Source organism: Neisseria subflava (genome assembly GCF_003044935.1).
In the GTDB taxonomy this organism is placed as follows: domain Bacteria; phylum Pseudomonadota; class Gammaproteobacteria; order Burkholderiales; family Neisseriaceae; genus Neisseria; species Neisseria subflava_E.
Map to the genome: position 1 here is coordinate 686992 of NZ_POXP01000001.1, position 57671 is coordinate 744662.

At 49.0% G+C, this 57671-nt stretch carries 50 protein-coding genes and 1 pseudogene (2 of these 51 only partly in view); 36 read left to right on the forward strand and 15 right to left on the reverse strand.

Annotated elements, in window-relative coordinates; all coding sequences use genetic code 11:
- The 3 genes in view from DBY95_RS03350 to ubiE are tightly spaced (at most 29 nt apart) and all read left to right on the forward strand, a layout consistent with a single transcriptional unit that may run on beyond the window.
- A protein-coding gene (locus DBY95_RS03350) for a gamma-butyrobetaine hydroxylase-like domain-containing protein (RefSeq protein ID WP_107723379.1) crosses the window boundary here: on the forward strand, positions 1 to 80 show its 3' end. The gene continues 352 nt to the left of window position 1, outside the view; the window shows 80 of its 432 coding nt (coding positions 353–432); the start codon falls outside the window, past its left edge; it ends in the stop codon at positions 78 to 80.
- A 22-nt stretch (positions 81 to 102) separates the two neighbouring features.
- Entirely contained in the window at positions 103 to 462 is a 360-nt protein-coding gene (locus DBY95_RS03355; RefSeq protein ID WP_107723380.1) for an MBL fold metallo-hydrolase, read from the forward strand.
- Positions 463 to 491: 29 nt separating this feature from the next.
- Positions 492 to 1229, forward strand: a complete 738-nt coding sequence (gene ubiE, locus DBY95_RS03360) for a bifunctional demethylmenaquinone methyltransferase/2-methoxy-6-polyprenyl-1,4-benzoquinol methylase UbiE (protein WP_004519946.1) — start codon at positions 492 to 494, stop codon at positions 1227 to 1229.
- A 167-nt stretch (positions 1230 to 1396) separates the two neighbouring features.
- On the opposite strand, the gene DBY95_RS03365 is transcribed toward ubiE, so the two are convergent.
- A complete protein-coding gene (locus DBY95_RS03365; RefSeq protein ID WP_107723381.1) occupies positions 1397 to 2527 on the reverse strand; it encodes a polyamine ABC transporter substrate-binding protein in 1131 nt (376 codons plus the stop codon).
- Positions 2528 to 2777: 250 nt separating this feature from the next.
- Here DBY95_RS03365 and alaS point away from each other — a divergent pair, with 250 nt between their 5' ends.
- The 3 genes from alaS (at position 2778) to DBY95_RS03380 (ending at position 7738) form a co-directional block, all read left to right on the forward strand.
- Positions 2778 to 5672, forward strand: a complete 2895-nt coding sequence (gene alaS, locus DBY95_RS03370) for an alanine--tRNA ligase (protein WP_107723382.1) — start codon at positions 2778 to 2780, stop codon at positions 5670 to 5672.
- Positions 5673 to 5811: 139 nt separating this feature from the next.
- On the forward strand, positions 5812 to 6993 hold the full coding sequence (locus DBY95_RS03375) for an AAA family ATPase (RefSeq protein WP_107723383.1): 1182 nt from the start codon (positions 5812 to 5814) through the stop codon (positions 6991 to 6993).
- A 1-nt stretch (position 6994) separates the two neighbouring features.
- A complete protein-coding gene (locus DBY95_RS03380; protein WP_107723384.1) occupies positions 6995 to 7738 on the forward strand; it encodes an HNH endonuclease in 744 nt (247 codons plus the stop codon).
- Between the two features lie 287 nt (positions 7739 to 8025).
- On the opposite strand, the gene DBY95_RS03385 is transcribed toward DBY95_RS03380, so the two are convergent.
- From DBY95_RS03385 to DBY95_RS03395, 3 genes are all read right to left on the reverse strand, one after another.
- Positions 8026 to 8883, reverse strand: coding sequence for a YgfZ/GcvT domain-containing protein (locus DBY95_RS03385; RefSeq protein WP_107723385.1), 858 nt, complete (start codon positions 8881 to 8883; stop codon positions 8026 to 8028).
- Positions 8884 to 9005: 122 nt separating this feature from the next.
- The gene (locus DBY95_RS03390) at positions 9006 to 9569 is read right to left on the reverse strand and encodes a peptidylprolyl isomerase (RefSeq protein WP_107723386.1); all 564 of its coding nucleotides are present in this window, start codon (positions 9567 to 9569) and stop codon (positions 9006 to 9008) included.
- 200 nt (positions 9570 to 9769) lie between these two features.
- Complete coding sequence (locus tag DBY95_RS03395; RefSeq protein ID WP_107723387.1) at positions 9770 to 12052, reverse strand: TonB-dependent receptor; 2283 nt, start codon at positions 12050 to 12052, stop codon at positions 9770 to 9772.
- 231 nt (positions 12053 to 12283) lie between these two features.
- On the opposite strand from DBY95_RS03395, the gene DBY95_RS03400 reads away from it, so the two are divergent.
- From DBY95_RS03400 to DBY95_RS03455, 12 genes are all read left to right on the forward strand, one after another.
- Positions 12284 to 14050: an ABC transporter ATP-binding protein/permease gene (locus DBY95_RS03400; RefSeq protein WP_107723388.1), complete on the forward strand. Its 1767-nt coding sequence runs from the start codon at positions 12284 to 12286 to the stop codon at positions 14048 to 14050.
- Positions 14051 to 14196: 146 nt separating this feature from the next.
- Positions 14197 to 14922 carry a glycosyltransferase family 2 protein gene (locus tag DBY95_RS03405; protein ID WP_107723389.1) on the forward strand — a complete coding sequence of 242 codons (726 nt, stop codon included), beginning with the start codon at positions 14197 to 14199 and terminating at the stop codon, positions 14920 to 14922.
- A gap of 4 nt (positions 14923 to 14926) precedes the next feature.
- Positions 14927 to 15856: a glycosyl transferase family 2 gene (locus DBY95_RS03410; protein WP_107723390.1), complete on the forward strand. Its 930-nt coding sequence runs from the start codon at positions 14927 to 14929 to the stop codon at positions 15854 to 15856.
- 27 nt (positions 15857 to 15883) lie between these two features.
- The gene (locus DBY95_RS03415) at positions 15884 to 16321 is read left to right on the forward strand and encodes an acyl-CoA thioesterase (protein WP_004519960.1); all 438 of its coding nucleotides are present in this window, start codon (positions 15884 to 15886) and stop codon (positions 16319 to 16321) included.
- Between the two features lie 103 nt (positions 16322 to 16424).
- The gene (locus DBY95_RS03420) at positions 16425 to 17804 is read left to right on the forward strand and encodes an MATE family efflux transporter (protein WP_107723391.1); all 1380 of its coding nucleotides are present in this window, start codon (positions 16425 to 16427) and stop codon (positions 17802 to 17804) included.
- A gap of 63 nt (positions 17805 to 17867) precedes the next feature.
- Positions 17868 to 18641, forward strand: a complete 774-nt coding sequence (locus tag DBY95_RS03425; protein ID WP_107723392.1) for an LEM-3-like GIY-YIG domain-containing protein — start codon at positions 17868 to 17870, stop codon at positions 18639 to 18641.
- A gap of 46 nt (positions 18642 to 18687) precedes the next feature.
- Positions 18688 to 19728 carry a UDP-N-acetylmuramate dehydrogenase gene (gene murB / locus DBY95_RS03430; RefSeq protein WP_107723393.1) on the forward strand — a complete coding sequence of 347 codons (1041 nt, stop codon included), beginning with the start codon at positions 18688 to 18690 and terminating at the stop codon, positions 19726 to 19728.
- Positions 19729 to 19746: 18 nt separating this feature from the next.
- On the forward strand, positions 19747 to 20388 hold the full coding sequence (locus DBY95_RS03435; protein WP_004519965.1) for a TetR/AcrR family transcriptional regulator: 642 nt from the start codon (positions 19747 to 19749) through the stop codon (positions 20386 to 20388).
- Between the two features lie 89 nt (positions 20389 to 20477).
- The gene (locus tag DBY95_RS03440) at positions 20478 to 21251 is read left to right on the forward strand and encodes an NAD(P)-dependent oxidoreductase (RefSeq protein WP_107723394.1); all 774 of its coding nucleotides are present in this window, start codon (positions 20478 to 20480) and stop codon (positions 21249 to 21251) included.
- Positions 21252 to 21301: 50 nt separating this feature from the next.
- A complete protein-coding gene (locus DBY95_RS03445) occupies positions 21302 to 21874 on the forward strand; it encodes a ubiquinone biosynthesis accessory factor UbiJ (RefSeq protein ID WP_003685523.1) in 573 nt (190 codons plus the stop codon).
- A gap of 26 nt (positions 21875 to 21900) precedes the next feature.
- A complete protein-coding gene (locus DBY95_RS03450) occupies positions 21901 to 22791 on the forward strand; it encodes an NAD(+) kinase (protein ID WP_039863638.1) in 891 nt (296 codons plus the stop codon).
- 26 nt (positions 22792 to 22817) lie between these two features.
- On the forward strand, positions 22818 to 23123 hold the full coding sequence (locus DBY95_RS03455) for a hypothetical protein (protein ID WP_003746349.1): 306 nt from the start codon (positions 22818 to 22820) through the stop codon (positions 23121 to 23123).
- Between the two features lie 98 nt (positions 23124 to 23221).
- Here DBY95_RS03455 and DBY95_RS03460 read toward each other — a convergent pair whose 3' ends face one another.
- From DBY95_RS03460 to DBY95_RS03475, 4 genes are all read right to left on the reverse strand, one after another.
- The gene (locus DBY95_RS03460; RefSeq protein ID WP_107723395.1) at positions 23222 to 24355 is read right to left on the reverse strand and encodes an AAA family ATPase; all 1134 of its coding nucleotides are present in this window, start codon (positions 24353 to 24355) and stop codon (positions 23222 to 23224) included.
- 32 nt (positions 24356 to 24387) lie between these two features.
- Positions 24388 to 25191: an RNA ligase family protein gene (locus tag DBY95_RS03465; protein ID WP_234394580.1), complete on the reverse strand. Its 804-nt coding sequence runs from the start codon at positions 25189 to 25191 to the stop codon at positions 24388 to 24390.
- A 59-nt stretch (positions 25192 to 25250) separates the two neighbouring features.
- Positions 25251 to 26552 (reverse strand): hemolysin family protein, encoded by a 1302-nt coding sequence (locus DBY95_RS03470; RefSeq protein ID WP_107723397.1) that lies wholly within the window; start codon positions 26550 to 26552, stop codon positions 25251 to 25253.
- Positions 26553 to 26653: 101 nt separating this feature from the next.
- A complete protein-coding gene (locus DBY95_RS03475) occupies positions 26654 to 27961 on the reverse strand; it encodes a replication-associated recombination protein A (protein ID WP_107723398.1) in 1308 nt (435 codons plus the stop codon).
- A gap of 151 nt (positions 27962 to 28112) precedes the next feature.
- On the opposite strand from DBY95_RS03475, the gene DBY95_RS03480 reads away from it, so the two are divergent.
- From DBY95_RS03480 to DBY95_RS03520, 10 genes and pseudogenes are all read left to right on the forward strand, one after another.
- Complete coding sequence (locus DBY95_RS03480; protein WP_070824390.1) at positions 28113 to 28487, forward strand: hypothetical protein; 375 nt, start codon at positions 28113 to 28115, stop codon at positions 28485 to 28487.
- Between the two features lie 86 nt (positions 28488 to 28573).
- Positions 28574 to 29983, forward strand: a complete 1410-nt coding sequence (thrC, locus tag DBY95_RS03485; protein WP_107723399.1) for a threonine synthase — start codon at positions 28574 to 28576, stop codon at positions 29981 to 29983.
- 228 nt (positions 29984 to 30211) lie between these two features.
- On the forward strand, positions 30212 to 31978 hold the full coding sequence (gene msbA / locus DBY95_RS03490; RefSeq protein ID WP_107723400.1) for a lipid A export permease/ATP-binding protein MsbA: 1767 nt from the start codon (positions 30212 to 30214) through the stop codon (positions 31976 to 31978).
- Between the two features lie 85 nt (positions 31979 to 32063).
- On the forward strand, positions 32064 to 32840 hold the full coding sequence (locus DBY95_RS03495) for a ferredoxin--NADP reductase (protein WP_107723401.1): 777 nt from the start codon (positions 32064 to 32066) through the stop codon (positions 32838 to 32840).
- A 71-nt stretch (positions 32841 to 32911) separates the two neighbouring features.
- Positions 32912 to 33547, forward strand: a pseudogene (locus tag DBY95_RS10655) (uroporphyrinogen-III synthase); the annotation flags it as partial.
- 216 nt (positions 33548 to 33763) lie between these two features.
- Positions 33764 to 35035 (forward strand): uroporphyrinogen-III C-methyltransferase, encoded by a 1272-nt coding sequence (locus DBY95_RS10660; RefSeq protein WP_234394594.1) that lies wholly within the window; start codon positions 33764 to 33766, stop codon positions 35033 to 35035.
- Positions 35032 to 36255, forward strand: coding sequence for a heme biosynthesis protein HemY (locus DBY95_RS03505; RefSeq protein WP_107723403.1), 1224 nt, complete (start codon positions 35032 to 35034; stop codon positions 36253 to 36255). The genes DBY95_RS10660 and DBY95_RS03505 overlap by 4 nt, the downstream gene beginning before the upstream one ends.
- A gap of 135 nt (positions 36256 to 36390) precedes the next feature.
- A complete protein-coding gene (gene hemE / locus DBY95_RS03510) occupies positions 36391 to 37452 on the forward strand; it encodes a uroporphyrinogen decarboxylase (RefSeq protein WP_107723404.1) in 1062 nt (353 codons plus the stop codon).
- 143 nt (positions 37453 to 37595) lie between these two features.
- Entirely contained in the window at positions 37596 to 39089 is a 1494-nt protein-coding gene (gene cls, locus DBY95_RS03515) for a cardiolipin synthase (protein WP_107723405.1), read from the forward strand.
- A gap of 318 nt (positions 39090 to 39407) precedes the next feature.
- A complete protein-coding gene (locus tag DBY95_RS03520) occupies positions 39408 to 41504 on the forward strand; it encodes a TonB-dependent receptor plug domain-containing protein (RefSeq protein WP_107723406.1) in 2097 nt (698 codons plus the stop codon).
- A gap of 80 nt (positions 41505 to 41584) precedes the next feature.
- Here DBY95_RS03520 and DBY95_RS03525 read toward each other — a convergent pair whose 3' ends face one another.
- From DBY95_RS03525 to DBY95_RS03535, 3 genes are all read right to left on the reverse strand, one after another.
- Positions 41585 to 41911 carry a hypothetical protein gene (locus tag DBY95_RS03525; protein WP_234394581.1) on the reverse strand — a complete coding sequence of 109 codons (327 nt, stop codon included), beginning with the start codon at positions 41909 to 41911 and terminating at the stop codon, positions 41585 to 41587.
- Between the two features lie 226 nt (positions 41912 to 42137).
- Positions 42138 to 45542 carry a transcription-repair coupling factor gene (mfd, locus tag DBY95_RS03530; protein ID WP_107723407.1) on the reverse strand — a complete coding sequence of 1135 codons (3405 nt, stop codon included), beginning with the start codon at positions 45540 to 45542 and terminating at the stop codon, positions 42138 to 42140.
- 130 nt (positions 45543 to 45672) lie between these two features.
- Positions 45673 to 46365 (reverse strand): VIT1/CCC1 transporter family protein, encoded by a 693-nt coding sequence (locus DBY95_RS03535; RefSeq protein WP_070625692.1) that lies wholly within the window; start codon positions 46363 to 46365, stop codon positions 45673 to 45675.
- A 295-nt stretch (positions 46366 to 46660) separates the two neighbouring features.
- On the opposite strand from DBY95_RS03535, the gene DBY95_RS10595 reads away from it, so the two are divergent.
- The 4 genes from DBY95_RS10595 to DBY95_RS03550 all read left to right on the forward strand — a co-directional run bounded on the left by DBY95_RS10595 (position 46661) and on the right by DBY95_RS03550 (position 49595).
- The gene (locus DBY95_RS10595) at positions 46661 to 46807 is read left to right on the forward strand and encodes a hypothetical protein (RefSeq protein ID WP_049336812.1); all 147 of its coding nucleotides are present in this window, start codon (positions 46661 to 46663) and stop codon (positions 46805 to 46807) included.
- 192 nt (positions 46808 to 46999) lie between these two features.
- A complete protein-coding gene (locus DBY95_RS03540) occupies positions 47000 to 47200 on the forward strand; it encodes a hypothetical protein (RefSeq protein ID WP_003746297.1) in 201 nt (66 codons plus the stop codon).
- Positions 47201 to 47289: 89 nt separating this feature from the next.
- Positions 47290 to 48687, forward strand: a complete 1398-nt coding sequence (gene aspA / locus DBY95_RS03545; RefSeq protein ID WP_107723408.1) for an aspartate ammonia-lyase — start codon at positions 47290 to 47292, stop codon at positions 48685 to 48687.
- A gap of 245 nt (positions 48688 to 48932) precedes the next feature.
- Positions 48933 to 49595 carry an NAD(P)H-dependent oxidoreductase gene (locus DBY95_RS03550; RefSeq protein WP_107723409.1) on the forward strand — a complete coding sequence of 221 codons (663 nt, stop codon included), beginning with the start codon at positions 48933 to 48935 and terminating at the stop codon, positions 49593 to 49595.
- A gap of 180 nt (positions 49596 to 49775) precedes the next feature.
- Here DBY95_RS03550 and DBY95_RS03555 read toward each other — a convergent pair whose 3' ends face one another.
- Positions 49776 to 51977, reverse strand: a complete 2202-nt coding sequence (locus DBY95_RS03555) for a FepA family TonB-dependent siderophore receptor (RefSeq protein ID WP_107723410.1) — start codon at positions 51975 to 51977, stop codon at positions 49776 to 49778.
- Positions 51978 to 52208: 231 nt separating this feature from the next.
- Positions 52209 to 52427: a YdcH family protein gene (locus tag DBY95_RS03560; protein WP_003746288.1), complete on the reverse strand. Its 219-nt coding sequence runs from the start codon at positions 52425 to 52427 to the stop codon at positions 52209 to 52211.
- Between the two features lie 222 nt (positions 52428 to 52649).
- Between DBY95_RS03560 and DBY95_RS03565 the strand changes: the two genes are divergently transcribed.
- Positions 52650 to 53024, forward strand: a complete 375-nt coding sequence (locus tag DBY95_RS03565) for a hypothetical protein (RefSeq protein ID WP_107723411.1) — start codon at positions 52650 to 52652, stop codon at positions 53022 to 53024.
- Between the two features lie 133 nt (positions 53025 to 53157).
- A complete protein-coding gene (gene glyA, locus DBY95_RS03570; RefSeq protein ID WP_107723412.1) occupies positions 53158 to 54408 on the forward strand; it encodes a serine hydroxymethyltransferase in 1251 nt (416 codons plus the stop codon).
- Between the two features lie 71 nt (positions 54409 to 54479).
- On the opposite strand, the gene DBY95_RS03575 is transcribed toward glyA, so the two are convergent.
- Both DBY95_RS03575 and yddG read right to left on the reverse strand, forming a co-directional pair.
- Positions 54480 to 55790: a sulfate adenylyltransferase subunit 1 gene (locus DBY95_RS03575; protein WP_107723413.1), complete on the reverse strand. Its 1311-nt coding sequence runs from the start codon at positions 55788 to 55790 to the stop codon at positions 54480 to 54482.
- Between the two features lie 129 nt (positions 55791 to 55919).
- The gene (yddG, locus tag DBY95_RS03580; protein ID WP_234394582.1) at positions 55920 to 56834 is read right to left on the reverse strand and encodes an aromatic amino acid DMT transporter YddG; all 915 of its coding nucleotides are present in this window, start codon (positions 56832 to 56834) and stop codon (positions 55920 to 55922) included.
- Positions 56835 to 57013: 179 nt separating this feature from the next.
- Between yddG and DBY95_RS03585 the strand changes: the two genes are divergently transcribed.
- Entirely contained in the window at positions 57014 to 57439 is a 426-nt protein-coding gene (locus DBY95_RS03585; protein ID WP_107723415.1) for a MarR family winged helix-turn-helix transcriptional regulator, read from the forward strand.
- Between the two features lie 11 nt (positions 57440 to 57450).
- Positions 57451 to 57671, forward strand: partial view of an ABC transporter six-transmembrane domain-containing protein gene (locus tag DBY95_RS03590; protein ID WP_107723416.1) — the start only. The gene runs 649 nt beyond the window's last position; the window shows 221 of its 870 coding nt (coding positions 1–221); its start codon is at positions 57451 to 57453; the stop codon falls past the right edge of the window.

Here is a 57671-nt window from a genome sequence, read left to right on the forward strand (position 1 = left end):
GAACGCCAAGTGCCGAAGATTTGAAACCCAAACGCACACATTCCTGCGGTAGCGGCGGTTGCGGCGGAAAGGCCGTCTGAAAAAAGGCGAAGCCGACATTGGATGACGGCAGAATCATTGACGGCAAAGCGTTCCTCCCCGCCTAAAAAAGGACGGGTAGCGGCTATCTTCGGCGATACCAAAGCCTGTCCTCATGCAGTGCGCGCCGCACAAAACGCAGACGTTTTGGCGCATGAAGCAACCTTTGCGGCAAACGATGAAGAGACAGCGGAACGAGTATTCCATTCGACCGTATCCGATGCTGCCAAGCTGGCTTTGCAAGCCAATGTGAAACAACTCTACCTGACCCACATCAGCGCACGTCATACCGAAGAAGAGCAACGCCTGATGCTGGAGCAGCAGGCACAAACTATATTTCCCGCGTCGAAAGTGGTTGGCGATTTCGACGTATTCAATATCTGAATCCGTATTATTTTAAGAAGGCAGACACTATGAGCGACCACAAAACCCATTTCGGCTTCTCTACCGTTGACGAAGACGAAAAAGCAGGCAAAGTTGCCGAAGTCTTCCACTCCGTGGCAAAAAACTACGACATTATGAATGACGTAATGTCCGGTGGTCTGCACCGTGTTTGGAAACATTTCACCATCAATACAGCCCGCCTGAAAAAAGGCGACAAAGTATTGGACATCGCCGGCGGTACAGGTGATTTGTCCCGAGGCTGGGCAAAACGTGTGGGCAAAGAAGGCGAAGTTTGGCTGACAGACATCAACTCCTCCATGCTGACCGTCGGCCGCGACCGCCTGCTCAACGAAGGCATGATTCTGCCCGTATCGTTAGCAGACGCTGAAAAATTGCCGTTCCCCGACAACTATTTCAATCTGGTTTCCGTCGCATTCGGCCTGCGCAACATGACGCACAAAGATGCCGCGCTGAAAGAAATGTACCGTGTATTGAAACCGGGCGGCACCCTGCTGGTATTGGAATTTTCCAAAGTGTACAAACCTTTGGAAGGCGTGTACGACCTCTACTCTTTCAAACTGTTGCCGATTATGGGCAAACTGATTGCCAAAGATGCCGACAGCTACCAATACCTCGCCGAGTCCATCCGTATGCACCCCGACCAAGAAACCTTGAAACAAATGATGCTGGATGCAGGCTTCGACAGCGTGGATTACCACAATATGAGCGCAGGCATCGTCGCCCTGCATAAAGGCGTGAAATTCTAAGGCCGTCTGAAGCAAACACAAAGGGCGTGATTGATAAACACGCCCTTTGTTTTTTAAACCTTACCCAAGCCAATCTGATACAAACCAAAGGCCGTCTGAACAGCCGTAAAACGAAATCAAGGATTTCGGTTACACCATTCAGACGGCCTTAATATGTTCAAATCAGCTTATGTCCCTGCTTTCACGCTTTGCCATTGACGGACCATAAATTTCAATGCCGCCGGTTGGATAGGCACCATGATAAAGCTGTTTTTCAAATCCTCGTCAGTCGGGAAAATCGTATTGTCGTTTCTAAACTCTTCATCCATCAGCTCTTGAGCAGGTTTGCTGGACGGCGCATAAGTAACAAAATTGCCGTTTTTCGCCGCAACTTCAGGATCTAAGAAATCATTGATATACGCATGGGCATTGGCCACATGTTTGGCATCTTTCGGAATCACAAACGAATCCACCCAAATCCCCACGCCTTCTTTCGGCATCATCACACGGATTTTTTCCTTGCCACCCGCTTCTTCGGCACGACGTTTGGCAATGTTCAAATCGCCGCCAAAACCAATCGTTACGCAAGTATCGCCGCGCGCCAAATCATCGATAAAACCAGACGAGGTAAAACGCTTGATGTATGGACGGTTTTTCTTCAAGACTTCCGTAGCCGCCTTAATATCAGCCGTTTCGCTACTGTTTGGATTTTTACCCATATAGTTCAACACCATAGGATAAATTTCCGCCGCGCTGTCCAAATAGCTGATGCCGCATTGCTTGAGTTTGGACGTGTATTCAGGGTTAAACACCAAATCCCATTGATTGTCCGGTAGTTTGTCCGTACCCAAAGCCTTTTTCACACGCTCGGTATTGATGGCGAAAGTATTAGTCCCCCAATAAAATGGAACGGCGTATTCGTGATTCGGATCAACGCCTTCCATCAGCTTCATCAGTTGTGGATTGAGGTTTTTATAGTTTGGAATCAGAGATTTGTCGATTTTCTGATACGCACCTGCCTTAATCTGCCTACCGACAAACGCATTGGAAGGGCCCACGATGTCGTAACCCGACTTGCCGGTCAATACCTTGCTCTCCAGCGTTTCATCGCTGTCATATACATCGTAAGTTACTGCAATACCGTGTTTTTTCTCAAACGCGGCAACCGTCTCGGGATCGACATATTCCGACCAGTTATAAATGCTCAATACCTTTTGATTATCGGTTTGAGCCGCCTTGTCGGCAGAAGTTTTGTCCGAGCCGCCGCAGCCGGCCAATGCCAGCGCAGTCAGTACGATGAGGGGCAGATGTTTGGTCATTATCATTCCTTGCGTATCCGGTTGAAAATAGAGAGGCATTATAAAGCAGGCAAGCCCGAGCGGATAGGCTTCATTGTTAAAAGATATCGCCCCGCTTAAGGCCGTCTGAAAGACGGGTTGCAGCCAACTTAAAACCTTTCTGCCGATAGCTTGAAATATGGTTTTGCGGTAAGATAACGCCCATTCGTTTTTAATCGCAACGCGCCGTCCGGGCCGTCTGAAATCCTTGTAAAAAATTTATCGAGATATTATGAAAACCACCGAACTACGCCAAAAATTCCTGAAATTTTTCGAATCTAAAGGCCACACCATCGTCCGCTCCTCCTCGCTCGTGCCACACGACGACCCGACCCTGCTGTTTACCAACGCAGGCATGAACCAATTTAAAGACGTATTCCTCGGCTTTGACAAACGCCCCTACAACCGCGCCACTACCGCGCAAAAATGCGTACGCGCAGGCGGCAAACACAATGACTTGGAAAACGTCGGCTACACTGCCCGCCACCATACTTTCTTTGAAATGATGGGCAACTTCTCCTTCGGCGACTACTTCAAACGCGACGCGATCCACTTCGCTTGGGAATTTCTGACTTCCCCCGAATGGTTAAATATCCCTAAAGACAAACTCTTGGCGACCGTTTACGCAGAAGACGACGAAGCCTACAACATTTGGCTGAACGAAATCGGCATGCCTGCCGAGCGTATCGTCCGCATCGGCGACAACAAAGGTGCAAAATACGCATCCGACAACTTCTGGCAAATGGGCGACACCGGCCCTTGCGGTCCTTGCTCCGAAATTTTCTACGACCACGGCGAAGAAATCTGGGGTGGCATTCCGGGCAGCCCTGAAGAAGACGGCGACCGCTGGATCGAAATTTGGAACTGCGTATTTATGCAGTTCAACCGCGACGAACAAGGCAATATGAATCCGCTGCCTAAACCATCCGTTGATACCGGCATGGGCTTGGAACGTATGGCCGCCGTCATGCAGCATGTCCACAGCAACTACGAAATCGACCTGTTCCAAGACCTGCTCAAAGCCGTTGCCCGCGAAACCGGCGCGCCGTTCAGCATGGAAGAACCAAGCCTGAAAGTCATCGCCGACCACATCCGCTCCTGCTCCTTCCTGATTGCAGACGGCGTGATGCCGTCCAACGAAGGCCGCGGCTATGTACTGCGTCGCATCGTCCGCCGCGCCGTACGCCACGGTTACAAACTCGGTCAGAAACAAGCGTTTTTCTACAAACTCGTGCCCGACTTGGTGAAAGTAATGGGTGATGCTTATCCTGAGTTGAAAGAGAAGCAGACGCAGATTATGGAAGCCCTGCGCGCGGAAGAGAGCCGTTTCGGCGAAACGCTGGAAAAAGGCATGGGCTTGTTCAATCAAGTGTTCAACGGCATGAAATTCTTGAAACTGGAAAGCCTGCTGCCGCAAGATGGTGCGGGCAAACCACTGGCATTGAAAACCGCAGAGGGTGTGGAATTCACCGCCGCCTCCCGTGCCGCTTCAGGCAAAAAGCAAATCGTTATCCGTCCCCAAGTTTCAGGTAGCCTGAACGAAGGCATGTATATCGATTTGCAGGCTGCTTTGGAAACCGCCCATATTCCCGACGCGGAAAAACCGTTTGCCGAAGCCTTAAATGCCTATTTGATGGACAACATCGCCAACAGCAAACTCGTTATCGGTGGTGAACACATCTTCAAACTCTACGACACCTACGGCTTCCCTTACGACCTGACTGCCGACATGGCGCGCGAATTGGGCATCGATTTGGATGAAGAAGGCTTCAACCGCGAAATGGATGCACAACGCGCACGCGCACGCGCCGCACAAAGCTTCAAAGCCAACGCTCAACTGCCTTACGACGGTCAAGACACCGAGTTTAAAGGTTATAGCGAACGCCAAACCGAATCCAAAGTCCTCGCCCTCTACAAAAACGGCGAGCAAGTCAACGAATTGAACGAAGGCGACGAAGGTGCCGTCGTTATCGACTTTACCCCGTTCTATGCAGAATCCGGCGGCCAAGTCGGCGACGTCGGCTATATCTTCGCAGGCGAAAACCGCTTTGAAGTACGCGATACCCAAAAAATCAAAGCGGCCGTATTCGGCCAATTCGGCGTACAAACGTCAGGCCGTCTGAAAGTCGGCGACAGCGTTACCGCCAAAGTGGATGACGAAATCCGCAATGCCAATATGCGCAACCACAGCGCGACCCACTTGATGCACAAAGCCCTGCGCGACGTATTGGGCGAACACGTTGAACAAAAAGGCTCTTTGGTTACCGCCGAATCCACCCGTTTCGACATTTCCCATCCTCAAGCGGTCACTGCCGAAGAAATCGCCGAAGTAGAACGCCGAGTCAACGAAGCCATTTTGGCCAACGTTGCCGTCAACGCAGCCATTATGAGCATGGAAGATGCCCAAAAAACCGGCGCGATGATGCTCTTCGGCGAAAAATACGGCGACGAAGTACGCGTACTGCAAATGGGCGGTTTCTCTACCGAATTGTGCGGCGGTACACACGTTTCACGCACCGGCGACATCGGCCTCTTCAAAATTATCAGCGAAGGCGGTATTGCCGCAGGCGTACGCCGTATCGAAGCCATCACCGGCCTGAACGCACTCAAATGGGCGCAAGAACAAGAGCGTTTGGTGAAAGACATTATTGCCGAAACCAAAGCCCAAACCGAAAAAGACGTACTGGCGAAAATCCAAGCAGGCGCAACACACGCCAAAGCATTGGAAAAAGAATTGGCACGCGCCAAAGCCGAACTCGCCGTCCATGCAGGCGCCAAACTCTTGGACGATGCAAAAGACTTGGGTTCAGCCAAACTCGTTGCCGCACAAATCGAAGCCGATGCCGCCGCCCTGCGCGAAATCGTGACCGACTTGACCGGCAAATCCGACAACGCCGTGATTCTTTTGGCGGCAGTAAACGACGGCAAAGTCTCCCTGTGCGCCGGCGTATCCAAAGCCTTGACTGGCAAAGTAAAAGCAGGCGATCTGGTTAAATTTGCAGCCGAACAAGTCGGCGGCAAAGGCGGCGGCAGACCGGACTTGGCACAGGCCGGTGGCACAGATGCTGCGAAACTGCCCGCCGTGCTGGATGGCGTGAAAGACTGGGTCGGCGCGAAGCTGGCTTGATGTAAGAAAGGCAGCCTGAAAGGTTTCAGGCTGCCTTTTGTGCAAAGAGGCCGTCTGAAAAGCTTGGTTTAGCGTAGGTTTGGGTGCGACCCGACCTATTTACTGTTTAAACATAAGAGTTAATTTTATGGAAATTTAAATGAAAATCAAAAACTTAAAACTGCATAATGTTGGTGGAATTCCATTTTTATCACTGGAGAATTTAAATCAAAATTGTAATTTAATATGTGGAGAAAATGGGGTGGGAAAAACAAATATATTAGATTCAATAGCTTCCTTATATTCAAGTTTTAATAATAATATACTTTTAAGTAGATCTGGCTGTGATTCAGGAAATATTGAAGCAGAAATAATGTTTTCTGAAGAGGGTGAAGAAAATAAATCAATTTCCATGTCCATTACAAAAAGAAAACCAGACAACAGCTCATGGGTTAGGTGTGAACTATCTGATTATGATAAAAAATTATTATACTTAAAAGTGAATAGAGTATTTGAATATCAGGCACAAAATAGTATAGAAGCAGATCCTAAAGATATTACTGGAGAGCGCAATCTTTCGGGGTTAAAAAATGAAAAACTAAAATCATGGTTTATCAATAGGCATCTACATTCAGCGCATGAGGGTAATTTAACTAATACACAGAAAGAAAATTTCAAACTTGCTGTAGATTGTTTTGCAAAGCTAAACTCTGATTATTCATTTAAAAAAACTACAACAGAAAACGAAATAATTGTAAGTTCACCAACTGGTGATATATATTTCGAATACCTATCTTCTGGTTTTAAATCAATAATTTTTATTCTACTTGGGATAATAAGAGAATTAGAATTTCGTTTTAATCATGATAATAATGCCATTCTTGCAAAGGATTTTGATGGGATAATCTTAATTGATGAAGTGGAACTTCACTTACATCCTGAATGGCAAGGCCGGATTATTAGCATACTAAAAGAAACTTTTCCTAAGGTTCAGTTTTTTATTACAACTCATAGCCCTCATGTCGTTCAAACAGCAGAAAAAGACGAGGTGATCGCCCTTCAAAGAACACAGGAAAATAATATAACTCGAAGAGAATTGCTTAATTCTAAATATGGCTATCAAGGATGGACTATAGAAGAAATTTTAGAAGACATAATGGGAATGCCTACTTTGCGGACTGATTTATATATGAATCTTAAACAAGAATTTGATAAGGCTTTGGATGAAAAAAATAAAAATTTAGCTGAGTCTGCATATGCTGAATTAAATGAAATGCTTCATCCAGATTTTCCCCTGCGTCCTATTTTGAAACTTCAATTAGATACATTGCTGGATAACTAAAATGATAAAACTAACAAGATTGGACAAACCTGAAACCCTAACAGAAGATATAATGAAGGAGCTAAGGACTAGATTTATAAACGAACAAAAACCTGTTTGGAAAAGAGAGGATATATATCAAACTCTACTTGAAAGCAGTAATAAAAAATGTGCTTATTGTGGATGTGTAATAAACATTGAGGATTCATACATGGAAGTTGAGCATTTCTATCCTAAAAGTTTATATCCTAGTGAGGTAATTAGTTGGGAAAATCTTCTACCAATATGTAAGAGGTGTAATAGTTCAAAAGGAAATTTTGATACTAAAAGTAATCCATTTATAAATCCATATGATAATGATCCAAAAGATCATCTGTGCTTGGAAGCTTATAGATTATACCCAAAGAATAGTTCTATTCATGGAGAAAATACGATAGCAAAACTTAAATTAAATGATCATGAAAAACTAGGGGTATCAATTTATAAATTTTGCAATGAGCTTCTTCAAAAATTGGAACAACTATTAATACAATTAAAAGAAAGCAAGGATATATCTATACGCCATGATGAACTCCTAGTTGCTATTCTTTCCAATTGCCAAGAATCTTCTCCTTTTACCGCTTTTGCTGCATCACAACTACATACATCATCCATTTATAAAGAAATAAAAGAAATATTCATAAATAAAAATAAATGGACTGACGAATTATCATCCCTTGACAGTAATTCTAGGAAATTCACTCTTGATAGTAGAAGCAAGCCGTAGCCTGCATTCCCACCAACCGCGTGCGTGGCTACGCCACACACCCTACCTGCGGGCGACGCAAACCTTAAGATTGAGGTGTAGGATGTGTGCGGTACGCACGCACGCGGTTTTTGTTGCTACCGAATGATTCCAAACCATGCCGTAATCCAGTCAGCAGCAAACGCTGCTTGGGTCATGTACCAACAAAACTCAATATCAAAGGCCGTCTGAAATTCAGACGGCCTTTCTGTTTTCATTTCAAGCTGATTAATCCTTAAATTTAAGCTTTTTATTCAATCATCTGACAATCAATCTTTCTCAACCGTAAAAAACAGTTCTTCCTGTTTCAAAGCATTACCGTCTGCATCGGTCAATGCTGCTTCTGCTGCGGAAAACTTGATAACTGCAAGGCTTAGGCTGCCTTGCTCCGTGAGTGCTGTATTGAGGATGACGCCTGCTTCTTCTTCGCCGACTTTGACGGCAATACCGGCGGCTTCTAAAGAATCGCCGCTTAATACGGCCAGACCGCGTTTGACTTGGCCTCGGTATTGGGCGCGGGCGATGATTTCTTGGCCGGGGTAGCAGCCTTTACGGAAATGAACTGCGCCGATGATGTGTTGGTTGAGCATTTGGGCAACAGCCGCTTCTTTGGTTGCGGCGCAAATCCACGGATAGCCGCTGCGGATTTCGTGCAGGTTCCATGCGTTTTCGGCTCCTGCCTGATATTCGGCTGCGTTTTCGGCTGCTGAAATTTTCAGACGGCCTGTGTGCGGCAAGGTAACTTCTACGGCGTTTGCTTGAATTTGGGCTGGGAAAGACAATTGCGGTTCGGTAGCAGGATGTGGTTCTGCATTGTCTGCCAACTCGCCGCTTACTGCCAAATCAGGCATCAGCTCGAAGACGACTTTTGCACGCAAGACAAACATTCTCAAGCGTTTGACGATGGCTTCGGTCAAATCTTGATCCATGACCAACAGTAAATCTTCTCCGCGATTGACGACCAGCATATTTGCCAACACACGGCCTTTAGGCGTATTGTATGTGGCGTAACATGCCTGACCGGAAGCTAAATTATTAATATCGTTGGATAATTGACCATGAAGAAATGAAGCTCTGTCTTCGCCGCTGACACGGACAACGCTGAAAAAAGGCAGGCGGGTTTGCATAATCGACTCCTTAAATTGTAGATGCTGAATTATCGCCCAAATTGCCGCTTATTATCAAATAAATAAATTCAGGCCGTCTGAATGTTTCAGACGGCCTGTTGTTTGGATTCAAGCAATCAAAATTATTTGATGCTGACTTTACGGATAATCACGGCTTCGGTTGGAACGTCTTGATGATAGCCGCGTGTCGCTGTTTTCACTTTGCTGATTTTACGGACCACGTCCATGCCGGAAGTGACTTTACCGAAAACGGCATAGCCGTAGCCTTGAGGGGTTTTGCTTTTGAAATTCAAAAAGTCGTTGTCGGCCGTATTGATAAAGAACTGGCTGGTTGCTGAATTCGGATCGCCGGTGCGCGCCATGGCAATGGTGCCGACGTTATTTTTCAAGCCGTTGTATGCTTCATTGGTGATGGCTTTATCGGTGGATTTTTGTACCATATTCTCGGTAAATCCGCCGCCTTGAATCATAAAATTGTCGATAACGCGGTGGAAAATCGTGTTGTCGTAAAAACCTTTTTTGGCGTAATTGACAAAGTTTGCCACGGTTTTCGGCGCTTTGACTTCATCCAGCTCCAGTTGGATGTTGCCCATATTGGTTTCAATCACGGCATGGGTAACCGCTTGCGCCTGCACGGAAAGTGAGAGTACGAGGGCGCACAGGGTCAGTTTGATGGATTTTTTCATATGTCTTCTCGAATGATGTATTGTGAAAATGGAATATTAACCTTGTTTCGCGTGAAATCCATAAAAAACATGTAAGATTTTTCAAGCAAAAAACATCAGGCAATCAAAATCAGGCCGTCTGAAAAGGGATAAAAACCAAATTCATGCTTTTTATCATTCCCTTTCAGACGGCCTGCTATTACGGTCAAACCGAAATCAGATTAGAAATCCAATTCCGCTTTCAGCCAATAAGTACGCGGCATGCCGACAACAGCGAAGCTGCGGTCGTATTGGCCGCGCTGTACCTGCCAGTAGTTTTTGTTGAACAGGTTTTCTACCGAGCTGCTGACGGTCAGGGTGTTTTTACCGAGCTTGGTTTTGTAGCGCGCGCCTACGTCAACCAAGGTATAGGATGGGAAGGCGTATTGTTTTTGCGTGTCTTGGTAAGACTTACCAAAATATGAAACATTACCGTTCAAGGTCAAGCCTTTGGCAAACGGGGTATCCCACTCAACACCTGCTTTGGCAATTACGCGCGGATTGGCAACTTGAACACCGTTAACCAGCATATCGCGTGAATTTGGATAGTCTTTCACGGTCGATTGCAGATACATCAGGCCCAAAGTCGGACGCAAAGTATTGTTGAGCAAGTTTGCGTAGGTGTTGAACTCGATACCGCGGCTGCGTTCCATGCCTTGCTTGTCACCTGCCGCGCCGCCCAAGGCTTTATACGCGGCAAAGTCTGTTTTACCGGTGGCAGAACCGCGCCAGTAGCCCGGACGTTTGATTTGGAACGCGTTTAACGTGGTCACAAAATTGCCCCAGTTTTTACGCACGCCCACTTCAAACTGACGGCTGACACGCGGTTTGGACATGGTGGTATGGCCGTCATCATCGGTTTTGATATCGGCTGGCTCTAAGTCTTCCATGTAGTTGCCGTAAACAACCAAATCAGGTTGCGGCACCCACGCGGCCATAAACATAGGGCTGAAACGTTTGGCATCGCCGCTTTGGCCTGCTTTTTTATCTGTATATTCAACCACTTGGAAACGACCACCCAAAGTTAGACGGTATTTGTTGTCGGCAAAGCCCAGTGTATCAGACAAGGCCAAGCTGTTGACTTTGATATTGGCATCAAGATTGGCAGAGCTTTCCCAATCAGTTGCATAGTCCGGTTGGAAAGAATCAAGTTGCGCAGCAATATCGCCGCTTGCAGAAATTTTCGCGCTGCTGCTGCCTGCTGACAAACCGCGCGTAGTAGCGCGTTGACGGATAACGCGGTCAAAAGCCGTACTCCAGTTGTGCGTTACAGGGCCGGTTTCAAATTCGCCTCGCGCAGACAGGTTCATGCTTAAAGTGCGGAAGTATTGGTCGGTCAGGCGGGCAGTACCGGTATTGTAGTCATAGTTGCGGGCCGTTACTTTGCCGCTGGCGTTTGTGTTTTGCGCATCGGTACAAGTGCTGGTGGCATTCAAACATACTGTCGGGGAAATCAGCGTACCGTAATAACGTGCTTTGTTGTAGCCGATACCGCCTGTAATCTGTGCATTGTCAAACGCATCCCATTCGAAAGTCAGCATATTGGTTTGACCGACGGTATTTTGCCAGTTCCAGCTTGGCAACAGATTTGTTTTGCCATCCGGTGCATCGAACAAACGACCATCAGCGTTTTGGATGTCCTGCATACGCGCGCGGCCGCCGTTGGTTTTACGTTTTGCATAGATAGAATCGAACGCCACGCGCAGTTTTTCGCCGCGATAATCAGCATTCAATGCAAATTCTTTGTTGTCCTCGCTGTAACCATGGCGCGGAGTATCGCCGTGGCGCAGTTTGCCGTTGGCGCGCACGCCGAATTCTTTGTTTTCGCCGAAGCGTTGGCCCAAGTCGAACGTACCTTGGGCGCGGTTGTTGCTGAACCAACCCAAACCGATTTTGCGGTTGCCTTCGTCGGCGGCTTTTTTGGTTTCGATATTGACGGAACCGGATACCGCGCCTTCAGGGTCCATGCCGTTTACGGCAGTGGATGCGCCTTTAATCAGTTGTGCGGAGCCGACTTGCACGCTGGCCGTACCTTGCGTGCCATACATACCGGCCAAACCGTTGACGCTGAATTGGCGCGCATCAAGTTGGTAACCGCGGAAATACAGGCCGGTCAAGGTGTTGCTTTCGCCGCCAAACTGCCAAGTCGAAGCGTCTTTTTTCGCTACGGCATCTACCAAAGTACGCGCTTCGGTGTTGTTGAGGGCTTTTTCGTCGTAATTGACCACAGTAATCGGAGCGGTAAAGGCGTTGGCTTTACCCAACACACCCAAATTCACACGGTCGCGCATATCACCGTCACTGGCAATAGAATACGAGCGTGCGGCTTTGACGCGTTTGGCGTCGGCGCGGACATTGACTTCCTGCAACTGCTGTTGCACAGGGGTTTCGGGTGTCGCTTCATCGGCAGCATAAGAAAATGCGCTCGCAATCAGCAGCGGCATCAGGGCTAATTTGCTGTTCATAAATTCCTTCTGAATTGAAATATTAATAATTCTTATATCGGGTAAAAAATTACAAAGTAATTTAGTTTTGTGATTATATTTGATAAGATTTCCGCTTTCCATAAAAACAAATAAGAACCGTTTGTAAACACAAAAAATACAACAGTTCAGAAAACTATTATTACAGTTACCATAGTCAAATAAATTTGCCGTCCTTTCAGACGGCCTTTACTTCCTTTCAGAGAACACCCCATGCAAAAATGGCAAATCGAGCTTTATTCCACGCCGTCTTGGCTATTGCAGACCTTATTGATGGTCGCTGCAGCCTCGGCGGTAATTCTGTTTTTTGCACGCAACACACGCTTCGGGCGCGAGTTTAGCTATATCCTGCGCCTTTGCTTGACACCGAAAAGTGCAGTTAAAGTATTGCTGCTGATTACGGCGATGATTACGCTGCTGTTAACCGAAGTGCGGCTGAATGTGTTGAGTACCTTTATGTCCAAAGGGCTTTACGACTCGATGCAGGATTTGAATGCCTCCGCGTTTTGGATGTTTGCAGCGATGAATGCAGGCGTGGTGTTGATACGGGCGTTTAACAACGTCGTCAACGACTTTCTCGATCAAGGCTTAGCGATTAAATGGTCGGAGCGGCTCAATGAAGTTTTGACTTCACGCTGGCTTGCCGACAAAAACTACTACCGCCTGCAAATGCGCCGCCACGCGCCGGACAACATCGACCAGCGTATCCAACAGGACGCACAGGATTTCATCGCCTCGACCATAGAATTTGTGCGCGGCATGGTCAACTCGGTCGTTACCTCGCTGGAATTTGCCGTTGTTTTGTGGGGCTTGGCAGGCATCCTGACCGTGTTTGGCTTTGACATTCCGCACGGCATCGTTTGGTTTGTCTATATGTTTGTGATTTTGGCGACCTTTATCGCCATGTGGATAGGCAACCCGTTGATTCGTTACAACTATGAAAACGAAAAGCTCAACGGCGACTATCGTTATTCCCTCATCCGCGTGCGCGACCACGCCGAAAGCGTGGCGTTTTACAGCGGCGAAAAACACGAACACGACCAGCTTTCCAACCGCTTTAAAGCCATTATCCGCAACCGTTGGCGCATTGCGCGACAAAGCGTCTGCCTGAGCGGCTTTAACGATATGTTCACCAACGGCATCAAACTCTTCCCCATCATTTTGCAAGCTCCGCGCCTGTTTGCCGGACAAATCAAAATCGGCGATATCCAGCAGACTGTCCAAGCCTTCGCACGACTGCAAAACGCGCTGTCTTTCTTCCGGATGTTCTACAACAAATTCACCGCCTACCGCGCCCGACTGGAGCGTCTGTACGGCTTTTTGCTGAGTACGGAAGAAAAACACACCGCACGACAACCCGACCTTACCGAAGTTTCAGACGGCCTGATCTTGGAAAACGTTGCCCTATACCGCCACAACGGCGAAGTTTTATTAGACGGTATCAACATCAACCTCAAAAGCGGCAATTCCCTGCTGATACGCGGTCCTAGCGGTTGCGGAAAAACTTCGTTGCTGCGCACGCTGGCAGGGCTTTGGCCTTTCGGCAGCAGCGGTAAAGTCAGCCATCCGCCGCATCAAGACATCCTCTTCCTGCCGCAACGCCCGTACACAGCGCAAGGCAGCCTGCGCGATGCGATTTGTTATCCCGACATCGACAAACAACATCCCGAACTGATCGAAGCCATGAATACCTGCCGATTAGGTTATCTGGTCGATAAATTAGATAAAACCGATGACTGGCAGCATAAACTCTCCCCGGGCGAACTGCAACGCGTCGCCTTCGTCCGCGCCCTGCTCTCGCAGCCCAAAGTCATCCTGCTCGACGAAGCCACCGCAGCCTTGGACGAACCGACCGAAGCCATGCTCTACCGCGCCTTAAAACAAAAACTGCCCGACAGCATCATCATCAGCATCGGCCACCGCAGCACGCTCAATGAATTCCATGATTTTTGCCTCGATGTCGGTCATGTACAATGCTGAATTAATGGCATACCAAAGGCCGTCTGAAACAGTGAAAAACGAAATCAAACGATTTTGTCCTCACCGTTTCAGACGGCCTTTTCAAACGCTATGGCATGTTTATTTGCTATACTCTGCATTGTGTTAACGTCGTCTAAAAAATATTTATGAAAACCCTGGCCCTCATTCCACATTACAACCATCCGACCACCATCAGCCACGTTGCCCAAACCATGCGCGGCTTCGGTTTAAACGTTTTAATTGTGGACGACGGTTCACGCGAAGAATGCAAACCTGTATTGCAGGCTTTGGTTTCAGACAGCATTGATGTCCTTTACCGTCCAATCAACGGCGGCAAAGGCGCAGCGGTCAAAACCGGCTTGGAATACGCTCAAGAACATGGCTATACCCACGTCTTGCAGGTTGATGCAGACGGTCAGCATTGCTTGAGCGACACTCCCAAACTCCTCGCCGCAGCAGAACAAAATCCCGAAGCCGTTGTTTGCGGCTGGCCGCAATACGGCAATGATGCTCCCAAAGCACGGCTTTACGGACGCAAAATTACCGACTTTTGGAATATGTTGCACACTTGGTCATGCGACATCAAAGACGGCATGTGCGGCTTCCGCCTCTATCCGCTTGCACCCGCGCTATCCGTTGTCCGCGAAGAAACTGTAGGCGACCGCATGGACTTCGACACGGAAATCCTTATCCGCCTCTACTGGCGTGACGTCAAACCGGTTTGGATTAAAACGCCCGTCCAATACGCCGCCGACGGCGTGTCCCATTTCGATGCCTTTGCCGACAATGTCCGCATCAGCAAAATGCACACACGGCTGTTTTTCGGTATGTTGAAACACCGATTGGGTAAAGTTTTCGGAAAGGCCGTCTGAAACCATGACCGATAATAAACAAACCCATTGGGCGGCGCAGCCAGAACGCGGCAGCCGCCTGTTTCTCGCTCTGACCACATTGATGGTGCGCTATCTGCCGGCTTTTTTCATGAGGCCGTGTATTTGGTTTGTGGTGCTGTATTTTTATGCAACCGCACCCAAACCGCGCCGCCATATCCTGCGGTATCAAACCCGTCTTCAGACGGCCTTTCCCCATATCGTCCTGCCGAAACACAGCATATTCAAACAATTCGTCGCATTTGGCGAAGCAGTTTGCGACCGTTTTGCCGTGTGGCAACGCAAAATCCGTTATGAAGATTTGGTGATTGAAGATCCGGACGACATCTATTCGCAAGTCAAGCGCAACGAACGCGGCCAGATTTTTGCCTGTTCGCACTTGGGCAATACCGAAGTTTGCCGTGCGCTGGTGTCGCACCATAAAGATTTCAGACTCAATGTATTGGTGCACAGCAAACACGCACAGGCATTTAACGAGGCATTGCAAAAAGCCGGCGCAGATCATATCCGTCTGATTCAAGTAACAGATTTGGACACCACCCTGATGATGGAATTGAACAGCCGTATCGAAAACGGCGAATGGATTGCCATCGCGGCCGACCGCGTGCCTGTACGCGGCGAGAAAACCGCCGACATTAATTTCTTAGGCCATACCGCCCCTATGCCGCAAGGCGCATGGCTGTTGGCTTCACTTTTAAAAACACAGGTAAATACACTGTTTTGCGTCAAACAAAACGGCCGCTATCATTTGAAACTGCGTCGCTTTACCGATACTTCCAGCTGGAAACGCGGCAACCGCGAGGCTGCCGTCAAAGACGCAATGCAGGGTTTTGCCGACATTTTGGCGCAAGAATGTGCGCAAAATCCGCTACAATGGTTCAATTTTTATGATTTTTGGGGCGAAGACGCCGTCTGAAACCAATCACACTTACACTTTTAAACCATGAAAAAACACATCTACTGCCAACACAGCTTTGAAACCGAAGTTCCTTTTTTTGACGTAGATGCCATGCACATCGTGTGGCACGGCAACTATGTCAAATACCTTGAAACCGCGCGTTGTGCTTTTCTGTCTTCCATCGGTTATGACTACAACGAAATGGGACGGCAAGGGTACAGCTGGCCGATTGTGCAGATGAACCTCAAATACATCCGCCCTGCCCGTTTCGGCCAAAAAATCCGCGTTGATATGGACATTGTCGAAATCGAAAGCTGCCTGCGTATCGATTACACCATTTACGATGCTGAAACCAATGAAAAACTGACCCGCGCTTCGACTACCCAAGCCGCGGTGTCGCTTTCAGACGGCCTGATGCAGTTTCAAACGCCGGACAGCTGGTTGGAAGCAGTAAAAAGACATCCGACATTTAAGGCCGTCTGAAAAATTTATCGATTAAACAACATATTGCCTGCTTATCAGCATTACCCTTTATAATTTTACGTTTCTGTTTCAGACGGCCTTTATCCTCAATCCACACACACTTATGCTACTGAACCTCAACCGCTTTGCCTTTCCTGTTTTCTTAAAAGAAACCCGCCTGCTTACCGCCCTCGCCCTGCCTATGCTGTTGGCCCAAGTGGCGCAAGTGGGTATTGGTTTTGTCGATACGGTGATGGCCGGTGGCGCAGGTAAGGAAGATTTGGCCGCGGTGGCTTTGGGCAGCAGCGCGTTTTCTACGATTTACATTACTTTTATGGGTGTAATGGCGGCGTTGAACCCGATGATTGCCCAGCTGTACGGTGCAGGTAAAACCGAAGAAGTCGGCAAAACAGGAATGCAGGGCATTTGGTTTGGCTTGTGTTTGGGCGTATTTGGTATGCTGTTGATGTGGGCGATGATTACGCCGTTCCGTCATTGGCTGACATTGAACGATTATGTCGAAGACACGATGGCGCAATATATGTTCTTTACCAGCTTGGCAATGCCGGCCGCCATGATACACCGCGCCCTGCACGCCTATGCCTCCAGCTTGAACCGTCCGCGCGTGATTATGTTGGTCAGCTTCGCGGCATTTGTATTGAATGTGCCGCTGAACTATGTGTTCGTTTACGGCAAATTCGGTATGCCTGCTTTGGGCGGCGCAGGTTGCGGTGTGGCAACGGCAGCGGTATTTTGGTTCAGCGCATTGGCTTTGTGGCTTTATATCGCCAAAGGAAAATTCTTCCGTCCGTTTGGTTTGACGGCAAAAATTGGCAAACCCGATTTGGCGGCCTTCAAACAAATTTGGAAAATCGGCGCACCCATCGGCTTGTCTTATTTTTTAGAAGCCAGCGCGTTTTCGTTTATCGTCTTTTTGGTGGCGCCATTCGGCGAGGATTATGTCGCCGCGCAACAAGTCGTCATCAGCCTGTCGGGCATTTTGTATATGGTTCCGCAAAGCGTCGGCTCTGCAAGCACTGTACGCGTTGGCTTTTCGCTCGGACGGCGCGATTTTTTGCGGGCGCGTTATATTTCAGGCGTGTCGCTGGTGTTGGGCTGGGTACTTGCTACCTGCACCGCACTGCTCTTGGTCATCTTTCGCTTTCAGTTGGCCGGTATGTACACCAACGATGCGGCCGTATTGGGCATTGCCGCGACCGTTTTATTTTTCGCCTCCCTATTCCAACTGGCAGACGCCACCCAATGTATCGCTTCATATGCGCTGCGCGGCTATAAAGTGACCAAAATGCCGATGTTCATCCATGCCGTGGCTTTCTGGGGTTGCGGCCTGTTGCCCGGCTACCTGCTTGCCTATCATGTCGATATGGGCATTTACGGCTTCTGGACCGCGCTGACCGCTTCACTGACGATTGCCGCCATCGCATTGGTATGGTGCCTGGAGCTTTGCAGTAAAGAGATGGTCAAATCACATAAGGCCGTCTGAAATTTCTTTCAGACGACCTCCATTGATATTTCATTTACGGCTTATTCACTCTTAAGGAAAAAAATGTTTTCAACTTCCATTATAGAAAAACTTGCTTACTATATTTATTGCTTGATTGACCCTAGAGATGGCAATATTTTCTATGTAGGTAAAGGCGTGGGCAATCGCGTTTTCCATCATGCCCTAGGTTCATTACAAGAAACAGAAACGCCAAGTGATAAAATTGCTTTGATTAGGGAAATACATAAAAGCGGAAACCAGCCCGTGTATTACATTCTGCGGCACAACATCCAAACAGACAAACAGGCTTTTGAATATGAAGCAATGGCAATAGACCTACTCTCCCTAGTCAAGCCGAGCCAGCAGCCGCTGACTAATATTCAAGGCGGCACGCATTCTTCTGAAGTAGGATTGATGAGCTTGTCCGAATTAAAACGAAAATATGATGCGCAAGAATTAAAAACTGACAAACCCATTGTTTTAATTACGATTAATAACGAATACGAGAAACTGAAAAAAGACATCAGATCAGGGAATATTCCTGAAGCCGATAGGCATAAGGAAATTTATGAGCGCACACGGAAATATTGGAAAATCGGAAGCAGGCGTGAAAAAGCAAAATATGCAGTTGCAGTCTATCGCGGCTGGACATTAGCAGTATATGAAATCGAAAGATGGATTTCCGCCGACGATATTATTCAAGGTCGTTGGATGTTTGAAGGCAAGCCGTTACCAGATGACTCCAAAATTTATGAAGAAATCGTGAATAAGCTGACCTATTCTTCCCAAGAAAACTATAAAGCGCCCCAAAACCCCATTACCTATCGTAATTGTTAAACAGTAAGTTTTCAGACGACCCGAATCCACAAAATCACAAATCATCATGCAACCCATCCAATACCAAACCGACCTCACCCCCTACAACACTTTCGGTCTTCGCGCCCAAGCCCAAGCCTTTATCGCGCTCGAACACGCCGATGAATTGCGCGACATCGTCCGACTGCCCGAGTTCAACCGAGATACTGTTTTATGGCTCGGCGGCGGCAGCAATATCCTTTTGATGGAGGACTATACCGGTCTGGTTGTGCATATGGAAAACAAGGGAATACGCGAAATTGAGCGTTCAGATGGCCTGGTTTATATCGAAGCTCAAGCCGGGGAAATTTGGCATGATTTTGTTTTGCATACGGTTGGACTGGGTTTAAGCGGGCTGGAAAACCTCAGCCTGATTCCGGGCACGGTCGGCGCGTCTCCAGTACAAAACATCGGCGCATACGGCGTTGAAGTCAAAGATGTTATCCATAGCGTTCGCTGCTTTGATTTGGATACAGAAACCTTTGTCGAGCTTTCCAATGCCGACTGTGACTTTGCCTATCGTGAAAGCCTGTTCAAACAGGAAGGCAAGGGACGTTATGTGATTGTTTCGGTTGTATTTGCGTTAAAAGAGCATTTTGTGCCGAACTTGGGCTATGGCGATTTGGCGGCAGCGGTTGCCAAGCTGAGCCAAGGCCGCGAGGCGACGGCCAAAGATGTTTCCGACGCAGTGTGTGCAATCCGCAACAGTAAACTGCCTAATCCTAACGTGCTTGGTAATGTCGGAAGTTTCTTTAAAAACCCAGTTGTCAGCGCTGAAAAAGCTGCCGATTTGTTGCAGCAATACCCCAATATGCCACGCTATCCGCAGCCTGACGGTTCGGTCAAACTCGCGGCCGGCTGGCTGATTGACCAATGCCGTCTGAAAGGCCATCAGATCGGCGGTGCGGCAGTACATGACAGACAGGCTTTGGTTTTGGTGAATAAAAACAACGCGTCCGCGCAAGATGTCCACCAGCTGGCACAATATGTTTGTAATACAGTATTTACTCAATTTCAGGTAGAATTACACGCAGAACCCAACTGGCTGCCGACTTCATACAGCCTATAAAACAAAGGAGTGTATCCCATGCCGCGCATTGCTAAAGTCAACACTTACACACGAATCATCAATGCCAGCCTCGCCTTGTTCAACGAAGAAGGCGAGCGCAATATCAGCACCAACCATATTGCCGCCCACTTGGGCATCAGCCCGGGCAACCTCTACTACCATTTCCGCAACAAAGACGAAATTATCGTCCAATTGTTCAAGCGTTACAGCGAAGCCCTGCTTGTCTACCTTAACGAAGCCGTATTGCCGTCTAATGTTGAAGACTCCATCAACTACATGGCCGGTATTTATGATGTGATGTGGGAATACCGTTTCCTTTTCAGCGATGTGAATACCCTGCTTGCCCGCAGTGCCGAATTATTGGGCGAACACAATACCTTTACCCAAGCCAAAGTTTCCCCGCTGTTGGTCAACCTGCTGACCCAGCTCAACGGCCTGAACATCATCAGCGCAGACCAAACCGCCATGAATGACCTTGCCGTCAATATGTGGATGGTGACAAAATACTGGTTCGACTTCGACAGCTCCCTGCGCGGCCGCGCCAAGTTGACCGAAGATTCCAAAGTACGAGGCATCAGCCGCACACTCAGCCTGTTGCGCCCTTACCTCCTGCCGGAACACCGTGCCGAATTCGACCAAAAAATCGGCAGCAACCATTAATTTTTCCATACAAAGGCCGTCTGAAAACGTGGCTTTAACCAAGTTAAAGCTATTTTCAGGCGGCCTGTTAATTTTCGGATGCTTTATTTATGCACCTTCCCGATATTTCCATTCTCGGCTTAGGCTATCTCGGCCTGCCGCTGGCGCAAAAATGTTATGAGCAAGGCAGTCAGGTAGCCGCCGTCAAACGCAATCTGACTTCCGATGATATCAATCTGCCGATTGAACTCGACATTATCGATTTAAACCAAAACGATATTTTTCACAGTTCAACCTTATGGCAAAACCATATCAACAAACCGACATGGTTTTGCCTGCTTCCGCCTTCGTCATTAAACCATTACGCCGATACCCTGAAAAAATGGATTCAACTTGCCGAGCAATCTAAGGTACAACACATCATCTTTACCAGCAGCACCAGCGTGTATGGCGACCAAGCACGCATATGCAATGAAACCACGCCGCCCGATCCGCAAACCGAATCCGCCCGTCAAATCCTCACAGTCGAGCAAGCCTTGCTTGAAAGTACCGTCCCCCATATCGACATACTGCGACTGGGCGGACTTTATTCTGCCGACCGTCATCCCATTACCAAGCTGGTTCAAAAAACACGCATTCAAGGCGGCAATCAACCCGTCAATATTCTTCATAAGGATCTTGCCGTCCAAGTCCTTTTTCAGACGGCCTGCCAAGCTGACGGCAAGCGTATCCGCAATATTGTCGAACCCCGCCACCCAAGCCGGGCCGAATTTTATACCGCCGAAGCGGCCAAACTCGGCCTGCCGGCTCCTGATTTCATCGTTGATGACAAAAGCAACGGCAAAATTGTAAATACCGTTTGCGCAGACGGGCTAAGCCTGTAAAATTGCGACTCAACCCATTAATCCGTTTCAGACGGCATTTAGAGTAAACCATGTCCGCCCTATTTCCCCTTATCAACCACCTGATACAGCAAAATCCAGAGCAACAGCGCGAGCTGTCTGAATTTGCAGGCAGCATCATCTGCATCAGCCTGACCGGTTTCAGACTGACCGGACGCATCAGCGAACAAGGTTTTCTTGAAACCGCAAACGAAACCGCCGACACCAACATCACATTCCACAACAGCGCCATCCAAAAAATCCTCCAAGGCGGCCAGCCCGGAGTGGGCGACATCAGCCTCGAAGGCGACTTGGTATTGGGCATGTCCGTCCTTCCTATTTTGGGTGGACTGCGCTATTATCCAAGCGACGATTTGGCGCGTGTATTCGGTCATGTGGCCGCAGAAAGTATCAGCTCGCGCGCCGGCGATATCGGCCGCACCATGAAAAAAATCGGCAAAAGCATTGCCGAACAAATCAGCGACTTCTCACGCGAACCCGAATCTCCTGTTATCGACCAAGCCACGCTTGCCGCATGGTTGGAAGAAGTGGACAAACTGCGTGACGACGTTGCTCGCCTAAACGAACGCCTCGACCGCCTCGAGCGCGATATCTGGATAGATTAAATACTTAATTTCAGACGGCCTATTACATGAAAAGCCCATTTAAAAACATCGGTATCGTTACACGTCCCAATACGCCCGAAATTCAAGATACCGTCCACACATTGGTTTCTTTTCTGCGCGAAAACGGCTTCACCATCTATCTGGATGAATTGAGCGTAGAAGAACACTGCGTCTATATCCAAGATTCCGCCTACTGCGAAACCGTAAACAAAGCCCAGCTGGGCAAATATTGCGACCTCGTCGTTGTACTCGGCGGCGACGGCACTTTCCTCTCCGCCGCCCGCGAAGTCGCCCCGCGCGCCGTTCCCATTATCGGCATCAATCAAGGCCACTTGGGTTTTCTTACCCAAATCTCACGCGACACCATGGTTGAGGGCATCCGCCCAGTACTGGAAGGCAAATATCTGCCCGAAGAGCGCATCCTCATCGAAGCCAGCATCATTCGTGACGGCGAAACCATCGAACGCGCCCTCGCCCTCAACGACACCGTACTATCTCGTGGCGGCGCAGGCCAAATGATCGAATTTGAAGTCTTTATCAATCAAGAATTTGTCTATACCCAACGTTCGGACGGTCTGATTATTTCCACGCCGACAGGTTCGACTGCCTACGCGCTTGCCGCCGGAGGCCCCATCATGCAGGCCGGTCTGCACGCCTTCACGCTTGTGCCTATCTGCCCGCAATCCATGACCAACCGTCCGATTGCCATCTCCGACACCAGCGTGATCGAAATCCTCATCACCAAAAGCGGCGACGCACGCGCACATTTTGACGGACAATCCCATATCGACGTACAAAACTTCGACCGCATCATCATCCGCCGCTATCACAACCCCTTGCGCGTCCTCCATCCCACCGATTACCAATACTTCAAAACCCTGCGCCAAAAGCTGCATTGGGGCGAACAATTGATTTAAACACCACTTCAATAAACAGGCTGACCATGAAAACCATTTCCCAAACCTTAATAATCGCGCTGTGCGCCCTTTCCTCCCTCTCCGTCTCCGCACACGGTATGCACAAAAGCAAACCCTTGTCCTTTGAAGAATTGCCGAAAATCTGCCAGCAATACTTTACCCGCGCGGATGCGTGTTATCAAAAAGCAGGCGATAAAGCATCGTTCCAACGTGACAACACAAAATACCTGCGCCAAATCCTGCCTGCTGCCGACGTAGGCCAACGTGAACGCATGTGCCAAATTGCCATGGATACATTCGCTGAAAAAACAAAAGGCTTAAATTGCGAATAAAGACCTTCCCCTTAGCTCTAGTAATTTTAATTTCATAAAAAGGCCGTCTGAAACATTAGATTGTTTCAGACGGCCTACTTACAAAAACCCTTTACTTTTTAAGAAGAGACTACAAAATCCACTGTATGCGCTTCACTGTAATCAGGGATTTCCAGCTTTTCTATCATGCGGTGCAACACATCATTCGGAACAGAATGTTCGCGGTTACGGTTTTGCGATAGTAATTGCGTGTAAGGCACTTCCAAATAAATGAGATGCACACGTGCGCCGTAATCGGCAAACATCGGCAGCCATTTGCTGCGCAGGTCGCGGTTAAGATTGGTCGCATTAAAGACAAATGACGTACGGGCTCGCAGGTATTCTTTTGCCTGCTCTTTACCCAAACGCACTGCTTCGGCGGTATGTTTGGAATCTGCAGGATTGAGTTTGCGCTCACGGCGAATCTCATCCAGCGACAGCATAGGCAGATGGGCAAGATGTTGCCTGATGTAACTGTCTTTGCCGCTACCTGCTATGGCGCACATGGCGTACACATCGAAGGTCTGATCATCAAATGGCTGATAATCCGGCATTTCGCTACGGCCGTTAAGATAGAGATAGCGTCCGTAGTAGCTGGCGAACGTACGTGCCTTACCCCAACAAGCGTTTTCTTCACAGAGTTCACGAAACAAATCAATGCGCAGCAAAATATCCTGTTGATCGCAACATATACGACCCAGTACATCAGCTTTAGCAAGCATGGCAAGATGCGCAGTATTGACCTGCAAACTGGCCACTATGACAGCTCGATCAGGATTAGGCTTATTAATCGCCCATAAGGGCAATCCGTGCAAGCGCACGAGTTTGGCGATTGCTTCTCTTACGGCAAATGGAGCGGCAAGTTCGGTATACAGCAAAGTACGGGCGGTATGCTCACCTTTTTTTGCGTGATGCGGCGAAACGATACGCTCTTTGCCGTTTTCTATTTCACTCTTGGTCGTACTGCGTTTTTCCACATCATGCAGCATGGCGGCAGCAAACAGAATATGCTGCTCCTGTCCATCAAGCGCTTGGAACTCGGGCAGTTGTAAAAGGGCTTCGCATACCATTTTGGTATGCGTAAATACATCGCCTTCGGCATGCCACTCAGGGTCTTGCGGAACGTCCTTCATATCGGCAAACCAGCTGAAACGACGTTCTAAGGCTTGCCAATCAGGAAGTTGACCGGGTATGTAATATGGGAATGTCCACATAATTGTCTTTCTTATTATTAGATAATTGGACTTCAGGCCGTCTGAAACTGCCAGCTTTGCCAATGGTATTTGTCGTAATCGATAAGACGGGCAGGCTTCCAAGTTTTCGTCCAATGAACGTCGGTTTTAACGTGTTTGGCTCGCACCAATTTGAAAAGATTATCAAATTCATTGGATTGAACAGGCAGGTTGCCGTTGTTGGTGGCAAAATCAGTTGCATTACGGATAACAAAACCTTCACTGCAAGCCGCTCCTGTTTTCGGATCGTAGCCGCCAAGCTTGCCGGCAGTTTGTACGCTGTCCGTCCACGTCTCCCCCAAATTAGCGGCAAGCCATTGCGCTAAAGCAATATCTTCATTGGCGTATTTTTGAGTGAAATCTGCAAGCGGCTGGACAATGGGGATTTCTGGTACAGTCGGAAAATCAAACAGCTGCGCATAAAATTTAACCTCTTCCCATGAAAGCCAATGTCCGCCACGGCGGACTGCAAACAGGTAAAAATAGCTTTCCAGTTGTGAATAGGCAATCGAATGAATGCCATACAGATTCTCGCCAAAAAGTTCCAGATCGCCTAAATCATCTTTGATTTGCTGCCATCGTTGCAGCAAAGGTTTATCCCACGGATGCTGGGTAGGCGCAGCATGACTACGGGCATAGAGGCCGTGTGCGGCAAAGCAGTTGTTTTGCCCATCTAATTTTTCGGTTAAAACCAATTTCGGCAGTGAGGCAAAATATGAAAGAAAGCCGCGCGGCATAAAACGGTCGTCAGAAGTAGTACCGAGGCTGATGGGCGCGTGCAGGCTGCGGGCGTATTTTTGAGGTTCGGTTGTCGTCATAATATTTTTTCCTTTTTATTCATTTTTTAATTTTCTTTTCAAGTATTCCCAGCGACTTGTTACATTTTCCCCACTATATTTCCTTGTTTAGAAACCAAAAGCTGGTCGATTTTCAAATTTTCAGTATCGATGATTTCAAACTTATAACCGGCATAAACCAGAAAATCCGTACGCTTCGGGATTTTACGCAGGGAATACATCATAAAGCCGGCGATGGTTTCGTAGTTTTCCGAATCGGGAAACTCTTCGATATCCAACGCACGCATGACATCGGCGAGCGGGGTCGCGCCGTCCACCAACCATGTGTCTTCGGTACGGCGGATGATTTGCGGCTCTTCTTCGGTATTGACCAGCTCGCCCATCACAATGCTCATCACATCTTTCAGCGTTACCACACCGACCACCAGCGCGTATTCGTTCACTACGACGGCAAAGTCTTCGCCAGAAGTCTTGAAGGTTTCCAAGACATCGTAAAGCGACAGCGTATCGGGGATAAACAAGGCTTTACGCAACACGCGCTTGTCGGTCAGCCGGACATCTTTTTCTCTTAAAAATAAGGTCAGCAACGTATGCGATTCGATATAGCCGATGACACGTTCCAAATCACCGTCGCATACGAGGAATTTGTTGTGCGGTTTGTCCGACATCATTTCCAACACAGTATCGCTGTCGTCATGTTTGTCAAAATAGGCGATATATTCGCGCGTACTCATGGTGGAAGTGACCGTGCGCTCCTGCATATCAAAAATGTTTTCAATCAGATAGTGTTCTTGTTCTTTCAATACACCAGCCTGCGCGCCTGCATCAACGACGGCATAAATATCTTCCGAGGTCAGCTGCTCCTGACGGACGGTTGAGATTTTAAAGAGTTTGAATATTGCGTTTGCCAATCCGTCAAAAACCCAGACAAGGGGCTTTAAGATAAAAATCAAAAACATCATCGGACGGACAATGCGTACCGCCACCGCTTCGGGATGGGTCATTGCCATACGCTTGGGCATCAGGTCGGCAATTAAAATAAAGCTGCCTGTAACCAGCGAGAATGTCAGCAAAGAGGCAACTGTGCTGCCCCAACTGCCTGCGTTCTCCAAAAGTTTGCCAAAATACGGACGTATTGCCGCCTCGCCAACGATACCGGCAAGAATGGCGACGGCGTTCAAACCGATTTGAACAACGGTAATAAAACTGCCCGGCTGCTGCTGCATATTGATTACGTCAAGCGCACGCGTATCGCCGCCGTCTTTCGCCATGACCTGCAATTTGATTTTGCGTGCCGAAGCAAGCGCAAGTTCGGAACAGGACACAAACGCGCTAATGACAATCAGCAGGCACAATAATAATAAGGCTTCAAAAATATTCATGAAAATATGTGTGTATGGTATAGGTTAAAAATATTCAAACAGCAAAGGCCGTCTGAAAAATTCAATTTGATCTTAGATTTGTATTATGTACATTTATTGTTTTAATCATCCAGCGCATCTTCATCCAAGGATTTCAGCCATTTCAGCTTTTCGCCAATTTTAATTTCCAGCCCGCGCGGGACAGGTTGATAGAAATCCGGTTCGTCCAAGCCATCGGGCATATAGCTTTCGCCGGTGGCGTAGGCATTTGGTTCGTCATGGGCGTAGCGGTATTCACGTCCGTAGCCCAATTCTTTCATCAGTTTGGTCGGGGCATTGCGCAGGTGGACAGGTACTTCGTCGCTGGCGTTTTCTTGGACAAAGCGGCGCATTTGGTTGTATGCCTTATAGCCTGCATTGGATTTGGCGGCGGCAGCGAGATACAACACGGCTTGAGCCAAAGCGAGCTCCCCTTCTGGCGAGCCTAAGCGCTCATAAGTAGTGGCGGCATCATTGGCAATCGTTAAGGCACGCGGATCGGCCAAACCGATATCTTCCCATGCCATGCGGACAATGCGGCGGGCAAGATAGCGCGGGTCGGTACCGCCGTCGAGCATACGGCAGAACCAATACAATGCCGCGTTAGGATGCGAACCGCGTACGGATTTGTGCAGCGCGGAAATCTGATTGTAGAAACTCTCGCCACCCTTATCAAAACGACGGATTTGCGCACCCAAACTATCGGCAAGAAATTCAGCAGTTAAGGTTTTCAGACGGCGTGTATTAGCGGCGCGTAAAAGCTGCTCGATCAAGTTCAACAATCTGCGCGCATCGCCATCGGCAGTATTCACAAGCAATTCTTGCGCGTCTGCTTCAATCGTGAAATCTTGGTATTCAGGCAAAGCCAATACTTTGGCAATCAGCTTCTTCAGGTCGTCTGAAGACAAGGATTGCAAGACATACACCTGCGCCCTACTGAGTAATGCCGGATTGACTTCAAATGACGGATTCTCCGTGGTAGCACCGATAAAGGTTAATAAACCACTTTCGACATAAGGCAAAAATGCGTCCTGCTGCGCTTTGTTGAAGCGGTGTACCTCGTCAACAAACAAAATCGTCGCATGCCCTTGCTGCAAGGCAATTTCAGCTTTCTCAATTGCCTCACGTATGTCTTTTACGCCGGAAAATACGGCGGAAACCGGCAGAAACTGGGCATTGAAACTCTGCGCTAAAATCCGCGCCAACGTCGTCTTGCCCACGCCCGGCGGCCCCCACAGCAACATAGAATGCGGCTTCCCACCCTCGACCGCCACGCGCAAAGGTTTGCCTTCGCCGATTAAGTGCTGCTGCCCGATGACATCGTCTAAAGAATGTGGGCGCAGGCGTTCGGCTAAAGGGGCTTCGGGTTGGCGGGTAAAAAGGTCGGACATAGCGGCTTTCGTGCTGGCTGATTGAAAAGAAAACTCGCTAGCATTATACGGCAGTTTCGCAAACTCACATATCGGGCCGCATTACGGTATAATACACGCTATTTTGAGAATTCTTCGGGCGTTTCAGACGGCCTTGCTTACAGGAAATATCATGACTTCAAAAACTCTTTTGGCAGCTGTTACATCAGTTTTCTTATTGGGTGCATGCGCTACCGGCGGCGAATCTTTCGGCGGTTTGGGCAGCGGTACAGGTATCGGCAGCAGCGTAGTGAAAATGGCGGTAGACAGCCAATGCCGTACCGAATTGAACAAACGTAACGAATGGCGCGTCATTGCTTTGGCCATGAGCGCGGAAAAACAAGCCGAATGGGAAAATAAAATCTGCGGCTGCGCCAGCGAAGAAGCGCCAAACCAATTGACTGCAACCGAAATGATGCAGGTGTTGAGCCCGGCAACTCGCGAGCAGGCCATTGCTTCCGTTACCGCGAAAACGGTTACCGCCTGCTTCAAACGACTCTACAAATAATCGTTCAGACGGCCTTTTTTAATATCGAGGCCGTCTGAATTCGTTTTGACTTTCTATTTGAATTTTAAATATATAGAGAAGAAACCATGAAATACATCAGCACCCGCGGTGCAACCGCACGCAAGCAATTCAGCGAAGTTTTATTGATGGGCTTGGCTCCTGACGGCGGTTTGATGCTGCCTGAGCAATACCCTCAAATCGACCGTGCTACTTTAGACCAATGGCGCACACTCAGCTATCCTGAGTTGGCGTTTGAAGTCATGAGCCTGTTTGCCACCGACATCCCTGCTGATGATTTACGCGATATCATCAACCGTACCTACACCGAAGAAGTATTCGGCACAAAAGCCATTACTCCGGTTCGTACACTTTCAGACGGCATCAAAATTCAAGCCCTCTCCAACGGCCCGACTTTGGCATTCAAAGACATGGCCATGCAATTCTTGGGCAATGCGTTTGAATATGTATTGAACAAAGAAGGCAAAGAACTCAATATCTTAGGCGCCACTAGTGGCGACACCGGCTCTGCCGCCGAATATGCCCTGCGCGGTAAAAAAGGCGTCAATGTCTTCATGCTGTCTCCGGAAGGCAAAATGAGCGCATTCCAACGCGCGCAAATGTTCAGCTTGCAAGATGCCAACATCCACAACATCGCTGTTGAAGGCATGTTTGACGACTGCCAAGACATCGTCAAAGCCGTACAAAACGATGCCGAATTCAAAGCCAAATACCACATCGGCACAGTCAACTCCATCAACTGGGGCCGCATTGTCGCCCAAGTCGTGTACTACTTTGCCGGTTATTTCAATGCCACTTCGAGCAATGACGAAAAAGTCAGCTTCTGCGTACCAAGCGGCAACTTCGGCAATGTCTGCGCCGGCCATATCGCCCGCCAAATGGGTCTGCCTATCCATCGCTTGATTGTCGCCACTAATGAAAACGACGTATTGGACGAATTTTTCAAAACCGGCGCATACCGCCCGCGCAACAGCGAACACACCCACGTTACTTCCAGCCCGTCTATGGATATTTCCAAAGCCTCCAACTTCGAGCGTTTTGTGTTTGACCTGATGGACCGTGATGCAGACGAAATCAAAACCTTATGGGCTGAAGTAGGTTCCGGTAAAGGTTTTAATTTGGAATTTGCCTTAAACAAAGTACATCAACAATATGGCTTTGTTTCCGGCAAATCGACCCATGCCAACCGCCTTGCCACCATCAAACAGGTTTACGAGCAAGACCGTGAATTGATTGATCCGCATACTGCTGATGGCATTAAAGTCGCCCGTGAAGTCCGCGAAGCCGGCGAAACCATTGTCTGCCTCGAAACCGCATTGGCTGCCAAATTTGAAGCCACCATCCATGAAGCGGTCGGCAAAGTTGCGATCCCCCGTCCGGCCGCATTGGAAGGCTTGGAAAACCTGCCGCAACGTGTCCGTGTTGTCCCTAATAATGCAACGGCAGTGAAAGACATCATTAAGGAAGCCCTGGCTTAACTGGCCGTCCTTGACGACTGCATAGGCCGTTTGAAAAAGTTTCAGACGGCCGCAACCGATATTTGAGAAGTGGGTAACATTATTGCCAAACCCACCACGCTGCAGTCGTTCCTAATATAAAATCAAGGTGTTAAAACAATACCGACTCCTTTTGACTTTCAATTGCAAACATTGTAATGACAGATATTTTCGTTTAGAATTGCATGTTTGCTCTAAATCTGGATTGATATGCAGACAACACAAGCCGCATCCAACTGGGAGCTGTACAAGCGTTTGCTTGGATATTTAAAAAGCTATTGGAAGATGTTTATCGTCTCCGTAGTGGCCATGCTGATTGTCGCCGGTACCATGCCGGCTTTCGGTTACTTGCTCAAACCTCTGATTAATGAAGGTTTTGTTGATAAAAACATGAAAAGCATGTCATGGTTGCCGCTGGCAATTGTGGCGCTGTTTTTCGTTCGCGGCCTGTTTAACTTCATTAACGAATATTGCACGACTTATCTGTCCAGCCACTTGGTGCAGCGCTTGCGCGGTGAAATGTTCAACAAAATGATGCACCTGCCGACTTCGTATTTCAGCAGCAATACCGGCGGCCGTTTGATGTCTCGTATCTTGAACGACGTCAATCAAATTACCGATGCAGGGTTTAACGTCATTACCGTGATTGCTAAAGACGGCGTGAGCGTAGTCGGCCTATTGGGCTTGCTGACTTATCTGAACTGGCGTTTGACCCTGATTACTTTTATCATCTTGCCGGTTGTTGCTGTATGTATCCAAACAGTCAGCAAACGCCTGCGCAAACTGTCTGCCAACAACCAAATTTATCTTGGCCAGCTGATGCAGGTCTTGGGCGAAAGCATTAATGGTGAACGCGTTGTAAAAATCTACGGCGGTCAAGATTATGAAAACCGCCGCTTCGACCGTATTGCCAATGATGTTCGCCGCAACCTGCTCAAACAGGTTTCCGCCAGCTCTGCCGGTACCGGCATTACGCAATTAATGGCCTCGGTTGCTCTGGCTGCGATTATTTACGCAGCCGCCCGCCAAGCAGGACTTTCCGGCTTTAGTGCAGGCGATTTCATGTCGTTTTTGTCGAGCATGATCATGATGTTTGACCCCATTAAACGCATGACCGGCGTGATGCAATCCCTGCAACGCGGTTTGGCGGCGGCAGAAAGTGTCTTCACCTTTTTGGATCAACCCGAAGAAAGCAACGAAGGCAAACAAACCCTCAGCCCAAACCCTGGCGATATCGAATTTTGCGATGTTGTACACCGCTATCCTGAAGCCGAACGTAACAGCTTGAACCACATTAACCTGCTTGTACCGCAAGGCAAAGTGACCGCATTGGTCGGCGCATCAGGCTGCGGTAAAACCACCCTGGCCAATATGTTGCCGCGCTTCCTCAATCCGGATGAAGGCAAGGTCTTGATTGGCGGCATCAACATCAATGAATATACACTAGAAAGCCTGCGCAGCCGCATGGCATTCGTTAGCCAAAACGTTGTCCTGTTTAATGGTACGATTGCTGAAAACATTGCCTATGCTCAAGCTGACAAATTCAGTGAAGAAGAAATTATCAATGCTGCAAAAGCCGCGAATGCTTGGGAATTTATCCAAAAAATGCCGCAAGGCTTGCACACTGAAGTTGGCGAAAACGGTTTAAAACTGTCCGGCGGCCAACGTCAACGCCTCGCCATTGCGCGTGCACTTTTGAAAAACGCACCGATTTTAATTTTGGACGAAGCCACCAGCGCATTGGATAATGAATCCGAACGTTTGGTACAAACCGCATTGGAAAACCTGATGCAAAACCGTACCACATTGGTGATTGCCCACCGACTTTCGACCATCGAAAAAGCCGACAACATCGTTGTCATGCATGAAGGCAATGTCGTAGAACAAGGCACTCATCATGAATTGATTAGCGCAGGCGGACGCTATTCCGACCTGCACAGCCTCAGCGAAAAATCAGCCAAACCGGCAAGCAAGTAGCTGAACACAATATTCCATTCTTTTTATTAACCTTGGCCGCCCCGACTTATCCTTTTCAGACGGCCTTATCCGACAGGAAATATCAATGGCAGCATTCAACACCCAGAAAGTCTTGTCCGTACACCACTGGACCGACGCTTACTTCACTTTCACCTGTACCCGTGACGAATCTTTGCGCTTTGAAAACGGCCAGTTCGTCATGGTCGGCCTGATGGTAGACGGCAAACCGCTGATGCGCGCATACAGCGTGGCTTCCGCCAACTGGGAAGAGCATCTGGAATTTTTCAGTATTAAAGTACAAGACGGCCCATTGACCAGCCGCCTGCAACACCTTAAAGTCGGTGATGATGTCCTCATCAGTAAAAAACCAACCGGTACATTGGTTGCCGGCGACCTGAATCCGGGCAAACACCTCTACCTCTTGAGCACCGGTACCGGCATCGCCCCTTTCTTGAGCATTACCAAAGACCCTGAAATTTACGAGCAATTCGAAAAAATCATCTTGGTTCACGGCGTACGCTACAAAAAAGATTTGGCATACTACGACCGCTTCACTAAAGAATTGCCCGAACACGAATACTTGGGCGACTTGGTTAAAGAAAAACTGATTTACTATCCAATCGTTTCACGCGAAGAATATGTACACCAAGGCCGTCTGACCGATTTGATGCGCAGCGGCAAACTCTTCGAAGACATCGGCCTGCCTAAAATCAATCCACAAGACGACCGCGCCATGCTGTGCGGCAGCCCTGCCATGTTGAAAGACACCTGCAACGTCTTGGACGATTTCGGCCTGACCGTTTCTCCGAAAACCGGTGTCCGCGGCGACTACCTGATTGAGCGCGCATTCGTCGATCAATAACGTACGTCAGCAACAGGCCGTCTGAAACCCTTCTTTCAGACGGCCTAAACCTTAATAATTTATCCCACATTATGCCTACTCTACTCATCATCCGTCCGTCCAACCGTCCGCAACAAGATATCCAAACCTGCCATGCTGCCGGTTGGCAGGCTCAGGTATTGAGTCCGATTGAAATAGAGTTGGATCATTCGGCGCTAAAAAAACTTCCCGAGCAATTCAAGCAAGCCGATGTCGTGTTTTGGGTCAGCCCTACCGCTATTGAAACCGCAGCGCCGCACCTGAACTTTTCAGACGGCCCTAGAGCACACATTACCGTCGGCCAAACCAGCCAACATACTTTAGCACAATTCTCCCCCTATCCCGTATTCTCCCCCGAAGATGGCAACGACAGCGAAGCCGTCTTGAGAATGCCTATTTGGAAAAACCTGCCACCCAATGCCCAAGTTCTAATCATTCGAGGTCATGGCGGCCGTAATTTTCTGGCAGACAAACTGACCGAACTGGGTTTCCAAATCGACATCGCCGAAATCTATTTCAGACGGCCACACGCCATCGATTGGCAGCACTTTAAAACCGAAGACATCGCCGCCGCCTACGTTACATCCGGCGAACTTGCGCGCGAATTTTTCCATCAGATTCCGCCGCAATTTTCCCGATTCTTCGAATCCTTGCTATACTTTACCCATCATCCGCGCATTGCCGATGCGCTTCGCATCGTCGGTGCCAAACATGTAGAAACCGTCACTTCTCTATCCGCTGCACTTTCATCCATGCCACAAAGGAGCCAAGCAGTGAACCCAGTCGAAGACAATAAAGATACCCAACAAGTTGCCAATACGGCAGCTCCGGCGCCTGAACGTTCTGAAAACACTAGGCCGTCTGAACAAATCAAACCTACCCAACCTCAGCGAGTGGAGGCGAGCATGCCCGAGTCCAACAATCTCCCACAAAACAACTCCCCTGTTATCATCAAACAATCTGGCGGCAAAGCCTTGGCCGCAGGTGCAACCGTCTTGGCACTGCTTGGCCTAGGCGCGAGCGGATTCCTGTTTGTACAGGGTCAAAATGTTTTAAAAAACCAAGAGCTCGAATTCAACCAAAAAATCGACAAAGCCGCGTTAGGTGAATCTGAAAACGCCAGCCTTTTAAAAGACAACCTCAACCGCCAAACCGCTATTCAGGCCGAGTTAGACCGCCTGAACAACGGTCAAAAAAACAATAGCGATCAAATCCTGCAAACGCAGAAAGCTTATCAAGAGTTACTCAAAGGCCGTATCAACTGGCTGGTTGATGAAGCCGAATCCATGTTGAACACTGCTTCGCAACAATTGATGCTGTCAGGCAACCTCCAAGGCGCGGTCAGCGTATTGGAACACATCGACAGCCGCTTAAGCCGTTTTGAACAACCTGAACTTATCCCCGTCAAACAAGCCATCAGCAATGATTTGGCTGCACTGAAAAACCGTCCTTATGTCGATATTTCCGCTACTGCCTTGCGTATCGACCGTTTGGAAACTGGTATTTCCGGCCTGCCTTTGGTCTTGGACGGCGTATTGAAACCGGGTGCCGCGCCTGTCGAAGCCGCCAATTCAGGAACTTGGTGGGAAAACACATGGGAGAAATCCCTCAATGCCCTCAAAGGCTTGGTTGAAGTCCGTCATCTGGACAGCAACGACGCCATGTTGATTTCGCCCGAACAAACCTACTTCATCCGTGAAAACCTGCGCCTGCGCCTTTTGGATGCGCGCATTGCCCTGTTGCAACACAACGGCGAAGTGTATCAAAGCGATTTGAACAACGTTGAAGCAACCGTCAAACAATACTTCGACAGCAAATCCCCTGCTACGCAGTCATGGTTGAAAGAGTTGGCTGAACTCAAAGCCCTTGATGTCCGCATGATTTCAGACGACAGCCTGAAAGCCAGCTTGAGCGCCGTTCGTGCTTATCAAGAAGGTTCGCGTACACAAATGACGACCGAAGAAGCTACGCAAACCCAAGCTGCCGAGAAAACCGCTTCCGCTCCGGCTGCAACTACCGAGCAAGCCACCACTGCCGCTCCTGCTGCCGCTTCTGCCCCTCAGTCTTTAGAAGCACCTGCATTGCCGTCTGAAAACAAAAAAGAACCGGCCGCCGAAGCTGCCAAACCACAAAACCAAACCAAGCCTGCTGCCAAAATTAAAGGAGAGCAAGCATGAAAACCGTCGTTTGGATTGTCATTCTGTTTGCCGCCGCCGTCGGTTTAGCTTTAGCTTCCGGTATTTATACCGGCAACGTGTACGTCGTGGTTGAACAAACCATGCTACGTATCAATCTGCATGCCTTTGTTTTAGGCCTGCTGTTGAGCGTATTCGTCTTGTATTTCCTGATTAAATTCGTGTTCGGCCTCTTAAATATTCCAGTGCGTATGCAACGCTTCGGTATTGCCCGCAAAGGCCGTCAGGCTTCCGCCTCTTTGAACAGCGCAGGTCTGGCATATTTTGAAGGTCGTTTTGAAAAAGCCGAACAAGAAGCCGCCAAAGTCTTGCAAAACAAAGAAGCAGGCGACAACCGTACCCTGGCTTTGATGTTGGGCGCGCATGCAGCCGACCAAATGGAAAACTTTGAATTACGCGACCGCTATCTGCACGAAATCGAACAGCTGCCACAAAAACAGCAGCTTTCCCGTCATCTTTTGCTGGCCGAATCTGCACTGGGCCGCCGCGATTATTCGACTGCCGCACAAAACCTTGAAGCAGCAGCAAAAATCAATAGCAACCTGAGCCGCCTGGTCCGCCTGCAATTGCGTTATGCCTTTGATCACGGCGATGCTGCAGATGTCTTGGCAAAAGCGGAAAAACTGGTTAAAGCCGGCGCCATCAACGATTACGAAGCCGGACAGTATCAAAATTGGGCATATCGCCGCCTCTTAAGCGAAGTAACCGATGCAGGCAGTCTGAAAGCTTGTTTGAAACACATTCCAGAAAGCTTGAAATCAGGCGAATTATGTGTCGCGATTGCCGAAAAATACGAGCGTTTAGGTTTGTATGCCGATGCAGTCAAATGGGTTAAAACCCATTATCCGCAAAACCGCCAGCCTGAGCTATTGGAAGCATTTGTCGAATCCGTACGTTTCCTAAGCGAGCGCGACCAGCAAAAAGCCATCGACTTGGCAGATTCTTGGCTGCAGGAACAACCAGACAATGCACCGCTGTTGATGTATCTTGGCCAACTGGCTTACGGCCGCAAACTTTGGGGCAAAGCCCAAGGCTACCTCGAAGCCAGCATCGCCCTGCAACCCAGCGTATCCGCACATTTGGTCTTGGCGCGCGTGTTTGATGAAACCGACCAACCTCAAAAAGCGCAAGAACAACGCAATCTGGTTTTGGAAAGCGTGGCCGAAGAAGAACATCCGTCAGCCCTTCCTCAACCAAATTGATGTGCTGATTTCGCATTAAGCGACAGTATGAAATCTACAACAGAACCAACCATTTAATCATTTCAGACGGCCTCAATACATATCTAAGGCCGTCTGAACTTTGTCCAACACACCAAATCAGAAAGCCTATTTATCATGACTGCTCTGAAAAACGACACTTTCCTCCGCGCCCTGCTCAAACAGCCTGTCGAATACACCCCCATCTGGATGATGCGCCAAGCCGGACGCTATCTGCCTGAATATAAAGCCACGCGCGCACGCGCAGGCAGCTTTCTCGATTTGTGCAAAAACACCAAGCTGGCGACCGAAGTCACCATCCAGCCTTTAGAACGTTTTGATCTGGACGCGGCAATTCTGTTTTCCGATATTCTGACCGTACCCGACGCCATGGGTTTGGGCCTGTACTTTGCCGAAGGCGAAGGCCCGAAATTTGAACGCGCCTTGCAACACGAAGCCGACATTGCAAAACTGCAGGTTCCCGACATGGAAAAACTGCAATACGTCTTTGATGCCGTAACTTCTATCCGTAAAGCATTGGACGGCCGAGTTCCGCTGATCGGCTTCTCCGGCAGCCCGTTCACACTCGCCTGCTACATGGTCGAAGGCGGCAGCAGCAAAGAATTCCGCACCATCAAAACCATGATGTATTCGCGTCCTGATTTGCTGCATAAAATCCTCGACACCAATGCCCAAGCCATTACCGCCTACCTCAACGCCCAAATCGATGCCGGTGCACAAGCCGTACAAATTTTCGATACTTGGGGCGGCGTGTTGAGCGATGCCGCATTTAAAGAATTCAGCCTGAAGTACATCCGACAAATCGTTGCCGGGCTCAAACGCGAAAGCGAAGGCCGCCGCGTGCCTGTTATCGTATTTGCGAAAGGCGGCGGCTTATGGCTGGAAAGCATGGCAGAAATCGGCGCAGACGCATTGGGCTTGGACTGGACCTGTAACATCGGCGAAGCACGCCGTCGCGTCGGCGAACAAGTTGCCCTGCAAGGCAATTTTGATCCGTTTGTCCTCTTTGGCACACCGGAATCTATCCGCACCGAAGTCGCACGCATCCTTGCCGACTACGGCAACGGCAGCGGCCATGTATTCAACCTCGGACACGGCATCAACCAACACACCAATCCGGAACACGCCAAAATCTTGGTCGATACCGTACACGAATTGTCTCGTCAGTATCACCGTTAAAGAAAAAACGTAAAGGCCGTCTGAAAACAAAAAACACAATTATCGTGTAAATTTGTTTTCAGACGGTTTTTCTATATACTTAATATTTGAAGCTTGTCGGCCCAAACCTTCAAATTGAAAAACCCAACCACTCCCCACTTAATATGAATTTCTTAAAAGACATCACCTGGACCGAGATTTTTATCTTCGCCCATACCTGCGCCGCACTCGCCTGCATGCTGCGCGTGTTGTACAAACAAAAAAACATCGGCTCAACCTTTGCATGGCTGATTATCCTCTTCCTTTTCCCCGTATTCGGAACCATCGCCTACATCCTCATCGGCGAGCCGCGTCTCGGTACGGCCCGCGCCAAACGTACCGGCGAAATGAACCGTTTCTACCGCAACTTTGCCGCCGCCCACCTTACCGATATGTATCTCGATATTGCCGACCAAGTGAAATCGCGTTACCACGGCATCAGTAAAGTTGCCGAAAAAGGAACGGGGCTGGGTGCAACCCGAGGCAACGCCATGAGCCTGCTCTCAACCACCGACACTATCATCGACAGCATGCTTGCCGACATACGCGGCGCAGCACATTCCTGCCTGTTGGCCTTTTACATTATCGAACCCAAGGGCCGCATCGAAGAAATTCTAAATGAAATTCTTGCCGCCGCAGATCGAGGCGTAGACTGCGCCATACTGGCCGACGCCGTCGGCAGCAGGAGCTTTCTTGAAAGCGATTGGGTAGAGAAACTGCGCCAAGCCGGCGTTGAAGTACATACCTCCTTGCCTGTCGGCATCTGGCGTACATTATTCACACGAACCGACCTGCGCAACCACCGTAAACTCCTCGTCATCGACAGCAAAATCGGTTACACCGGCAGCTTCAACCTCGTCGATCCGCGCTACTTCAAACAAAACTCAGGCGTCGGCGAATGGATAGATGCCATGATGCGTTGCACAGGGCCTATGGTACTGGAGCTGTCAGCCGTCTTCTTCGCCGACCTTGCCGTCGAAACCGATAAAAACCTCCAAAACGTACAAACATACCTCAACCAAGCAAAAAACCTGCTGCCCCAAATCCTTCCCGAAAAAATGCAGCAAGGCAATATTGTTGCCCAAATCATTCCCTCCGCCCCCGAGCAAAGCAGCTTTGTCATCTACGAAACCATCATCAGCGCCATCTATGCCGCTACCAAACAAATCACAATTACCACCCCCTACTTCGTCCCCGACGAGCCGCTTCTCATGGCATTAACCGTCGCCGCCAAACGCGGCGTCAAAGTAACCCTGATACTGCCCGCCAAAGTCGATTCACTGATGGTACGCTACGCCTCACGCGCCTACTACCCTATGCTGCTGGAAGCCGGCGTCAAAATCGCCATGTTTGAAGGTGGCCTTCTGCATGCCAAAACCTTGACCATAGACGAAGACTACTCCCTCTTCGGTACGGTCAATATGGACATGCGCAGCTTCTTCCTTAACCTCGAAATCAGCCTCGCCATCTACGATCGCGACACCACCAAACAAATCTGCAACCTCCAACGTGACTACCTCAAAAACAGCAGCTACATTGCCATCAAATCATGGCAACAACGCTCCAAACTCCGCGGCCTCGTAGAAAATGCCGTCCGCCTGATGAGCCCTTTGCTGTAAAACATAAATATTTAGGCCATCTGAAAAATACTTTTCAGATGGCCTTTTTAAATAAAACACTGATAGACAAAATTCTTTATTGACAGATATTCAAGCTATCCCATCTCTCCCTCTCGGAAAAAGTAAGACTCAACCCCTTTCTCAGCTAAAGAATCTTTACTAAATTTAACTAAAATATAAACTAATTGATTTTTATAAAAATCCTATTAATTTTAGACTGGAATAAAACAGAATATATTTATTAATATTCATTAAGAATTTGATAATCATTATTATAATAATTAGAATAAGCAGTCAATTTTTTACTTAGGAAAAATCATGAATAAGGTCTCCTCTCCTGTATTCCGCCTTAGTATCATTACACTCGCATTATCAACAAGCTTCGCTCATGCCGAAAATTTGCAACCCGCAGAAACTGCCGAGTTGAATGAAATTAAGGTCACCGGTACTGCCGTACCGACTCGTGTAACCCGCAACCAGCTCGACCGCGAAATTTCGACCGATTTAAAACAAGTCATGAAAGATCAAATCGGTATGGATGTTGGTGGCGGCAACGGCGTAGCACAGTTTTACAGCATCCGCGGCGTTGGTGAAGACAAAATTAACCTAGAAGTCGACAACACCAGCCAATCCACAAAAATCTTCCACCACCAAAGCCGCTTCCAGCTTGATCCTGCTCTGGTGAAAAGCATCAACGTCGAAAAAGGCACAGGAGCGGCGAGCGCGGGTTTGGGTGCGGTCGGCGGTACCATCCGCGTAACAACGGTTGACGCCAAAGACCTGCTGACCGACGGCAAACCTTTCGGTTTCAAACTGGGCGCAGGCTTGAGCAGCAATAAAGGCTCAACCGGCAGCGCAGCGGTTTACGGCTATCAAAACGGCTTCGATGCCCTGTTTGCAGGCAACTTCCTCAACAACCGTGACTACAAAGACGGCAACGGCAATGTCAATCTCGGCAGTCGTCTGAAACAGCACAGCTACCTCGCCAAACTCGGCTACGACTTCAACGACGACCACGGCATCCGCCTGACCTACCGTCAGGAATACCAAAAAGGCAACCGCACCGACAAAGCCGAGTTCCAAAACGTTGACAGCTACATCGGCGTGGACGGCACTTATCAAAAAGAGCAGACCTACAATCTGGAATACCGTGGCCGTAACGTCGGCTTTATCGACAAAATCGATGCCAACGTCTTCCAAATCAACACCGATGACACCAAACCGCCTAAAGGCGCTCCTTCTCCAAAAGCCCAAGCTTCCGGCACGGCGCAAGGCGGCGTTCCCATCGGTCAGCTTGAGCTAAGCAAAATCAAAGCGACCGGCGCGAATCTGAACCTCGCCAGCTCCTTCGGCGACGGACACATAGTGAAATACGGCGTCAACTACCGCCACGAAACCTCCGAGCCGTCCGACAAAGGCGCGTGGCTGAAGATTCTCGGCCTGTATGACCGCGACAAAGAGAAAAAAGCCGAATACGGCGTGTACGCGGAAGGCATTTGGAACCTGCACCCCGTTACCCTGACCACCGGCCTGCGTTACGACCATTTCAAATACAACGCCGCCAGCAAACAAAGTGCGTCGCACGGACAACTCAACCCCAGCATCAGCGCGATTTGGGACATCAACGACAACTTCTCCCTCTTGGCAAACCTCAATCAGGCAAGCCGTGCGCCCCGCCTGAACGAAGCCCTGTTGGCTAACGAACGTGCAGGTGCCGCCGCCGATTTGGACAGCAACCTCAAAGCTGAAACTGCCCGCCGTGCTGAAATTGGCTTCAAATGGCGCAACGACAACTTCAACGTCAGCGGCAGCGTGTTCCACCAACGCATCAAAAACCTCATCGTCTATCGTTGGGCAAAAATCAACAACAACACCGCCTCCATCACCGAACGCGGCAAGATTTACAACGGCGGTACGCTCAAAACCTACGGCTACGAACTTGACGCATCCTATCGCTGGGGCGGTCTGACCGCACGCGCCGGCGTGTCCTACGTCAAACCCCGTCTGAACGGCGAAATGTACTACGGCGAAAGCCCGATTCAAGAGGAAGACCACGAAAGCTCGTTCACCTTCTGGAACACCGGCCGCCAATGGCTGACCGGTCTGTCTTACCAGTTTGAAAACCCCAAACTCGAAATCGGCTGGCGCGGCCGCTACGCCCAAAGCGTGAAATACACCGACGTCGCCCGCGGACTAGGCACGATACACGGTAAGAAAGCCGGTTACGGCGTACACGACATCTACGCCAACTGGCAGCCGCTGAAAAAAGACAACCTGAACGTCAACTTCGCCGTCAACAACATCGGCAACAAGCAATACCGTTCACACAGCCAACGCTTCCCCGACGGCAACGGACGCGTGCCCTTCTACGAACGTGGCCGCGAGTTTGCCTTGGGCGTGAACTATCGTTTCTGATAATACGAACGACGTTATGACGTTATAAGAAAATAAAAGGCCGTCTGAAATCCAGTTTTCAGACGGCCTTTTCATTGATTTTAATCTTGCCATATAACCTTGTGTTCAGAACCATATGTAATCTTTTTAATACTGCTTTCAAGAGGAATTTCTTTATCTAATACTCCTGAATATTCCGAACCTGCTAATTTTTGAAATAAAGTAATATTCAGCTCATCGTTGCGGCTAGTTGTTTTAATATCTGAAATACCCATTGCACTATTGCCTAATAAGCCTGTCAAATGAACCTGCCTATTCCCCTTAGCTTCATTGACAGTAATTTTAAAATTCCAAATATCTTCCAACTTAATTTCTTCATTAGAGAAAAAGCAGCCGGATAATATCAAGCCTGCAATACCCAGCATCATTGCCCTTATTTTCATAATAATTCCCTGATCGATTTAACAACTTTAGGTTCGATTCCCGAAGCTGATAGTACTATAAATTCTTAAATGCGTAGATTGGATTGATAAACCTAACGATTTCAATAAATTTAATAGTTCTGTTGGTCCTCAATTCAACCTACACTTATTAAGTAGGAATAGTATAAAAAGGCCGTCTGAAAATTTTCAGACGGCCTTTTTTCCTCCTTCCTTACTTAACCATCACCCTTTCTTTCAAAGTCTTCAATACGTTCTTCACTGTATTAATCCGCACTTCGATATTTTCCATCTCTGCGGTAAATCGCAGCTTATCCGCGCCGGCAAGGCGGTATCTTTTGTCGTTTTGAATCAGCAGGATGATTTCGGTTGGATCGACATTGTTGTTTTTTCCAAAGGTTACCGTTACCGCTTCGCTGGTCGCATCAATGGCATCGATACCCAATTCTTTTGCCATAAGCCGTAAGTGGTGGCTTTCGATGAGGGTTTTGACGGGTTGTTCGGGCAGACCGAAGCGGTCGACCAGTTCTTCATGTATGGCGTTGATTTGCTGCACGGTTTCGCAGACGGCGAGGCGTTTGTAGAGGACGAGGCGCTCGTGAATGTCGGAGCAGTAGTCTTCAGGCAATAATGCCGGGCTGTGCAGTTTGATTTCGGTGGTGATGCCCAGCGGTGCGTCGAGGTCGGGCTGGCGGCCTTTTTTGAGGTCGCGCACGGCTTGTTTGAGCATTTCGGTGTAGAGCGTGAAGCCGACCTGTATCATTTCACCGGATTGTCCTTCGCCAAGGATTTCGCCTGCGCCGCGGATTTCCAAATCCTGCATGGCTAGGGTGAAACCCGCGCCGAGTTCGTCTGCCGCCGCGATGGCATCGAGGCGTTTTTCTGCGTCTTTGGTGATGTATTCGGGCGTGAGCAGGTAGGCGTAGGCTTGGTGGTGGCTGCGGCCGACGCGTCCGCGCAGCTGGTGCAGTTGTGCCAGCCCGAATTTGTCGGCGCGGTTGATGATGATGGTGTTGGCGTTGGGGATGTCAATGCCGGTTTCGATGATGGTAGAACAGAGCAACACGTTGAATCGTTGCTGTAAAAAGTCGCGCATCACTTGTTCCAACTCGCGCTCGCGCAGTTGTCCATGTGCCACGCCGATGCGGGCTTCAGGCAGCAGGGTTTCGAGCCGCTCGCGCATATTTTCAATCGTATCCACTTCATTGTGCAGGAAAAACACTTGTCCGCCGCGTTTGAGTTCGCGCAATACGGCTTCGCGCACGCTGCCTTCGCTGAAGGGTTTGACAAAGGTTTTGACGGCGAGGCGGCGGCTGGGCGCGGTAGTAATCAGCGAGAAGTCGCGCAGACCTTCGAGCGCCATGCTGAGGGTACGCGGAATCGGCGTGGCGGTCATGGTGAGGATATCGACATTGGCGCGCAGGCGTTTGAGTTGCTCTTTTTGGCGCACGCCGAAGCGGTGTTCTTCATCGATAATCACTAAACCTAAATTTTTGAATTTGATTTCGTCCTGCACCAGTTTGTGCGTGCCGATAACGATATCGACCGTGCCGTCCGCCATGCCTTCCAGCGCGGCTTTGGTGGCTTTACTGTTGTTGAAACGCGAAAGGCTGGCGACTTTCACAGGGAAATCGGCGAAGCGGTCGGCGAAGTTTTGCGCGTGCTGCTCCACCAGAAGCGTGGTCGGGGCGAGTACGGCAACTTGTTTGCCACCCATCACCGCCACAAACGCGGCGCGCAGGGCGACTTCGGTTTTGCCGAAGCCGACATCGCCGCACACGAGGCGGTCCATAGGTTTCGCCTGTGTCAAATCTTTAATCACTGCGGCAATGGCGGCGGCCTGGTCTTCGGTTTCTTCATAGCCAAAACCGTCGGCAAACGCCTGATAGTCCATCTCGTTGATTTCAAACTTGTGTCCCGATTGGGCGACGCGTTGGGCGTAGAGGTTGAGCAACTCGGCGGCGGTGTCGCGCGCTTTTTCGGCGGCTTTGCGTTTCGCCTTGTTCCACGCGCCGCTGCCGAGCTTGTGCAGGGCAACGTTTTCATGCGCCTGACCGGAGTAGCGGCTGATTAAATGCAGCTGCGAAACAGGCACATAAAGCTGCGCTTCGCCTGCGTATTCAAGCAACATCATTTCGTTGGTTTCGCCACCCAAGTCCATCGTTACCAAGCCCATATATCGGCCGATGCCGTGTTCTTCGTGTACAACAGGATCGCCGATATTGATTTCGGCAAGGTCGCGCAACAGGCCGTCTGAAACGGCGGCGTGTTTCTTACGATGATGTTTGCGCGAGCGGGCGACATATTGATAAAGATCGGATTCGGTAAGGACCGCGATGTTTTGATCTTCTAATTTAAACCCGTAAGCCAACGGCGCCACTGTAATCATCAGTGGCTCATGCGCCGACAAAAAGCCCTGCCAGTCGGACACGCTTTTGGCTTTCAAACCGTTTTGCTGTAAGAAACCGAGCATGGTTTCGCGCCGTCCCAAACTTTCAGCACACAACAAAATCCGTCCATCAAAGGCCGTCTGAAAATCTTTCAGTGCCTGCAACGGTTCATCTGCTTGGCGGTTGACGGCCACGTTTGGCAACGTATGTTCATCACCAAAAATATCCGGCAATACCTGACCATAATTTTTCAGACGGCCTGCAAAGACATCGGCAGAGAGATACAAATGCTGTGGAAGCAAAGGCGGATAAGTTTCATCGCCCTGCGCCATGGCATAACGCGATTTAACGTCGCTCCAAAAACGGTTTGCCTCGGCATGAACATCGCCCAAAGAGACAAACAGCGCATCTTTGCCGATATAGTCAAACAGCGTTTCCAGCTCGTTTTCAAAAAACAGCGGCAGATAATATTCCACACCCGCACCGAAATGGCCGTTGCTGACGGCTTTGTACACAGCAGCATCGTTCGGATTGCCATCGACTTCCTCGCGGAAGCGGCTGCGGAAAATCTTTTGCGCCTCGCTGTCGGTGGGGAACTCGTGTGCCGGCAGCAGGCGGATTTCGGAAACGGGGGAAATGGTGCGTTGCGTTTCAGTGTCAAAGGTTTTGATGCTGTCGATTTCATCGTCGAACAAATCGATGCGGTATGGCATTTCGCTGCCCATCGGGAACAAATCGACAATGCCGCCGCGCACGGCAAACTCGCCTGCCGCGACAACATGGGAAACATGGTTATAACCTGCATCCACCAAATCACTTTTCAGACGGCCTATATCCAAAGTCTGCCCCGTTTTCAGCCAAAACGTGCGCCCTGCCAGAAACGGCACAGGCGGCAGCTTCTGCATCGCCGTGGCAACCGGCACAAACAACACGTCCGCCGCGCCGCTCTTAATCTGCCATAAAGCCGAGAGCCGCTCCGATACCAAATCCTGATGCGGTGAAAAACGCTCGTAAGGCAGCGTTTCCCAGTCCGGCAGGAACACCGCCGTATCGTGCGGACGGAAAAACAGCCAGGCCGTCTGAAGGCGTAGCGCCTGTTCCGCATCTTGGGTCAAGACAACCTTGAGCTGCTTATGCGACAGATAACGCGCCAAAGCCAAGGGCAGCGAGCCTTGCGAAAGATTGAGCCAACGGGATTTTTCACGGGGTTTGGGAATTGGATAGGTCATGACAAAACAGTTTGTAATAAGTAAATACAAGCACCATAGGCCGTCTGAAAAATTTTCAGACGGCCTTTAGCGATCAAATCAATTTTCAATTTTACTGGATACAGGTTTAAAAGAATATAAGGCCTTACAATCAGACGGTCACACCTGCCAGTTTTCCAATAAATCCGGTTATCACCAATGCTGCAACGCCCCATATGCACACGCGCAAAACAGCAGGAACGACAGGTGCGCCGCCGAGTTTGGCAGAGACATAGCCCAGTCCTGCCAGTCCGCACAAAGTGGAAACTGCCAAGGTCGGAACAATGGCGGTAGAAGCTGTCAATGCGACCAGTAAAGGCAAAATCGCTCCGGCACAAAATGAAGCAGCAGAAGCCAGCGCGGCCTGCATGGGTTGGGCGGCAGAGGTTTCGGTAATGCCGATTTCGTCACGTGCATGAGCGGCGAGTGCATCGTGTTCCATCAAGGCTTTGGCCACCTCTGTGGCGAGCGGGTCGGACAAACCGCGGCGGCGGTAAATTTCCGTCAGCTCTTCCAACTCCGCATCAGGATTATTTGCCAATTCGTAGCATTCTTTGTGCAAATCGGCTTTTTCCGTATCCGATTGGCTGGACACGGAAACGTACTCCCCCGCCGCCATTGATACCGCGCCCCCGATAAGCGCCGAAACGCCCGTCAACAGCAGGGTTTGGAAATCAGGCGCGGCTGCGGCTACGCCCGTCAACAGCGAGGCAGTAGAAATCAGGCCGTCATTGGCACCCAATACGCTTGCCCGAAGCCAGTTATTGCGGTCGCTGAAATGGCGTTCGCTGTGGTGTGAATACATATATGCTCCGATAAATTGGCGGTTTCCAGATGATAACATTGTATTGTTTTTTGAAATCCATGTCAGTTTATCCCTTCAGATCAAGCATTCTTAAATCTTTCTGCTGCCATTCAAACCATAAAAACCAACACTCTTCTTTGGATTTTTTTCAGACGGCCTGAACGCTTTTACAAGCAAATTTATTGTTCCAAGTCATGGCATTATCACAAGGCAGTTTTGTGCTGCTTGGTTTATCCGCTTAAAGATGCTATCTTTATGAATCTTTCCACTCCTCAATCCATTGAAAGGATGTATCATGGCCGAAGAAAACAAAATCAAAGTAAACGATTTGCCTGAAGATAAAAAAGAGCAAACTGAAGAAACCGAACTGCCCGTTATCAACAACGAAGAAAAACGCGGCGGTCATGGCGAAGGTGGTTGCTGCGGCGCATGCGGCGGCTAAATCTTCCCGACAAAGCCTCCGAGGCCGTCTGAAAAGTCTTACTTTTCAGACGGCCTTTTCCTTTCTAAACAATTACAGGTAAATCAATGAAAGGATGCGGGAGAAGAATTTAAACCCAACCGCGTTTGTGCTACATTCACATCTTTACAAACCACAACAATCTGCACCCGCAGACACACAAGGAAGAAAAAAATGTTTTGGTATATCGTTGGTTTTTTCGCCTTCATCGTTTCCCTGCTTTCCCTTTGGGTCAATGCCAGCGCATTCGGCATGGAAGAGGATGGCACGCCGCAATCCGAATATGAAAAAATGTTGGGCTTGGGCGCGAAATTGAAAGATAAAGAGACAGCCGCAAAAGAGCGCGAAGCGGCACGCTTTCACCCTGACGATTAAGCCTTACCGACTGGACAATCTTGCCAAACTGGGCTAATGTTCCAAACGCATAATGCACACCAACACAACTATACGAGAAGGTAAGAGAAATGACTGTACGAATCGAACACGATTTACTGGGCGACCGCGAGATCCCTGCTGAAGTATATTGGGGCATCCATACTTTGCGCGCCATTGAAAACTTTAAAATTTCCACACAAAAAATTTCCGACGTACCGCAATTTGTCCGCAGCATGGTCATGGTTAAAAAAGCCACCGCGCAAGCCAACGGCGCATTGGGTGCCATCAAGCCGGAAATCGCGGCAGCCATCGAAAAAGCCTGCGATGAAGTATTGGTCAAAGGCCGCTGCCTCGACCAATTTCCGTCCGACGTTTATCAAGGCGGCGCCGGTACTTCGGTCAACATGAATACCAACGAAGTCATTGCCAACCTCGCACTGGAAGTCTTAGGTCACGAAAAAGGCCACTACGACATCGTCAATCCAATGGATCATGTCAACGCCAGCCAATCCACTAACGACGCCTACCCTACCGGCTTCCGCCTTGCCGTGTATTACAGCATCGGCGAATTGCTCGACAAACTGGCTATCCTGAAAAACGCCTTTGCCGCAAAAGCCGAAGAATTTAAAGACGTTTTGAAAATGGGCCGCACCCAGCTTCAAGATGCGGTGCCGATGACTGCCGGTCAAGAATTCCAGTCTTTCCAAGTGTTGTTGGAAGAAGAAATCCTCAACCTCGACCGCACCCGCTCCCTGCTGCTTGAAGTCAACCTCGGCGCCACCGCCATCGGTACAGGCGTGAATACGCCTAAAGGCTATGCGGCTTTGGTTGTTGAGAAACTCTCCGAAGTCAGCGGCCTGCCTTGCAAACTGACTGAAAACCTGATCGAAGCGACCTCCGACTGCGGCGCATATGTGATGGTACACGGCGCATTGAAACGCACAGCCGTCAAACTGTCCAAAATCTGTAACGACTTGCGCCTGCTTTCTTCCGGTCCGCGCGCCGGTTTGAAAGAAATCAACCTGCCTGAATTGCAGGCCGGTTCTTCCATCATGCCTGCCAAAGTCAATCCCGTGATTCCCGAAGTCGTCAACCAAGTCTGCTTCAAAGTCATCGGCAACGACACCACCATCACTTTCGCAGCCGAAGCAGGTCAGTTGCAGCTGAACGTTATGGAGCCGGTCATCGCCCAATGTATGTTTGAAACCATTTCCCTCTTGGGCAACGCCGCGGTCAACCTGGCCGACAAATGCGTCAAAGGCATTACGGTCAACCGCGAAATCTGCGAACACTACGTCTTCAACTCCATCGGTTTGGTCACTTATCTGAATCCGTACATCGGCCACCGCAATGGCGACTTGGTCGGAAAAATCTGCGCCCAAACCGGCAAAGGCGTGCGCGAAGTCGTACTGGAGCGCAGCCTGTTGAGCGAAGAAGAGCTCAACCGCATCCTCTCCCCAGAAAACCTGATTAATCCTCATCTGTAATGAGGATTTGAAATCAAAGGCCGTCTGAAACTTTAAACGTTTAAAGTTTCAGACGGCCTTTTCGTATTGATATTGATATTTATCGAATTTTTTTGCGAAATTCAGAATTAAAAGATAGCCTGACCGTCAGGTTTGATTTAACATGGTGTTGCCCCAGCCTGTTTCTTCCTTAAGGTTATGCCGGTAATGATGCCTCAAAAGGAACCGGATATTGGAATAACATCTTCATTTATTAGGAAAACCAGATGAATCAAATTACACGCGAACAAATGCTGCAAGTATTCGAAAATCGCTGCTCCACCCGTTATTACGATCCCAACAAAAAAATCAGCCAAGAAGATTTTGCCGCGATTTTAGAATTTGCCCGCCTTTCTCCCAGCTCTGTCGGCTCCGAGCCATGGAAATTCTTGTTGATTCAAAACAAAGCCCTGCGTGAGAAAATCAAGCCTTTCAGCTGGGGTATGCAATTCCAACTGGACGACTGCAGCCATCTGGTGATTATCCTTGCCAAGAAAAATGCCCGTTACGATACCCCGTTCTTCCGCAGTGTTGCCGAACGCAGGGGCCTGCAAGGAGAGCAACTGGAAAAAGCGTTGGCAAGATACAAAAGCTTCCAAGAAACCGACATTAAAATTGCCGACGACCAACGCGCACTCTTTGACTGGAGCGGCAAGCAGACCTATATTGCTTTGGCCAATATGCTTACAGGTGCAGCGGCCATCGGCATCGATTCCTGCCCAATCGAAGGCTTCAACTACGACAAAATGAACGAAGTATTGGCAGCAGAAGGCCTGTTTGATGCCAACGAATGGGGCGTATCCGTAGCGGCAACATTCGGCTATCGTGCCAAAGAAATCACTAAAAAATCACGCAAACCGATTGATGAAATGGTGACTTGGGTCGAATAAGCAGTTTGCATTCTCAGGGCGGCGAATGTCGCCCTTTTACTTTTTTAAAATAGTGAGGTAAATTCCGTAACAACAAATGCTTCTAAATTTAAAAATCAAAAGGCCGTCTGAAACCATGTGTCAGAAATCTTAGATTTCATTTCACACCGTTTCAGACGGCCTGATTTAATACGCTTCTACTTAAAACGATACTTTCAAACTGCCGTAGAAGGCACGGCCATGCTCGTTGTACGTTTGTGCGCCGGCAGTTGTACGGTACAGTTTTTTGTCAAACAGATTGCTGATACCGCCACGGACGGCCACGCGTTTGTTCCAGTTGTAGCCTGCATTGATGCCCCAAATGCCGTAAGAGCCGACTTGCGTTTGGTTATGTTCGGAAGACAACGCTGCCACGCCTGCACGCGGATTGCCGTTTTGCTCCAAACGGTTGACTGCCACGCCGCGCGGCTTGGTGCGGCCGTAGTGGGTAAAGGTCAGGTTGGCATCGAAGCGTTCGTTCGGTGTCCAAGACAGTGTGCTGTTGATGGTGTGTTTCGGCACCAAAGACAATGGATTGCCTTGATAATCTTCGGATTTGTGCATGTAAGTGAAATTGTTGCTCCACTTGAGTGTGTCATGCAACGGAATCACCAAGTTGCCTTCGATACCCGAAATAGTCGCTTTCGGCGTATTTTCCCATTGCAAAAGCCAGTTGCCGATATTGCTGGTGGCAATAAGCTGGTCGCCAATCACGATTTTATTGCGGTACGCATTATGGAAATAAGTCGCGGAAGCCTGCCAGCCGTTTTTGTTGAACTCAAGACCAATCTCTTTATTGATGCTGGTTTCAGGTTTCAAATTGCCATTGCCCATGTAGTAGCAGCGGACACTGTTCGGCGCATTAAGCGGACAGCCCTGACCGCGTGTGTACAGGATAAAGTCAGGATTGGTTTGATACAAATTTGGCGCTTTGTACGCACGGGCAATACCGCCTTTGACCAACCAGTTTTCTCCGATTTGATGCGAGAAGTTCAAAGCCGGACTCCAGTTGCTGCCGCTGTCGCTGTTGTGGTCGAAGCGGATGGCGGGAATCAGATGGGTTTTGTCGGTCAACGAAATATTGTCTTCAACGTAGGCCGCCCAGTTGCGTTGCGAAGCCTTACCGCCGCGTGTTGCGGAGATACCGTTAAACGCATCGGTTTTGCCTTGGTCTTTAAATCCCTGAGTATTGGAAGCAGGATCGTCCAACTTACTGTCAGTAAATTCCGCACCGACCGTCAATACATTATCAACACCAAGTTTGAACGGAATATTCGCTTCGCTGCTGAAACGCAGGTTTTTCAGACGGCTTTGAACAAAATCCAAGCCTGTATAGCTGCCTTCCGGACCGCCGGCCAAACCTTCAGGCAAGTGGCTGTTGACTGTGCGCTCATAACTGATCACGTTTTTGGTATCACCCCATTCCCATGCGCCATCATGAGTAAGCGAGAAAGCAGAACGATATAAGCGTGCGGTTTCGGCTTTGCTGTCGGCCAAAGAATTAACCAAAGCGGAACGCGGATTGCTGTTTTGCGTATCGCCGTTGTAGATATTGCCCTGACGGCTGTAGCTGCTGTCCAAAATCAGCGTTTGCGCTGGGCTGATTTTCCATTGCAGACGGCCTGCGATGTCTTTATTGCGTACGCCTTCGACACCGGCCGCGCTGTCATTACCGTGTCCGGCATTAATATCAGCAGCATCTGCATCCGTTTTATTCAAATTGCCGTAAATGCGGAAGCCCAAAGTATCTTGAATAATCGGGCCGCTCAAATTGAAGCCGATACGGCGGGTTGCGCCTTCTTTGCTGTCTTGCGGTTGATTGGCGTAAAGATTGACCTGGCCTTTAAATTCTTTAGACACTTTTTTGGTAACAATATTGACCACGCCGCCCATCGCGCCGGAGCCGTAACGCGTTGCCGCCGGACCGCGTAAAACAGTGATGGATTCGATTTCTTCAACCGGCACCCAGTTGCTATCGCCGCGCGTATTGCGTTCACCGCGCATACTGATACGCTCGGATTGGCGCGAGTTTACAGGCTTGCCGTCAATCAAAATCAATGTGTTTTCAGGGCCCATACCGCGCAAGTCAATTTGGCGTTTGTTGCCGCGCTGACCCGTCGCTGTATTGCCGGTCAGGTTGACGCCCGGCATGGTGCGGACAAATTCGGAAATATCGTTGACGGCAGGACGCTTGTCGATGTCGTCTTTCGAAATACGCGATACGCCCAGCGACTGTTGCAGTTGCTTCTCGGCAGTAACGTAAACGGTATCGACTTCAGCCTGTTCAACTGCTTTCTCTTCAGCTGCGTGTGAGAATGCACTAATTAACGCCAAAGGCAAAATGGCGAGTGTGAATGTTTTCATTGCATCGTTTCTCTTGGTTTTGTTTGTTTAAAATCAAAATAAAAATTATTTGAGATTTTAAATAAACTTAACAGAGTTTTCAATGCAATTAAGAGTGATTTACAATTAAAAGTTAAATTGTGCTAATAGAAATAACAAAATACCAAACAAGTAAAAAGGCCGTCTGAAACAGTATGAAACGAAATCCGAGATTCCTATCATACCGTTCAGACGGCCTTATTCAATTTTTAATTATTTGCCTGCTGCTTTTTGCAAAAGGGCATACAATTCGTCTTTGAGTTTGAGTTTGGCTTTTTTCAGCTCTTCAATCTCTTCAGCACCGCTGGTTACCACGTTATTCACCAAACCGGTAATTTTATCGTCCAGCTCGTTGTGCTCCTCAAACAAACGAGCAAAGTGTGCATCCTCTTGTTTCAGTTTAGAAATCAGATCGCGATATTCTGGAAACATTTTGTTTTCCTCTCTTGTTAATTAAATAAAAAAGTACTGCTGTCAAAAACCAGGACGAATCAATCTTTAGCTTCATTATAACAAACACGGGCGTTTTATCCAGTCTTTTTTAAGTCGAAACTGTTTTACATCAAAATTAATAATATCAACATAAGTTAGCGCCAAAAATAGAAAGAAACGGCTTTATAGACGGCTTGCCGACTTGGGCATACAATCGGGCCTATGCGTTTACACAATGGCCGAACCACCCTATTCCGTCATATCAACGGCATGGACGGACAATTTATCCTGCTTGAGAACCATCCTTCATGGATGCCGGTCAATGATGCCGATTTCAACCATGCCGCACCCCTGTCCGACGGTTTGGCCGTGCACCAAGAATCGTTTTATCCATTTGAAAAAATAAATGCCGCCGAATCGGCAGACAATATCAAAATCTTCAGCGAAGAAGCCCTACGGCTGGAGAAAGAACGATTAAATGCAGTAGCCTTAGTAGAACTGGCAAAAAATCTTAAAGCCGCCCAAGCCGAAGCCGACTTAGCCGCGCTTCTGGAAAAAATGGATTTTCATTTAAAACAAGATGATATTTTCAAATAAACCCTTCAATCTCAGGCCGTCTGAAACCAAACACCCGACACAATTGTTGACAATGCAAGAAAAATAGTTCATCTTGAACCAATTCGCAGCACTCCATCCTATATTTTCAGCCCATCACAAAGGAATCGAGAACATGTTTTCAAAAAGCGTTACCCTCGCACAATATGACCCCGATTTGGCAGCAGCCATCGCCCAAGAAGACAAGCGCCAGCAAGACCATGTCGAGCTGATCGCCTCTGAAAACTACGTCAGCTGCGCCGTAATGGAAGCCCAAGGTTCGCAATTGACCAACAAATACGCTGAAGGCTATCCTGGCAAACGCTACTACGGTGGCTGCGAATATGTTGATATTGTTGAACAATTAGCGATTGATCGCGTAAAAGAACTGTTTGGCGCCGCCTATGCCAACGTTCAACCGCACTCCGGCTCCCAAGCCAACCAAGCCGTGTACGCTTCTGTTTTGAAACCGGGCGACACCATTTTGGGCATGTCTCTGGCACACGGCGGCCACTTGACCCACGGCGCAAGCGTCAACATCTCCGGCAAACTCTACAACGCCATTACTTATGGTTTGGATGAAAACGAAGTTCTCGATTATGCTGAAGTAGAACGCTTGGCTCTTGAACATAAACCTAAAATGATTGTGGCCGGTGCATCTGCCTACGCGTTGCAAATCGACTGGGCAAAATTCCGCGAAATCGCCGATAAAGTCGGCGCATACCTCTTTGTCGATATGGCGCACTACGCCGGTCTGATTGCCGGTGGCGAATATCCTAACCCCGTGCCATTCTGCGACTTCGTGACCACCACCACCCACAAAACCCTGCGCGGCCCTCGCGGCGGTGTGATTTTGTGCCGTGACAATACCCACGAAAAAGCGCTGAACTCTTCCATCTTCCCAAGCCTGCAAGGTGGTCCGTTGATGCACGTTATTGCTGCCAAAGCCGTGGCGTTTAAAGAAGCGCTTCAACCTGAGTTCAAACAATACGCAAAACAAGTGAAAATCAATGCTGCCGCTATGGCGGAAGAGTTGGTTAAACGCGGTTTGCGCATCGTTTCCGGCCGTACTGAAAGCCACGTTTTCCTCGTTGACCTGCAACCGATGAAAATCACCGGCAAAGCCGCCGAAGCCGCTTTGGGCAAAGCTCACATCACCGTCAACAAAAACGCCATCCCGAACGATCCGGAAAAACCATTCGTTACCTCCGGCATCCGCATCGGCTCCGCCGCCATGACTACACGCGGCTTTAACGAAGCCGACGCGCGCGTATTGGCAAACTTGGTTGCCGACGTATTGGCCAACCCTGAAGACGAAGCCAACCTCGCCAAAGTCCGCGAACAAGTGACTGCTTTGTGCGATAAATATCCGGTTTACGGCGCATAAACATTTCGCCTTGGATAAAATAACAGGCCGTCTGAAACTTCAGACGGCCTTTTTTTATTTCAACTTTTCTTTTAAATTTCAAAACTGTTTGTTTCGCTGACTTTGCGTATCATGCCTGCCGCGACAGTATGGTTGGTGGCTTCGTCAATCAAAATAAACGCGCCTTGGGCATGGTTGTCCTCGTATGCGGCAGCGGCAAGAGGCTGTTGGGTTTTGAAACTGACGCTGCCGATGTCGTTGAGCTTGAGCGTTTCGGCGGATTCGACGCGGCTGAGGGTGTTCACGTCCCAAACATAGGCAATTTCGCTGATTTTTACGGGCGTGGTTTGGGTAGTGTGTTTCAGCAAATATTTGCGGCGCAGATTGAGCGGAATATCGTCAAACCAGCAAAGCGCGGCTTGAAATTGTTGTTCGGGAACAATGGCGCTGTCGGCTGAAACAATGCTGTTGCCGCGTGAAATATCGATGTCGGTATCCAAAACGACAGTCAACACTTCCCCTGCCTCGGCAGATTCGGTTTTACCGTTTGCATTATAGATTTCGGCAACTTTGGCAACATGGCCGCTGGGCAGGACTTTGACTTCATCGCCCACTTTCAGACGGCCCGCTTCCAATCTGCCTTGATAGCCGCGGAAGTCGTCACTGCTGCTGCCGTCTTGGCGCGCCACGCGTTGTACGGGAAAATGCGCGGCTTGGTCGGCGGCATTTTGACGGTTGACGGGCAGGCTTTCAAGCAAAGGCAAAAGCGGTAAACCTTGATACCACGGGGTTTGACTGCTTGCATTGACGATATTGTCGCCTTTCAAGGCGCTGATGGGCAGGAAGTGGATTTGTGCTTGGAGGCCGATTTGTTCTGCCAGTTTTCGATAGGCTTCGGTAATGGCTTGATATTTGGCTTCGTCAAAGTCGAGCAGGTCGAGTTTGTTGACGGCGACGATGATATTGGGGCAGCCCAAGAGCTTCAAAATCGCGCTGTGGCGTTTGGTCTGCGGCAGGAGAACGGGCTCGCTGCCTGAAAAATCGACGCGTGTGGCATCTACCAAAATAATGGCGGCATCGGCAGTCGATGCGCCGGTAACCATATTACGCGTGTATTGCTCATGTCCCGGTGTATCGGCAATGATGAATTTGCGTTTGGGTGTAGCGAAATAACGGTAGGCGACGTCAATGGTAATGCCTTGTTCGCGCTCGGCGGCAAGACCGTCTGTCAGGCTGGCAAAATCAGGCGTTTCGCCGTTTTCAGCGGCACGGTTGAGCTTGTCAATTTGATCGGTCAGCAAGGTTTTGCTGTCGTAGAGCAGGCGGCCGATGAGGGTGGATTTGCCATCATCGACACTGCCGGCCGTAATGAAGCGTAAAAGCGGAGCGGAAGCTGCGGTCATGATTCTTTCCCATTTCTCGTGATTTCTCAAACTGACTGCTACTTTAAACAGGCCGTCTGAAAATGGGAAAGAATGTTTGGTTGTTAAAAAAGCTGTTTTCGTTATATCGCAAAGCTATGGGATATTGCCTCACGCTATCCGTTTTCTCCGGGTCGCCAACCAACACACAATCGATCCTAAGCACACCATTCCCGCACCCTGCCAAAACGTCATGGACAAAGGCGCGCTAATCAAAAATGATGACACTACCGCAGACAATACCGGAATGAAATAAGATGCGCCTGCCAATACAGTCAGATTACCGCGCGAAATACCGATATTCCACACTGCATAGCCCAAGCCCATACAAGACGCGGCGGCAACGGCATAGCCGAGCGATACAGAATCAAAACTCAACGTATCCGCGCCGCTGAGAAAATACTCTATCCACAACAGTATCGACACCAGCGCAAAGAAGAAGCCGACGCTGCTGCCTTCCGCTTTCACGCGCGCCGTCAGCGTACAATATGCCGCCCAAAACACTGCGTCCGCAAATGCCATGATGTAGCCGCCGGGATTGGTGCGGACATTGTGGTAAATACCGGAAACCGACAAGCCGACATCGCCGCCCAATACAGTGGCAATCCCTAAAAACGACAGCACAAAGCCGATGACTATCCACCATTTTGACGGCTGTTTGTTGAAATATACCGCTCCGACGATGGTAAACGTCGGCCACAAATAATTGACCATGCCGATTTCCACCGCCTGTCTCGCGTTTTGCGCAAAACCGACCGAGAGCGACAAACACAGTTCGCAGCCGACAAAAAACACGCTCGCCCAAAACAGATAGCTGCGGTTGTAATTGCGCAAATGCGGCCGGCCGAAAATCAGCCAAATCAATACGGTAGACAGGGTGTACATCATTGCCGCGCCGCCCACTGCCCCCATATGCAGGCTCAAAGAGCGTATCAGAGAAATGACAAAGCTCCACAAAGCAACGGCAAGCAGCCCGATGGCAGTAGCTTGTTTGGAGGAGATGTTTTGAGATAAGAAATGAATCATGGCGTATGTGTTGAAGATGTTATTAGGTTTATTGTAGTTTGAATATATCGTTTCTACATTAATTATTTTAACGGTTTCAAGGCCGTCTGAAAATGATTGTTTCAGACGGCCTTCTATTTACAATTAGTCCTAAACATGACTATAATCCGCATCCAATTAGTCAATATTGAGACCAATTTATGAATCAGCTCGATCAACTCGGTATGCGCATCAGCCACATAGACAGCGCATTTGACCAATGGATTAAACAGCAAAACACCAACTACAACACCTTAGCCGTGCTATACACCTTAGCCACCGAAGGCAGCCGCACTCAAAAATACATAGGCGAAGAATGGAGCCTGCCCAAGCAAACCGTTTCCGGCACATGCAAAACGCTGGCGGAACAAGGCTTGCTGACATTTCAAGAAAGCGAACAAGACAAACGCGAACGCTTATTGTCGCTGACCGAGCAAGGCAAGGAATCTGCCGCACCATTGATGCAAAACATGCAGGAATTCAGCAAACGAATTTTTACCGCCTTCGGTGAAAAACGTGCAGCCCGACTGTTTGCCGATTTGGACGCGTTGGCCGAATTAATGGCGCAAACCCTCAATACTAAATAAGGAGGGCAACCATGTGGAAAATGTTGAAACACATCGGTCAAACACACCGCCGCAAACTCATCACAACCTTCTCTCTCGTCGGCTTGGATAATCTGCTCTTGCTGATATATCCCGTATTTGGCGGCTGGGCGATTAATGCCGTTATGGAAGGCAACGTCTGGCAGGCAATGTTGTATGGTGTGGTGGTTTTATTAATGTGGATAATCGGCGCCGCCCGAAGGATAGCCGATAC

Bases quoted from the DNA above. Each gene is read 5' to 3' on its own strand.
- DBY95_RS03565 (WP_107723411.1), top strand. From the start codon at position 52,650: ATGCGTTTACACAATGGCCGAACCACCCTATTCCGTCATATCAACGGC.
- DBY95_RS03440 (WP_107723394.1), top strand. From the start codon at position 20,478: ATGCACCTTCCCGATATTTCCATTCTCGGCTTAGGCTATCTCGGCCTG.
- glyA (WP_107723412.1), top strand. From the start codon at position 53,158: ATGTTTTCAAAAAGCGTTACCCTCGCACAATATGACCCCGATTTGGCA.
- DBY95_RS03420 (WP_107723391.1), top strand. From the start codon at position 16,425: ATGCTACTGAACCTCAACCGCTTTGCCTTTCCTGTTTTCTTAAAAGAA.
- DBY95_RS03505 (WP_107723403.1), top strand. From the start codon at position 35,032: ATGAAAACCGTCGTTTGGATTGTCATTCTGTTTGCCGCCGCCGTCGGT.
- cls (WP_107723405.1), top strand. From the start codon at position 37,596: ATGAATTTCTTAAAAGACATCACCTGGACCGAGATTTTTATCTTCGCC.
- aspA (WP_107723408.1), top strand. From the start codon at position 47,290: ATGACTGTACGAATCGAACACGATTTACTGGGCGACCGCGAGATCCCT.
- DBY95_RS03575 (WP_107723413.1), bottom strand. From the start codon at position 55,790: ATGACCGCAGCTTCCGCTCCGCTTTTACGCTTCATTACGGCCGGCAGT.
- DBY95_RS03365 (WP_107723381.1), bottom strand. From the start codon at position 2,527: ATGACCAAACATCTGCCCCTCATCGTACTGACTGCGCTGGCATTGGCC.
- murB (WP_107723393.1), top strand. From the start codon at position 18,688: ATGCAACCCATCCAATACCAAACCGACCTCACCCCCTACAACACTTTC.
- DBY95_RS10595 (WP_049336812.1), top strand. From the start codon at position 46,661: ATGGCCGAAGAAAACAAAATCAAAGTAAACGATTTGCCTGAAGATAAA.
- DBY95_RS03390 (WP_107723386.1), bottom strand. From the start codon at position 9,569: ATGAAAAAATCCATCAAACTGACCCTGTGCGCCCTCGTACTCTCACTT.
- DBY95_RS03410 (WP_107723390.1), top strand. From the start codon at position 14,927: ATGACCGATAATAAACAAACCCATTGGGCGGCGCAGCCAGAACGCGGC.
- DBY95_RS03435 (WP_004519965.1), top strand. From the start codon at position 19,747: ATGCCGCGCATTGCTAAAGTCAACACTTACACACGAATCATCAATGCC.
- DBY95_RS03560 (WP_003746288.1), bottom strand. From the start codon at position 52,427: ATGTTTCCAGAATATCGCGATCTGATTTCTAAACTGAAACAAGAGGAT.
- alaS (WP_107723382.1), top strand. From the start codon at position 2,778: ATGAAAACCACCGAACTACGCCAAAAATTCCTGAAATTTTTCGAATCT.
- DBY95_RS10660 (WP_234394594.1), top strand. From the start codon at position 33,764: ATGCCCGAGTCCAACAATCTCCCACAAAACAACTCCCCTGTTATCATC.
- msbA (WP_107723400.1), top strand. From the start codon at position 30,212: ATGCAGACAACACAAGCCGCATCCAACTGGGAGCTGTACAAGCGTTTG.
- DBY95_RS03520 (WP_107723406.1), top strand. From the start codon at position 39,408: ATGAATAAGGTCTCCTCTCCTGTATTCCGCCTTAGTATCATTACACTC.
- DBY95_RS03450 (WP_039863638.1), top strand. From the start codon at position 21,901: ATGAAAAGCCCATTTAAAAACATCGGTATCGTTACACGTCCCAATACG.
- DBY95_RS03455 (WP_003746349.1), top strand. From the start codon at position 22,818: ATGAAAACCATTTCCCAAACCTTAATAATCGCGCTGTGCGCCCTTTCC.
- DBY95_RS03355 (WP_107723380.1), top strand. From the start codon at position 103: ATGACGGCAGAATCATTGACGGCAAAGCGTTCCTCCCCGCCTAAAAAA.
- DBY95_RS03495 (WP_107723401.1), top strand. From the start codon at position 32,064: ATGGCAGCATTCAACACCCAGAAAGTCTTGTCCGTACACCACTGGACC.
- thrC (WP_107723399.1), top strand. From the start codon at position 28,574: ATGAAATACATCAGCACCCGCGGTGCAACCGCACGCAAGCAATTCAGC.
- hemE (WP_107723404.1), top strand. From the start codon at position 36,391: ATGACTGCTCTGAAAAACGACACTTTCCTCCGCGCCCTGCTCAAACAG.
- DBY95_RS03525 (WP_234394581.1), bottom strand. From the start codon at position 41,911: ATGATGCTGGGTATTGCAGGCTTGATATTATCCGGCTGCTTTTTCTCT.
- DBY95_RS03465 (WP_234394580.1), bottom strand. From the start codon at position 25,191: ATGACGACAACCGAACCTCAAAAATACGCCCGCAGCCTGCACGCGCCC.
- ubiE (WP_004519946.1), top strand. From the start codon at position 492: ATGAGCGACCACAAAACCCATTTCGGCTTCTCTACCGTTGACGAAGAC.
- DBY95_RS03550 (WP_107723409.1), top strand. From the start codon at position 48,933: ATGAATCAAATTACACGCGAACAAATGCTGCAAGTATTCGAAAATCGC.
- DBY95_RS03475 (WP_107723398.1), bottom strand. From the start codon at position 27,961: ATGTCCGACCTTTTTACCCGCCAACCCGAAGCCCCTTTAGCCGAACGC.
- DBY95_RS03400 (WP_107723388.1), top strand. From the start codon at position 12,284: ATGCAAAAATGGCAAATCGAGCTTTATTCCACGCCGTCTTGGCTATTG.
- DBY95_RS03535 (WP_070625692.1), bottom strand. From the start codon at position 46,365: ATGTATTCACACCACAGCGAACGCCATTTCAGCGACCGCAATAACTGG.
- yddG (WP_234394582.1), bottom strand. From the start codon at position 56,834: ATGATTCATTTCTTATCTCAAAACATCTCCTCCAAACAAGCTACTGCC.
- DBY95_RS03480 (WP_070824390.1), top strand. From the start codon at position 28,113: ATGACTTCAAAAACTCTTTTGGCAGCTGTTACATCAGTTTTCTTATTG.
- DBY95_RS03445 (WP_003685523.1), top strand. From the start codon at position 21,302: ATGTCCGCCCTATTTCCCCTTATCAACCACCTGATACAGCAAAATCCA.
- DBY95_RS03540 (WP_003746297.1), top strand. From the start codon at position 47,000: ATGTTTTGGTATATCGTTGGTTTTTTCGCCTTCATCGTTTCCCTGCTT.
- DBY95_RS03375 (WP_107723383.1), top strand. From the start codon at position 5,812: ATGAAAATCAAAAACTTAAAACTGCATAATGTTGGTGGAATTCCATTT.
- DBY95_RS03380 (WP_107723384.1), top strand. From the start codon at position 6,995: ATGATAAAACTAACAAGATTGGACAAACCTGAAACCCTAACAGAAGAT.
- DBY95_RS03585 (WP_107723415.1), top strand. From the start codon at position 57,014: ATGAATCAGCTCGATCAACTCGGTATGCGCATCAGCCACATAGACAGC.
- DBY95_RS03460 (WP_107723395.1), bottom strand. From the start codon at position 24,355: ATGTGGACATTCCCATATTACATACCCGGTCAACTTCCTGATTGGCAA.
- mfd (WP_107723407.1), bottom strand. From the start codon at position 45,542: ATGACCTATCCAATTCCCAAACCCCGTGAAAAATCCCGTTGGCTCAAT.
- DBY95_RS03470 (WP_107723397.1), bottom strand. From the start codon at position 26,552: ATGAATATTTTTGAAGCCTTATTATTATTGTGCCTGCTGATTGTCATT.
- DBY95_RS03385 (WP_107723385.1), bottom strand. From the start codon at position 8,883: ATGCAAACCCGCCTGCCTTTTTTCAGCGTTGTCCGTGTCAGCGGCGAA.
- DBY95_RS03395 (WP_107723387.1), bottom strand. From the start codon at position 12,052: ATGAACAGCAAATTAGCCCTGATGCCGCTGCTGATTGCGAGCGCATTT.
- DBY95_RS03555 (WP_107723410.1), bottom strand. From the start codon at position 51,977: ATGAAAACATTCACACTCGCCATTTTGCCTTTGGCGTTAATTAGTGCA.
- DBY95_RS03425 (WP_107723392.1), top strand. From the start codon at position 17,868: ATGTTTTCAACTTCCATTATAGAAAAACTTGCTTACTATATTTATTGC.
- DBY95_RS03405 (WP_107723389.1), top strand. From the start codon at position 14,197: ATGAAAACCCTGGCCCTCATTCCACATTACAACCATCCGACCACCATC.
- DBY95_RS03415 (WP_004519960.1), top strand. From the start codon at position 15,884: ATGAAAAAACACATCTACTGCCAACACAGCTTTGAAACCGAAGTTCCT.